We start from the raw sequence: 57,671 nt of genomic DNA, 5'->3' as shown, positions 1-57,671 counted from the left end.
TTGTAATCTCCACATCTGTTATTATGCTTCCCATAATAAATATACCAAAGTATATAGTGTTATGGGTAGTAGTAATTGCTATCATTCGTATTACATCAATAATTATAGTAATTTATAAATACAATACATTTTTTATATTACACACATATGGAAATAAAATATCTGGATTTATGTTGTTCTGTTTCCCTTTATTTTATAATTTGGCTAACATAAGTTTGTTTACTAGTATGATTTGTGTTGTAGCAAGCATCTCGGCTATTGAAGAAGTAATGATACATATATTTTCTAAAGAGTTGAAAAAAGATACTATGTGAATGTTCATAAGTAAACACGTTTCATGTGATACTAAACAATAAAAACAAGTGTTAGTGATTAAAATCATAAAATGCTTGGAGTAAAGGTTAAGAAGTTATTTTTAGATATTATGATAACGTATAATAGCAAGATTAATTAAAAATCTATTCAAGCAATTAGATATAATCTTTATGGAGAAAGGGGGTCTTTTAATGCCTAATAGGTTGGATATAATTTTAGATATAAGTAATGTACAAGAGAATGAATTGAATGAGTGATATATTTTATTCAGAAAATCGAAAGCAAGATAATCTTCATGCTCAGAATAATTTACTTGCACAAAGGTTTAATTTGTTTTCTCTATTAAAATTTGCATTTCCCACTATTTTTATGATGATTTTTATGGGGCTATATACAATTGTTGATACTATATTCGTTTCAAGATTTGTTAATACAAATGCTTTATCAGCAATTAATATTGTATGCCCTATTATTAATATTATCGTTGGACTTGGAACTATGCTTGCTACTGGGGGGAGTGCTATAGTAGCTCGTAAGATGGGTAATGGTGAGACTGATGAAGCAAAGAAAGTTTTTACTTTAATCGTATTATTTGGAGTTGTACTTGGGATGATAATTACTGGTATTGGGATTGTATTTATGGATTATATTATTATATGGTTAGGAGCAAGTGAGATTTTGATTAAATATTGTCGCTCGTATCTTTTTATTATTTTGATTTTTGCTTCTGCTAATATATTACAAGTATTATTTCAAAGTCTATTTGTGACAGCTGGGAAACCAAAGTTTGGATTATGGTTAGTGATAGGTGCAGGGTGCACTAATATAATTTTAGATTATGTGTTCATTGTTCCATTACAAATGGGTATTGGTGGAGCAGCACTTGCAACAGGTATAGGATATTTAATTCCTGCTATTGCAGGGTTAGTTTTCTTTTCAAAAAGTAACGGGGTACTTAAATTTTGTATACCTAAAGTAGATAAGAAAGTATTGTTTGAGGCTTGTTTTAACGGTTCATCTGAAATGGTGAGTCAATTATCAACAGCAGTTACCACTTTTTTATTTAATATTATAATGATGAAGTTGATTGGTGAAGATGGAGTTGCAGCTATTACAATAATTATTTATTCTCAGTTCCTTTTAACTTCAATTTATATTGGCTTTTCAATGGGAGTTGCTCCAATAATAAGTTATAATTATGGAAGTAGAAATAATGTACAGTTAAAGTACATTTTTAAAATTTGTATATTATTTATCTCAGTAGCTTCTTTAGTGGTATTTGTTTTTTCTATGATATGTTCACCAAGTATAGTAGAGATTTTTTCTCAAAGAGGAAGCAATGTTTATAAGATTACAAGGTCCGGATTTTATATATTTTCTTTTAGTTTTATTTTCTGTGGATTCAATATTTTTACATCATCTATGTTTACAGCACTATCAAATGGAAAAATATCTGCAATACTATCTTTTTTACGCACGTTTGGTTTTATAACTATAGGTTTGCTGATATTACCAAATATATTGGATATATATGGTATATGGCTAGCAGTACCAATTGCTGAGCTATTAACTTTATTTTTAACAGTTAGTTTTATATATAAATATAAGAATAAGTATAACTATATATAAGAACAATTATAGTTAACATATATCTTTTTTAACTGTGTATCATTTAGTCCATAAATAACGATTTTTCCGTTATTTATGGGCTTTTATTGTATTTCTTCTTTTGAATTTATTCCTTTATGGCAAGTCTGTTCTTAACAACATTACAATTTTAATTTTTTTTTAATATTTTGTTATTCATATATTGCATAATCAAATCAGCACCAAATTCATTACTACCTGTACTTCTAATTTCTTTTAACCAAGAATCAGTCATTAACTCAACACCGTTTGACACTTTTCTAGTCCATCTGTAACATATCCATTTAAAACAGAATATGCTTAATCTTCGGCTGGAGTTAATAAATTCTTTCATCAGAATTTCATTAGGAGCTGGTGCAGTAATAATCCTAACAATAGGCTTATTGAACCTTTCTGCTATATGCTTCCCTAAAAAGAAAAGATATTCATAAATAATTAAGTCAAATTTATGGGCTACTTTTATAGATGATTGATAGACATTTTTTATTAGTAGATAGAGCCTGAAGACATTACCTTAGTTTTTTTAGTGGTTGATTTTATCTATTAGGGATGTTACTATTAGTAATATAAAAGGAGAGTAAGTAAAATGGATAAAATTATTTTAGGATTACTTATGTTTAAGAAACTAACAATTTATGAAATAAGAAACATCATAGAAATAAATTTCACTTCAATGTGTAGCAATAGTATGGGAAGCATTCAAGCTGCAATAAAAAAATTACTTGAAAAGAAAATGATAGTATATGAAGAAATTATTGAAAATAGTGTAAATAAGAAATTTTATGTATTAACTGATGAAGGGAAATTATGGTTTTTAAAATGGGTACAGACTGCTATGATCTCAGGCAAAATGAAGGATATGGAATTAAGTAAACTATTTTTTATGGGTTTTGTGCCAACGAAAAAAAGATTATCATTAATAGAATCTTATCTTGTAGACCTCAAAAAAGAAAGAGAGCAGTTAGAGAATATCAAAAAACAAGACATCAATATTGCAAAATTACAGTTCATTACTTGTATAGAAGAAAACCAAGCACAGTTTAATCACTTTTCACAAGACACTGAACCTTCTGACATGCAAAGAGATATTCAAGATATAATTGATTTTGAATTATTGACTTTACAGTTTGGGATTGATAGGACAAATTTTGAAATAGAATGGTTTGAGAACTTAAAGAAAAAACTAATTAATGAATGCTCAAAGAATGGTCATAATCAAGAAAAAGGGGGTAGCTAGTGTGAAAAGAATTGTAATCATAACTGGAGCTAATTCAGGAATAGGGAAGGCAGCAGCATTTAAGTTTGCATCAGAAGGTTATAGGGTCATAATGGCATGTCGAAATATTAAGACTAGTGAAGCAGTGCATGAAGAACTTATTGATAGGACTAAAAATACTAATATAGATTTGCTTCAACTTGATATTTCATCAAAACAATCAATTTATAGTTTTTGTGAGATGTATAAGAATAAATATGGTGTTCTAGATATTTTAATTCATAATGCTGGACATTTCAGACATGGAGAAAAAAGATTTCAAAAAAGTATTGATGGTGTGGAACTAACCTTTGCTACCAATCTATTTGGGCCAGTTCTCATGACTGAGTTATTATTGGATGTACTTGCTAAATCAAATAATCCTAAAATTCTAAATGTTTGTAGCACAAATATAAAACATTTTTTTGATGAAAGAAGAAAAATTAATTTTGGAGTTTTAAGTGGGGAAGCCATAGAGGATAAACAATATAATTCATATCAAATTTATGGGGATTCTAAAATGGCTTTACTTATGGCTACAACTATGATGAAACAAAAATACAAGCCTTATAATATAAGTGTAAATGCAATTATGGTTCCAGCAACAAAAATGAGTAAAGAAACAATTAATAAGTTTAATTCTTATTGGAAAACACTTGCATTTTTACAAAACCTTATTATACTAGAGCCAGAAACTATTGGAAAGGCTTACTTTTCAATTTGTACCTCTAATGTTTATACAGGTATTACTGGAAAACTAATAAATCATCGAGGTCAAATTGTTAAAATGGCTGATGATTCAATATCATTTATAAAAATTATTACAAGCAAAGAGGTTTATCCGCCTTATGTCAATAATAAAGAGGCAATAGATAAGGTGTGGGCTGTATGCAAACAGTATATCGAAAATGCTAAGTGTAGTTTGCTATCGTAATATATATAATTAACGAAATTATTACATAAACAATATAATTTCATTAATATTGAAATTGTTAAAACGAGAGAGTGTCTTTGCTAATTCTGATAAGTTTTTATTTTACTGCTTAAATTAATATGAGAAAAGTTATGATTAATTAGAATTTAATTTATAATTGATTTTATTTAATTATTTGAATATACTTTAAGCAGAACATAGAGAGCGATAGAATTAAATAGAAAAAAATAACTCTTTATAGGAGCGATTTTAATATGGAGACATACTTTAATAAAAAAATATTACTTGTTGATGATGAGAAAGATATAATAAATCTAATTGAAGAAGTTTTGATAAAGGATGGTTTTAAAAATATTGTTAAAGCTTATAATGGTTTAGATGCTATTTCTTTGTGTAAGACAGAATGTCCAGATGTCATTATTCTTGACATAATGTTACCAGATGTGGATGGGATAGAAGTGTGTAAAAAAATTAGAGAGTTCTCATACTGCTCAATTCTTTTTCTTTCATCAAAAGATGATGATATTGACAAAATACTTGGTCTTAGTAGTGGTGGGGATGATTATATAACGAAGCCATTTAGTCCAAGAGAGGTTGTCTTTCGAGTTAAAGCTCAATTGCGTAGACAACAGTACCAAAGCATTATACCATCGGATGATGTAGTTATTAAGTTAGGTAATATTACTATTGATACAGAAGGATGTCGTGTATATAAAAATGGAGATGAAATTGAGTTAACAGGAAGAGAATATCAACTTTTAAGTTACATGGCTCAAAATGTAAATAAAATTATAGGAAAAGAAAGGCTTTATGAACAAGTGTGGGGTGTATATAGCAGTATCTGTGATAATACAATTATGGTACATATACGACATATAAGAGAAAAAATTGAAGATAATCCTTCAAATCCTAAAGTACTTATAACAGTTAAAGGTCTAGGATATAAACTTGTGAATAGAGTTGATTAGAACAAATTTTAATATTAATAGGCACTCCTAAACAAGTGCCTATTAATATTTGTATCTTAGCAATAGACTTTATACTCTTGTAGACATTTATTCTTTAAAGTTTCCTAGCAATGAAACTTTAACTAAAATATTAATACATGTATTGAAGTACTAATTAAACAATATATCATATAACATATAAATTTATATTAATTGTTTTTCTATATTAAATACCTTATCAATCCAACCTTTATAAAATTTTTCTTCATGAGAGACTAGTATGATACTTCCTTTAAACTGTTTTAAAGCACTTTGTAAAGCATCCTTTGTTTCAGCATCAAAATGGTTGGTTGGTTCATCTAGAATCAAAAAATTGCAAGGAGATAACATCATACAACATAATTTAACCTTAGATTGTTCACCACCACTCAAAGTAGATACACTCCTTGAGACATGCTCTTCCTTTACACCACATCTGGCTAGATGACGTCTAATTTCTTTTGTATTAAATTTTGGATACTTATCTGCCACTATTTGAAGGGGTGTCTTAGTAGGATTTTCCCATTTTAAATCTTGCTCATAATAACCAATTTTAACTTGCTCTGAAAACTGAAAACTTCCAGAGATACAAGGAATATCTTTAACTAATGTCTTTAATAAAGTTGACTTACCAATTCCATTAAATCCAGTTATAACTATTTTTTGACCTCCATCAACAGAGAAATTTAATTTTGGAAGTAAAGAATAGTAGTAGCCAACCTCAAGATTAGTTACTGTAAGAGCATTTTGAGCAGATATTTCAGTCTCTGAAAATTGAATATTTGGTTTTCCTACAAAACTAGGAGGAGCTATTCTTTCTATTTTATCCAATTGTTTTTGTCTTCCTCTTGCAATTTTCGAATTAACTCCAGCTTTATTTTTACGTATAAATATCTCTTCTTTTTCTATTTTCTTTTGTTGTGCATGATATCTTCGAATATAATCTTCTCTTAAGTGTGATTTTTGCTTAAGGAACTCTGAATATTTTCCATGATATTTCTTAATCATTCCAAATTCTATATCAAGAATACCTGTAGAAATTTTTTCTAGAAAATCAAAATCGTGAGAAACCACAATAAATGCACCACTAAATGTGCTTAAATAGTTAGCAAGCCATTCAACATGTTCTTTATCTAAAAAGTTTGTTGGCTCATCTAATAATAAAACTTCATGATTAGAAAGTAGTAATTTTGCTAAGATTACTTTTGCTCTTTGTCCACCACTAAGTTCTCCAACAACACGATTCATTCCTATTGAATCTAATCCAAGACCAGTTGCTATTCTGTTCACTTCATTGTCTATAGAATAGAAGTTGTTTGCTATTAATAATTCTTGATACTCTGATGCTTTAATTAGTTGTTGCTCATTTCCAGATAGAGCACTTTCTTGATATAGAAAGTTCATCTCCTTTTCTATTTTATAAAGTTCTTCAAAGGCAGTGTGTAAATAGAGGGATATTGTTGTATCTCTATTAATTTCTGCATATTGGTCTAAATGACCTATTTTGATACTAGTTTGCCACTTGATTTCTCCTTCATCTGGAATAACTTCTCCTAATAAAATTTTAATTAAGGTACTTTTACCTACACCATTTTGACCAACTATACCAATATGTTCACCTTTGAATAAATCAAAGTTAGCTTTTTCATACAGTGACTTATCCATAAAACCTTGTGATAAATTAGTTACTTTTAATAAACTCATAATTCAAACTCCTTTTCTTTTATTAAAAAATTTATGAAAATAAAAAAAGCAGAGGAAAGGCATTTTAAAATGCCGACCTCTGCTTTTGGAAAAACAAAAGGTCATAGACAAGCATTGTTGTCTATGACCAGAAAATCTATATATCTATCGGCAAATAGGCGATTTTAAATAAGCATAGCAGAAAACTATACTATCCAACCTATATTTGCCGATGAAGATAGAAAGCTCTAAGCTTCCAGATTAACCTCTACACAACGCTTCATCGTATACATTTGTGTAGAGTTAAGTTTTCTAACAAGTTTAACTAATTTTATATAAATCATAATTATTCACATCCTAATCTTAATAGTAATTCTAGTTTATTTATATTTAAATTGTACTTTGTACTTTTGATATTATCTTATTTATTTAAAATATATTTTGCTAATTATAGCTTAAATCATGTTATCATAATACGTGATTATAGTCAACAAAAAAAGTTATTTTTATATAGTCACCTTGATAGCATAATAAATTAAAGTTTATATTATTAAGATGAAGGATAGTATTAGTTATAATAATTCTCCATATTTTTTTATAAATATCTTTTTTAATAGAGTTACCAATACCATATAAGATAAAATAGTAAAAATCAATCCAATAAAGTATATACTTGGAAGTGGCATCATACCAATAGCATGACCAAGGGATGTATAGGGTATAACAGTACCAATAACAATTCCCATTGTTGTAAAAAGAGTTAATTTCCATGAAGCTCGACTTTTAATAAATGGGATGTGTGGAGTTCTTATCATATGAATAACCAATGTTTGAGACCATAAAGATTCTATAAACCATCCAGCATGAAATAGAGATATAAATCCAAGCTGACCTGTAGTATCTAAGCTATGAAAACTTCCACCAAATACACTTGGGCATACTATAAAATACATTAGTATATATGTTGTAATATCAAATACTGAACTAGTTGGACCAATCCAAGTCATGAATTTGCTTATAGATGATGAATCCCATTTTCTTGGGACTTTTAGATAATCATCATCCACATTATCCCATGGAATAGTTATACATGAAATATCATAAATTAAGTTTAGTATTAAGATTTGAATTGGTAGCATTGGTAAAAATGGTAAGAATGCACTTGCTATTAATACAGAGAACATATTACCAAAATTAGAACTTGCAGTCATCTTTATATATTTTATAATATTTGCATATGTTTTTCGTCCTTCAATGGCACCTTGTTCTAGTACCATAAGGTCTTTTTCAAGTAGTATAATATTTGCACATTCTTTAGCTATATCAACCGCTGTATCTACGGATATGCCAACATCAGACTCCTTCATAGCAGCGGCATCATTTATGCCATCACCCATAAATCCAACGATATGTCCATTTCTACGAAGAGATGCAACTATACGAGATTTTTGTTCTGGAGAAATCTTTGCAAATATACTTGTATTTTCTACTATTTTATCAAGATTTTTATCATCCATGTTTTCTATGTCTGAACCAAGTAAGATATTTTCGATTTTAATGCCTACTTGTTTGCAAATATACTTTGTTACTGCATCATTGTCACCAGTTAGAACCTTTATATCAACACCATTTTTAAGTAGAGCTTTTACTGCATTAGATGTACTTTCCTTTGGTGGGTCAAGGAATGCAAGGTAACCTATTAAAACCATGTTACTTTCGTCAGAAACTGAAAATTCATCTACAGGAGAAGGGTTATTTTTCTGTGCAATTCCCAAAACTCTCATACCCTTATCGTTGTATTTAGAAACTATTGTAATAATTTCTTTACGTATTTCATCTGTTATCAACTGAATCTCACCTTTATACTCAACATGAGTACAAATTGACAACATCTCTTCAATAGCACCTTTTGTAATGAGCTGAGTTTTTCCAAATTTATTTTTAATCACTACACTCATTCTTCTTCTATTAAAATCAAATGGAATTTCATCAACTTTTGTATAATCTCTCCAAAGCTCTTGCATACCATTATCATTTGCATGGTCAATAATAGCTATATCCATAAGATTTTTAAGCCCTGTCTGATGATAACTATTTAAAAATGCATGGCGAAGAATTCGTTTATCTTCTTTTCCATGAATATCAAGAGAATATTCTAAAACTACTTTGTCTTTAGTCAAAGTTCCAGTCTTGTCAGTGCAAAGTATGTCCATAGCACCAAAGTTTTGTATGGAGCCTAAATCTTTAACAATAACTTTCTTCTTTGACATAGCAACTGCTCCCTTAGCAAGGTTAGCAGATACTAACATTGGTAACATCTCTGGTGTAAGTCCAACAGCTATTGAAAGTGCAAACAAAAAAGCTTCCATCCAATTACCTTTTGTAAAACCATTTACAAAGAGAACTATTGGAACCATAACAAACATAAATCTTATAAGTACCCATGAAACTGAGTTAACACCCTTTTCAAAACCTGTTATAGTTTTATTGTTTGTTATTTGCTGAGCCATAGAACCGAATACAGTACAATTACCTACTGAAATAACAATAGCTATGGCTGAGCCACTAATTATGTTACTACCCATAAATGCAATATTATCTAAATCAAGTATATTATTGGTAGTTCCTTTGTAGACATCAGAAAATTTTTCTATTGGCTCACTTTCTCCTGTAAGAGAAGATTGACTAACGAATAAGTCTTTACATTGTAATATACGTACATCAGCTGGAATCATATCACCAGCAGCAATATGAATAATATCTCCTACAACAATATCACTTAGTGGTATTTCTATTAATCCTTTAGACTCACGCATAACTGATATAGTAGTATTTACCATATCACTTAGGGCTTGTGCTGCTTTTCCAGAACGAGATTCTTGAATAAATTGTAGTAATCCACTTATAGCTACCATTGTCAATACGATAATGACTGTAGTTGCATTTTTATCAGTTGGCTTTGCTAAAATAACATCTGTGACAAAAGAAATTATAGCTAAAATAAAGAGTACAATGGTAAATGGGTTTACAAAAGCTTTTACAAATTTTTTTATCATTGAATTACCAGATTTTTGAGTGATTTCGTTATTACCATACTTGTCTCTCATTATATTAACCATTTTTTCAGAGTAACCATTATAAGAATTTTTATATTCATTTAATAAAATATAGTCTTTCATTATAGCTGAATCAAGTATACGTTCTTTTGAAGTTGAATTACATATAGTTTGTGTAATAAGTTTTTTATTTAATTTTTTTAACATGTCTGAGACCTCCTTAAATAGTTATCTATTTCTTGAAAATAAGGAAGTAAAGACATAAGTCTGTGACGAAAAACATCACTAGTTTTAAGTTTATTAAAAATAGGCAGAAGAAATAAGACGTACAAAATAGTACAATTCTTCAAATAAGTGACTACTTCGCTCAACAGAGCTTATGTTATTACTACTTCCTGCGTCCATTCTTCTCACCTCCAAAATTCAAAATATATAAATCTAAAATAAACATTAAAAAATCCCTTATCAAAGCATAAACAATGACAAGGGAATTAAACCTACAATAAAAACAACCAAGGCATAGAAAACCTAAGTATATTTATAATACAGTATAAAATGTTTAATCATCGTTCAAGCTTTAACTTCATAGGGCGATGAAATTGCATTAGATTATGCCTTGGAATCGACATAAACTGTTGACCTTCTCATAGTGTCTCCACTATTTTGCGGCAGCAACCCGTATCCCTATGGTAGCCTCACCTACCGAGATATTTAATTTCTATGAGATTATAATATATAAAAAAATATTTGTCAACATATAAAAAACTATATACAGTCAATATATTATATTACTTTGTCAAACTTATTGTTCTAAATCTTGCATTTGTATAATTACAAATATTTTTAATGTATGTCTTTTTTTATTAAAGTTGTATAACAATTCATTTCTAATAAAATCGTATAATCTATAAAAGCAATTAAGGCTATTAGCTTTATAATTTTGATAAGAATATACTATCTTTATGAAATATTACAACCTGTAGAAGCAGTTGAATACTATTGTTGAATTTTAAAGTATGTGCTAATATACATATATAATTGTTAGAAACAAAATGAATATAAAGTTTATATATGAAAGTATACATTTAAAGTAATAAGTAAGGATATATGTTTATTTATGATTATATAAATAGGTATATTTTGAATATAATGTCATTAGTAACATAATGTAAATAAGTATTGTTATTAAAATAATCGCAAGCAATTTCAACAAAAACTTTTTATAAAGGGGGAATTAGGTTTGTGTCAATTAAAAGAATTGCTTTTATAATTTCTTTAATTATCTGTATAATATTTGTGTATCTCCCAATACAAGCAATTGCTACATCAGAAAAGCGTGTTATAAAGGTAGGTTTTTTTGAGTTTGAAGGGTATCATGAGTATAATGAAACTGGGGATAGAAGTGGGTATGGATATGAGTATCTTCATGAGATTGCAAAGCATACTGGCTGGACATATGAATATGTATCTGGGACATGGGAAGAATGTCAAGCTATGTTAGAAAATGGTCAGATTGATTTGCTTACATCTGCACAATATACAAAAGAACGTGCAGAAAAATTTGATTTCTCAGAATTGCCTTTGGGGAGCAGTTATGCACGTATTACAGTAAAACATGGAAATTCAAAATATTTACCAAATGATTATCAAAATTTTGATGGAATAGTGATTGGATTACTTGAAAGTAATAGTAGAAATGAAAACTTAAAAAAATTTGCATACGAAAAAGAATTTAATTACACATCTAAATATTTTAAAAATCAAAAAGAGCTAGAAAGTGCATTAAAAAATGGAAAAGTGGATGCTATATTAACTAGTAGCCTAAGAACTGCTAAAGATGAAAATGTAATTGCTCAGTTTTCTCCATCTCCATTTTATTGTATTGTAAAAAAAGGTAATGCTCAATTGTTAGAAGAAATTAATAATGCTCTAGAAGACATAGAAATGGATAATCCTGCATATAAGTTTAATTTATATAGTAAGTATTATCAATCTAGTAATCAAAATGAGTTTATCCTTTCTAAAGAAGAACATAATTATTTAAAAAGAAATGATAGTATACGTTTAGTTAGTATGCCAGAATCATATCCATTATCATACTTAGACAACGGAAATTTTAATGGTATAATATCAGATATGTTTAGTTTAATTGTTAAGGACCTTGGTTTGAAGATAGACTATATAGAAACCAATTCATATAAAGAATCAATTAATATGTTAAAAGAAGGAAAAGCAGATGTTATATGTTTTTTTAATTCTGATTATGGATGGGCAGAACAGAATGGAATAAAAATTACATCTCCTTATATGGAATTGAACTACAGTGCAATAACTAAGAACTATAGGAATACTAAGTTTAATAATATTGCTGTTGTTGACAGTGATAAGTTTAATGATGAGTATATCAAAAAACGTTATAAAAAATCTAATATTAAAAGTTATAAATCTGAAAAAATGGCTATAAATGCAGTAGAAAGAGGCGATGCAGATGTAGCGTTTATAAATACATATTCTGCTGAAAACTATATACAAAAGGATTATAATAATTTAAAAGCAACCTTAGTTACTGATTATAAAACCAATATATCTCTAGGTGTTAGCCAAGATATAAATCCAGTATTATATTCTATTTTGGATAAAAGAATAAATTCACTTAATAAGGATGAGTGCTCTGAAATTATTGCAAAGTATACAATGTTTCAAAATTATGAAACTAGCTTATCTCAATTTGTTCATCAGCATCCAGTTCAGACAGTTTTAGTTTCTTTTTGCTTTTTCTTAATTATAATAGCTGCTCTTTCTTATATAATTGCAATTAACAGAAGACATTCAGTACATATTTTTGATTTAGCATTTAAAGATACAATTACTGGAATTTGGAATTACAATGGATTTGAAAAAGAAACGACAAAAATTTTGGAAAAACATAAAGGAAAGTCTTATGCACTGGTTGCTTTTGACATAAAAAAATTTGCTATAATAAATGAAAATTATGGTAGAGATTCTGGAAATATAATCATAAAAGAAATTGTTTCAGTACTAAAAAGGATTATCGGAGATACAGCCTTATTGGCCCATGTAAAAGCAGACCATTTCCTTTTTCTTTTACCATACGAGTTTAAAAAAGATTTGGAACTAACCCTTAACTGTATAAATGAAAATATCTCATATTTTGAAGTTAAAGGTTTTAGTATTAAAGTTAAGCCCAACTTTGGAGTATATAATATTGAAACTGAGAATATTGCTGTTACAAAGGCTATTGATTATGCTGAAATTGCTAGAAGAAAAGCAAAGGAAGGCAAGCTATCTATTGTATATTTTGATGATTCACTTAGAGAAAATCTTAAAAAAGAAAAAGAGATTGTTGACAGAGTAGATTATGCATTAGAAAATAAGGAGTTCCAAGTTTATTATCAACCTAAATTTGATATGAGAACAAATGAAATTATTGGAGCAGAAGCACTTGTAAGATGGAATCATAAAGAACTTGGTTTTATGAATCCAGCAGAATTTATTCCTATACTTGAAAAGAGTGGTGGTATTATAGAAGTTGATTTTTTTGTGTTGGATGAAGTATGTAGATTGACTCGTTTTTGGATGGATTCTGGAATTAAACCAATTTCAATTTCTGTAAATCAATCAAGAGCACATTTTCAGAGAAAAGATTATATAAATAGATTGCAAGAGTTGCTTGTTAAATATAATATACCTAGAAACATAATTGAACTTGAAATAACTGAAAGTTTGTTTGAAAATGATAGTATATCAAATGATATGATAAAAAAGATTAAGGAACTTGGATTTTTTATTTCTGTTGATGACTTTGGGTCAGGTTACTCTTCCTTAAATCTTCTCAACCAAGTTTCTGTAGATATTCTAAAAATAGATAAATCTCTATTAGATAATTCTAAAGGTGAAGGTAAGATTATAAGTAAAGTAGTTGAAATGGCAAATGACTTGGGTCTAGAAGTAATTTGTGAAGGTGTTGAAAATATGGAACAGGCGGAATTTTTAATGAGTATTAATTGTTATTATGCACAAGGCTATTTATATGCTAAACCTATGCCAAAGGATATGTTTGTTCAAAAAGTGGAAAAGTCTAAAGAGATATAGAAATTGTATAAGTATTTAAGTTGTTATAATAGTATATTAAAGATTACAATAAATAAAATATTTATGTATGATATGTAAAAATGAATGAAAATTAAATATATAGTAAAGGCACTTTATAAATTATGAAGTGTCTTTTATTATTGTAAAAATAAGTAGTGTATTATGAATAACAAAAAGAATAACATTAATTAAATCTTAGATAATCTTAGGTATGATGTATGATTTACTTTGAAAAAACTAAAATTTTAAGGTGAAATAATATAATTATATTAAATTTTATTGAAATAATTAAAATTATTTACTTAATATAACTTATTAGTTAGAATTATACTAAATAATTAAGGAGGTGAGTAGCGATAGATGAGATAGATTTAAAAATAATTAATTCTCTAAAGAAGAATAGTAGAGCCTCAACTTCTGAAATAAGCAGGCAAGTCAATTTATCAATACCAGCAGTATCAGAACGAATAAAGAAAATTGAGCAATCAAATATAATTCAAAAGTATACTATCCAAATCAATCGAGAAAAAACAAAATACAAACTTTTAGCTTTTATATTTATCAATACTGATTTATCTGAAAGTATGGAAGATTTTAAGCAAACTATATTGGAACATGAGACTGTATTGGAGTGTCATCATATTTCAGGAGAGTATGATTATTTGATAAAAGTATTAGCAGAAGATACAAATGACCTTGAAGAATTTATATCTGTGACATTAAAAAGAATCAAGGGAATTCAGAAAGCTAATACAACTATTGTTCTATCTACAATTAAAGAAGAAATTAATACATGTAAAAATATTTTTAAAATAGATTAATAGTTAAATGTTAATTACCTTATCTATATTTATTTTAACTAAATTTTAGGAGGAAAATATAATATGAAAATTTTAGTTTTTTTAGCAAAAGGTTTTGAAACTATGGAATTCAGCGTATTTATAGATGTTATGGGATGGGCTCGTAATGATTATGGTTGTGACATTGATGTAGTAACTTGTGGCTTTAAAAAGAAGGTTATGAGTACGTTTAATATTCCAGTATTTGTTGATAAGACTATAGAAGAAGTATGTGTTGATGATTATGATGCTCTAGCTATTCCTGGTGGTTTTGAAGAGTTTGGATTTTATGAAGAAGCATATGATATGTCTTTTTTAAATTTAATAAGAGAGTTTGATTTAAAAGAAAAGATAATTGCATCTATTTGTGTGGCAGCATTGCCAGTTGGCAAAAGTGGAGTTTTAAAAAATCGTAAAGCTACTACATATCATTTGAAAAATGGTCAAAGGCAAAGACAGTTAAGAGAATTTGATGTAAATGTAATTAATGAACCAATTGTTGTAGATAAAAATATTATAACTTCATATTGTCCAGAAACTGCTCCACATGTAGCTTTTAAACTTTTGGAAATGTTGACATCTAGAGAACAAATGGAGACTGTTAAACTAGCTATGGGATTTAAACTATAATGAGCTATAGATTTTCTAAGTAATCAGAACCCCAGTCACACATACAATCTAGAATTGGAATAATACTCTTTCCAAAATCTGATAGTGAATATTCTACTTTTGGAGGAACAACAGGATAAACAACTCTGATAATTAAACCATCTGCTTCTAATTCACGTAGCTGTTGAGTTAACATCTTAGGTGTTGCTTTAGGAATTAATTTTCTTAGTTCATTAAATCTCAATATAGTGTCTTTGAGATGCCAAAGTATAAGTGTCTTGTATTTACCACCAATCAATGCAAGTGTTGCTTCTATTGGACAACTATAATCACTAGAACATTTTTTCATTTTTAAGCTCCTTTTATATATTTTAAGTATCTTTTTAGGTACTATATTACAAAAAAGTGCATTATTGTAATATAAAACTATAGTGATAAAATTATAGCATAGGTTAAATGAATCATCAACTTAGCCTAATAAAATGATAGGAGGTAAGTAAATGAATTTTGTTGAACTTGCAAAAAAAAGATATTCTTGTCGTAATTATCAGGATAGAAAGGTAGAGAAAGAAAAACTTGAGAAAGTTTTAGATGTTGCAAGAATAGCTCCAACTGGTGGTAATCGTCAACCACAAAGATTAATTGTTATTCAAGAAAAAGAAGGTCTGAATAAACTTTCTAAGGCTGCCAATATATATGATGCACCATTAGCTATTATCGTGTGTGGAGATAAGGAAAAAGTTTGGACAAGACCTTTTGATGGGAAACAACTTACAGATATTGATACAAGCATAGTTACTGACCACATGATGTTACAGGCAACTGAACTTGGATTAGGAAGTGTTTGGGTATGCTATTTTAATCCAGATGTAATTAGAGAAGAGTTTAGCTTGCCAGATAATCTGGAAGCAATAAATATATTATTGATAGGATACGAATCTAAAACACCAGAAAGCCCAGAGAGACACGAAAAAACTCGTGTTCCTTTAAGTGAAATTGTTTCTTATGAAACTCTTTAGTCATAAAATCAGGTTATTTACATAATAAATGTCATAAAATATTTACTGTAAGTAAAATTCAAAATAAGTAATATCTACATGAAATTAACTTTAGTGAAGTGTATCTAGTTTTAATAAAAGATATACTTCACTAATTTATTTTTTAAAAATATTTATTAAATATGAAGGTTTTACGAATTAACTAAAATATATTTATTGAACTAACTTTTAAATCTGAAAAAGCACTTGAAATATAGTCTTTTATATCATTTAGATGGTCTTGAATTTGTTTTTCTGATATTCTATCAGCTCCATATACAAAATACATAATATTTTTAGTATCTTTTGTTATAGATGTTCGATTATCTGGTCCATTAAGAATACTGGATAATATACCAATGTTATCAGATAAAAATAAATCATACTTTGTTAAAACCTGTTCTTTTCTACCTATCCCATAAAAATGTTCACTACCATTTGCAATATCTATTCTCAAAGGTAATTCTATCTTATCAAAGTCATGCCCTGCTGTTAGAAGAAGGTTTTTTAATTCTGCTAAAAACATTGATTCAACTGTTATTCCTGCATCTGGAATACCTTTTGATTTTAATAAAAGAGATTCCAATTGAAGTAATACAGGGTAAGTTTTCTTAAATTTTTTATAATATTTTATATAACTTGAAATTGGTTCTGTTTTAATTTTTTCTTTACGATTGTACTCTGGGTGTTGTTCAATAATATTTTCAGTTATAGAGTTTTTAAGGAATAAAAAATTTTCTTTATTAGGATTTGAATATGTAATATTTATAACCATAACTCCGAATTTAATATTAGGATAAATTTCTTTTACCTTACTTGATATTTCTAGCATAATATAGACTCCTTTTTATTTTATATTTTATGATATAATCTTAGCAAGTTAAAAGTGGATTTTGTAGTTCCACTTTTATAGAAATTTTATAGAACCACTTTTGGAGGTATTAAAGTGTGGATTACAATTAATAGAAATAGCAACATACCATTATCGAGGCAAATTTATTGTAAGATAAAGGATATGATTTTGGATGGAAGCTTAAAGTTTGAACAAAAATTGCCATCATCTAGAACTTTGTCAAAAGAATTATCTGTATCTCGCAATACAGTTTTGGATGCATATAATCAATTGATTGCAGAAGGATATTTGGATACAAAAAATGGCTATGGTACAATCGTAGCTAAAGGGATATCAGGGTATAATGTTGGCTTTAAATTAAACTATACTTTTGAAAGTGCAGATAATTTGCACATCAATGAACAAAAAAATTGCATAGATTTTCGTTCTGGTATTCCAGAATTAAAACTATTTCCACGTAAAGAATTTTCAAAGCTATATAAACAAATACTATATGATTTATCAGATTCAGACTTTAGATATGGAAGTGTAGCTGGTGTATGGGAATTGAGGGTAGAAATATCTAAGTATTTATTTCGAACTAGGGGGATTAGATGTAATCCCCAAAATATTATGATTGTCTCTGGTTCAACACAAGGTTTATCCCTAATTTCCCAACTTTTATATAAAAATAATAAAAAGGTAGTTGTAGAAGACCCTATTCATAAAGGATTATTAAAAGTTATTTCATCTATTGGATATTCAGTTGTTGGAATTAAAGTAGATGATAAGGGTATGAATACTGATTTAATAAAATCGGTAAAAGACATTTCTTTTGTTTATACTACGCCTTCTCACCAATATCCGTTGGGAGGCATTTTACCTATTCAAAGAAGGTTAGAGCTTATTAAATGTGCAACAGATAATAGTTACTATATAATTGAAGATGACTATGACGGTGAATTTAGATATGAGGGACCACCAATTAGTTCTCTTTATGAACTTAATCCAAATAAAGTAATTTATATAGGCTCTTTTAGTAAAATATTATCTCCAGCTATTCGTATCGGATTTATGTTACTACCAGACAATATGCTAGAGAATTATAAAGTTTTAAAAATGTACTCTGATGTTCATACAGAAACAATATTTCAGTATGTATTGGCTGAATTTATTAGAAATGGAAGCTTAGAAAAGTATATTTTTAGAATGAAGAAGCTATATAATAGAAAACGTAAACACCTAATTGAAGTATTAAATACTGAGTTTAAAAATGAATTTAAAATAAAAGGTGAGGCAGCAGGTCTTCATATAGTTGTTCATTTTTATAATATTAAGTTTACAGGAAGCTTGATTAATAAAATTTTTGAAGAAAACATAAAAGTTTATCCTATACAGCAGTATGCAATTAAAAATACATTAGAATATGACCATGAAATTATACTGGGTTATGCTCATCTTAGTATTGATGAAATTGAAAAAGGTATAAAAATACTCAGTAAAATAGTACATATGAAACAAGATATATAGATAGAATCTATAGCGATTTATATAAGATGCAATCAAGTTGAAATTTTAATAATAGTATTATATTAATGATATCTATTATTATTTTTATGTTGGAATACTTAATATTGTGTTGTGGATATTTTGTAACTATTAATTAAGTTAAGATAGCAATTTATATTAAGAAAAAAGTTTTTGCATAAGTTATAATACTTAAAAGGAGATGATGAAGTTGAAAACAAATACAGATGTGATTATGGAAATCATTGATTATATAGAAGAAAATCTTACAGAAAATTTAAATTTAGATAAGATAGCAGATATTGCTAATTATTCAAAATATCATTTGCACAGAATGTTTACAAATATTGTAGGATGTACTATTCATCAATACATACAGAGAAGGAGACTTACTGAAGCAGCTAGACAACTTATATTTACAGATAAATATATTATAGACATAGCTATTACAGCAGGATATTCTACACATCAATCATTTACGCTAGCATTTAGAAAATTATACAAAGAGTCTCCACAAGTATATAGAAATAAAGATGAATTTTATCCTATACAACATAGATTTGTTTTAAATCTAAATCATCAAATCCAAAATACAAAATGTATTTCTTATACAAGTATTAATTGTGAACAAAGAAGAGACGAAATCAATTCTTATTTTAATATTAATTGCGAGGTGAAGGTAGCATGAATTTAGTACCACATGTAATTGAACAAACAGGTCAAGGGGAAAGGTCGTATGACATATATTCGAGATTGTTAAAAGATAGAATTATATTTATAGGAGAAGAAATTAATGATGATATTGCAAGTCTAGTAGTAGCTCAATTACTGTTTTTAGAATCAGAAGACCCAGATTCAGATATAATTATATATATAAATAGCCCTGGTGGCTCTGTTACAGCAGGATTTGCTATATATGATACTATGCATTATGTTAGATGTGATGTGTCAACTATTTGTATTGGTATGGCTGCAAGTATGAGTGCATTTTTACTTGCAGGAGGAACAAATGGAAAAAGATGTGCTTTACCTAATGCAGAGATTATGATTCATCAGCCGATGGGTGGAGCTAAAGGTCAAGCAACAGATGTAAAAATAGCAGTAGATAATATGTTAAAAACAAAAGAAAAATTAGATAGAATTCTTTCTGAAAATACAGGAAAATCAATAGAAGATATTAGAAGAGATACAGACAGGGACAATTTTATGACTGCACTAGAGGCTAAAGAATATGGACTAATTGATTATATAATGAATAAAGAAGAGTAGAAAGCTGATTTTAGAATCTAATCTATAGTATATAGATACTAAAAAATAACCATGTTTATTTAAACATGGTTATTTTTTTTTAGAAAAAGAAACTTTTCTTGGGATTATAACCACACTGGTTAATATTTGTACAAAGATTTATTATAAATACAAACTTTATACTATTAAAATAAAAATAAAGTATTAACATGTTTAATCAACTAGCAATAAACCAAAATGATTTTGAATTTCTCCTTTTTTTCGTAAAGTATTTATTTCTAATCCATTTGACCTTACTGTAGCAAATACGTCAATGCCACAAGCTTCCATTGATGGAGCCGTTTTGTTAGGAAAATTACAGGTAGCAGAGTTACATTTGGCGCACATTGTGCAAGGTCCACTTCCAAAAGCAATTACTTTATAATATCCATCTAAAAATAGTTCTCTTGCAAGTTTGACAGCTAAAGGAGTGACAATACTCATTTCATGACATCTAAATAGAATAGCTTTATCATAGCAATCTATTATTGCTTGTGTCTGTTGATATGTTGGTACATTAGGTGGACAACAATGGCTATGCCCAAATGTATTACAACCAAACTGGCACTTGTAAATTGTCCATGCTGCTGTGAGAATCGTTTTAGGGTCTATTGAAATAGCAATATCTGCTCCATTAGATTTTAATGTTTCAAAGTATTTTTTCATAATTTGCCTCCAATAAAAAGTAGTTTAATTTTTTGTACTATGAATGAATAAATTTAACAATTTCTTATGATTATAATAACTCAAAAGTATATATCAAACAAATTAAAGTATTAGAATTCTGAATTCAATAGAAATGAACTATAAAGTAAATATTGTAGATAGAGTTATATACTGTTTTTTTGTCGTTAAAAATTTCTGAAATTTCAATAACAAATTAAAGAGAAATACCATATATTACTTATGTCTGTAATATATAGAAGACAAAGGAGTTGTACATTATGATTACAATAAGTTTGTGTATGATTGTTAAGAATGAAGAAGAGGTTATAGGAAGATGTTTAGATTGTGTAAAGGATATAGTAGATGAAATTATAGTTGTAGATACTGGTTCTACAGATTCCACAAAAGAAATAGTCTCAAAATATACAGACAAGGTATATGATTTTAAATGGATAGATGATTTCTCTGCTGCAAGAAATTTTTCATTTTCTAAAGCTTCTAAAGACTATACAATGTGGCTTGATGCAGATGACATAATTTTAGAAGATGATAGGAAAAAATTATTGGAAATTAAGGAAAGCTTAGATACTTCCATTGATATTGTTATGGCAAAATACAATGTCTCCTTTGATGAAAACGGCAAACCAACTTTATCATATTATAGAGAACGATTATTTAAAAGAAGCTCTAATTATAAATGGGTTGACCCTATTCATGAAGTGATACCTCTTGTTGGAGAGATATTCTATTCTGAAATTGCAATATCTCATAAAAAACTACACAGACAGGACCCTCTAAGAAATCTTAGAATATTTGAAAAAATGATTTCAGAAGGTAGGGTATTAGAGCCAAGACATCAATTTTATTATTCAAGAGAGCTGTACTATAATGCGAGGTATGAGGAAGCAGTAGAAGGTTTTACTAAATTTTTAGATTCATCTAGAGGGTGGATTGAGGATTGTATCAGTGCTTGCAGAGATTTAGCCACATGTTATTACTTAATTAATGATGAAAAAAATGCCTTATATTCTTTATTTAGAAGCTTTGAATTTGATGAGCCAAGAGCAGAAGTTTGCTGTGATGTAGGAAAGCACATGTTTGATAGACAAAAATATAAAGAGTCCATTTTTTGGTATAAGGTAGCACTAACAAGAGATAAAAATGATACTAATGGAGGATTTAAATCGAATGATTGCTATGGATATATACCATATATACAATTGAGTGTTTGCTATGACAGATTAGGAGAAACAGATAAAGCTATTTATTGTCATGAAAAAGCAAAAGAAATTAAACCTAATGATAGTGCTATTTTGCACAACGAAAACTATTTTAATAAGTTAAAAAATAAGTGATAAGTCACAATAATACTAAATTTGACATATTATATATAGAGCTTAAAAGCTCAAATATATTAGGAGGTGCTTTTAATAATGAGTAGAAATAAATATTTTGGCCCATTTGATGATAATGATTGCAACAATAACTATGATGATTGCAATGGTGGTCATGATAATTATAATAGCTGTGATTGTCATCATGGATGTCCACCATCTTGTGTAGGACCAACTGGTCCAATGGGTCCAAGAGGTAGAACAGGAGCAACGGGACCAACCGGACCAACTGGTCCAAGAGGTCCAGGAATAGGATCAACAGGTCCAACAGGCCCAACAGGTCCAACAGGAAATACAGGAGCAACAGGAAATACAGGAGCAACAGGATTAAGAGGTCCAACAGGAGCAACAGGTTCAGCAGGCCCAACAGGTCCAACAGGAGCAACAGGATTTGGAGTAACAGGTCCAACAGGAGTAACAGGAGCAACAGGAAATACAGGAGCAGATGGAGTAACAGGCCCAACAGGCCCAACAGGAATAACAGGAGCAAATGGAATAACAGGACCAACAGGAGCGACAGGAGCAACAGGAATAGGAATAACAGGCCCAACGGGCGCAACAGGAGCAACAGGAGCAAATGGAGCAGCTGGAGGGACAGGAGCGAATGGAGCAACAGGAGCAACAGGAACACCTGGGTCAACAGGTCCAACAGGTCCAACAGGCCCAACAGGAGCAAATGGATTAGCAGGTCCAACAGGTCCAACAGGGGCAACAGGAACACCTGGAGCAACAGGAGTAACAGGCCCAACAGGAGCAACAGGAGACACTGGTGCAGATGGAGTAACAGGTCCAACAGGGGCAACAGGAGTAACAGGAATAGGAATAACAGGCCCAACAGGTCCAACAGGAGCAACAGGAGTTGGAGTAACAGGAGCAACAGGATTAATAGGTCCAACAGGAGCGACAGGAACACCTGGAGTAACAGGTCCAACAGGAGCAACAGGAGCAACAGGAATAGGAATAACAGGTCCAACAGGAGCAACAGGAACAACAGGAATAGACGGAGCAACAGGAGTAACAGGTCCAACAGGAGCAACAGGGGCAACAGGAGATGCAGGAGTAACAGGTCCAACAGGAGCAACAGGAGCAACAGGAATAGGAATAACAGGAGCAACAGGTCCAACAGGTCCAACAGGAGTAGGAGTAACAGGGGCAACAGGATTAATAGGTCCAACAGGAGCAACAGGGGCAGACGGAGCAACAGGTCCAACAGGGGCAACAGGAGCAACTGGAACAGCAGGTCTAATAGGTCCAACAGGAGCAACAGGGGCAACAGGAGCAGATGGAGCAACAGGCCCAACAGGAGTAACAGGAGCAACAGGGGCAACAGGAGCAGATGGATTAGTAGGCCCAACAGGAGCAACAGGAGCGACAGGAGTAGGAATAACAGGTCCAACAGGAAATACAGGAGCAACAGGAGTAGGAATAACAGGAGCAACAGGAGCAACAGGGGCAACAGGCCCAACAGGAGCAGATGGATTAGTAGGTCCAACAGGAGCAACAGGAAATACAGGAGCAGATGGAGTAGCAGGTCCAACAGGAGCAACAGGGGCAACAGGAAATACAGGAGCAGATGGAGCAACAGGTCCAACAGGAGCAACAGGAAACACAGGAGCAGATGGATTAGTAGGTCCAACAGGAGCAACAGGAAACACAGGAGCAAATGGAGCAACAGGAGTAACAGGCCCAACAGGAGCAACAGGGGCAACAGGAGCAGATGGAGCAACAGGGGCAACAGGAGCAACAGGGGCAACAGGAGCAGATGGATTAGTGGGTCCAACAGGAGCAACAGGAAATACAGGAGCAGATGGAGTAGCAGGTCCAACAGGAGCAACAGGGGCAACAGGAGCAACAGGAAATACAGGAATACCAGGAGCTAGTGCAATAATACCTTTTGCATCAGGTATACCACTATCACTTACAACTATAGCTGGTGGATTAATAGGTACACCAGGATTTGTTGGTTTTGGTAGTTCAGCTCCAGGCTTAAGCATAATTGGAGGAGTAATAGACCTTACAAACGCAGCAGGAACATTGACTAACTTTGCATTCTCAATGCCAAGAGCTGGAACAATAACATCTATTTCAGCTTACTTTAGTACAACAGTAGCACTTTCACTTGTTGGTTCAACGATTACAATCACAGCAACACTTTACCAATCGACTGCACCAAATAACTCATTTACAGCTGTTCCAGGAGCAACAGTTACACTGGCTCCACCTCTTACAGGAATATTATCAGTTGGTTCAATTTCTAGTGGAATTGTAACTGGATTAAATATAGCAGCAACAGCACAAACTCGATTCTTACTAGTATTTACTGCAACAGCTTCAGGACTTTCATTAGTTAATACTGTAGCAGGATATGCAAGTGCAGGAATTTCAATAAATTAGATTAGATAATTAAAAAAAGGCTTCTAGTATCTTATTGATATTAGAAGCTTTTTTAATACTGATAGATAAACATAGTTTTAATATTAATTGTTGAGCATAATATAAAGTACTATAATATAATATAAAATAAATAACATTAAATTTTAAATGGAAAGTTGTCTAGGGGGGATATTGTGAAAAGTAAGATTGAAACATTAATGAATAATTTTGTAAAAGAGTATTATAAATTAAATAATATAACTACAAAATGGCAAGAGCTTTTATTTGCTTATGCATCTGCTGAAGATGATATGTTTCAGAAGCTAAAAATTGCTGTAGGAACATCTCATGCTATGCCAAAAGATTTTTTGAAAGATGGTAAAACTATAATTACATATTTTATACCTTTTGATTAAAAAATAGCTACGCACACTTGTGATTTTAGTCGTGAGTTAGTAGCTAAAATAGTCAGCATATAGGGAAACGTATATGTAGAGATAGGATAGAACCTATCCAATACTACTTGAATTGCTGGAAACCCCTAAAGCTAACCAAACTAAAACATAAGGATGAAATAAACCTAAGTGTGAAAGTTACGAAAGTAGAAAAAATTGGTTAGATGGTATAAGGTTAAACCCTAAGTACTTTAAAATGGGCAATCAGCAGGTAAACTCCGAATAGGAGAAACTTCAACGACTATTCCTCTTGAGGGAAGTACACTACAAGCTATCGGTAGTGGAAGTGGGTAGACCTTAACGGATAATGCCGAAGGATAAGATATAGTCTGTGCTTGCATGAAAGTGTAAGAAGTTCATAAGAGAACTGCATAGGTAGTAGCGAACTTATGTGAACGACAACCTCAAAAATGATAAAAGTTAGGACTTACGGTTCTTAAATATGTTATTTAAAAATAAATATAAAAAACCTTCCAAATAATTGTTTTAAATAATTACGTTTGTTAATATTATAATGGGTGATGAAAAATAGAAGTTACTCGGATATGTATATTAATAATCATAAAAAACAATTAAAGTGAGGTGATAGTAGTGGAAAAAGCTTATAAGTTTAGAATGTATCCAAATAAAAAACAGCAAGAGTTAATTAACAAAACTTTTGGATGTTGTAGATTTGTATATAATAAATATCTTGCTAAAAAAATAGAAGTTTATGAAAACGATAAAGAAACTTTTACTTATAAACAGTGTAGTTCTGATTTGACCAATTTAAAAAGAGAATTAAAGTGGCTTAAAGAACCTGACAAATTTTCACTACAAAACACCTTAAAAGATTTAGAAAACGCATATAAAAAATTCTTTAAGGAAAATACAGGATTTCCTAAATTTAAATCAAAAAAAACTAATAGATTTTCATATAAAACTAACTTTACAAATGGAAATATTATGTACTGTAGTCAATATATAAAATTACCTAAACTTGGTATGGTTAAAGTAAGGGATAAACAAGTACCTCAAGGAAGAATACTTAATGCTACAGTATCCAAAGAACCAAGTAGTAAATATTATGTATCACTATGTTGTACTGATATAGAGATTGAAGCATTTGAAAATACTAATAATCAGATAGGTTTAGATTTAGGAATTAAAGAGTTTTGTATCTCAAGTTGTGGAGAATTTATAGAAAATCCTAAGTATCTTCAAAAGTCATTAAACAAACTTGCTAAATTACAAAGAGAATTATCGAGAAAAACAATTGGTAGTTTAAATAGAAATAAAGCAAGGTTAAAAGTTGCAAGACTTCAAGAACATATAGCTAATCAAAGAAAGGATTTTCTACAAAAACTATCTACCAAATTAATACGAGAGAATGATATTATTTGCATAGAGGATTTACAAGTAAAGAATATGACTAGAAATAGTAAACTATCTCGCTTAATTTCTGATGTGTCATGGTCAGAATTTATTCGTCAATTAGAATATAAGGCTAATTGGTATGGTAGACAAATTGTAAAAGTAGGTAAATTCTTTGCAAGTTCACAAATATGCAATAAATGTGGGTACAAAAACGAGGAAATGAAGAATTTAAGTATAAGAGAATGGATTTGTCCTTGTTGTAATGTAACTCACGATAGAGATATAAATGCAAGTATAAATATACTAAAAGAAGGATTAAGACTAATAACAGTTTAAAATAGATAACTTATGTAAGAACCGTAGGAACTACGGGGATAGCCTGTGGAGAATTGGTAAGACATATTTTAGTATGCGAAATTCTATGAAACAGGAACCCTGTGACTTTAGTCATGGGAGGTTCAGAAAAGTGTGAATAATAGTAATATTGGGGGATTTGAATGTTCAGAAGTTTGGGCAAGGGCATATGTAGAAACTAATAGATTAATTTCAGATCTGAATAATTTTTTATGTGGAGAACTAGAGAAGATAGGATTTAACTCATATGCCATTCCTGGGTCATATAATTTTGATAACAATAAATTAGTCAGTGATTGGTCACAAAGACATGTAGCATTCATAGCAGGTCTTGGAACTTTTGGCCTAAATAATATGCTTATCACAGAAAAAGGATGTTGTGGAAGAGTAGGAAGTATAATCACAAGTTTAGAATTAGAGCCAACTAAAAGGCCAGAACAAGAATACTGTTTGTATAAACAAAATAACAGTTGTAAAAAGTGTGTAAGTAAATGTGTAAAAGGAGCTTTAAAAGAAGATGGATTTGATAGAAAGAAGTGTTACGAGATGTGTATGCTAAATGAAGCTAAGTATTCCTATATAGGTGGATGTGATATTTGTGGGAAATGTATAGTTGGTGTTCCTTGTTCAGTAATAAATCCATTAAGATAAAGAGCTCACATTAATTAACGATTCTAATTATATCTGTAATAAGTTACAAGAATAAATAAAGTATAAAGTATATATAAATAATTTATATTGATTGACAACTATTTATGCTATTGCTAGACTTATATGTATCGCTGTGATATATAAGGAGGGGTGAGAATTTATGTTTGATTTAATCTTTATTTTTGCATAGCAAGGGCTATTGCAAATATAAAATTTAATATATAAATAGCCCTTTGCTATTCCTAATAAAAAATTACTATTTAATAGGAGAGCAAAATGAGCTATAAAAAAGCAATACATATACTACCAGAAGAATTACTTGAGTTAATACAAGAATATGTAGATGGAGAATATATCTATATTCCTAGAAAATACAATAATAAAAAAGAATGGGGAAGTAATACATCTACTCGTTCAGAATTATCAACTAGAAATATGCAAATTTACGAAGATTATCAAGTTGGACATGACTTAAAATACTTATCAGAAAAATATTACTTATCTTTGAAAAGTATTCAAAGAATTGTATTACAAGAAAAAAGAAAAGATGTTTAAGAATGAGCTAGTATAGTTTTATAACTATACTGGCTCATTTTCTTTTGATAAAAGTGTTTGAGGTATAGTTTCTTTTAAGTGGATGATATAATTTAAGTAATTTCAATAACTTATACAAAAGCTAACAAAGCTAGTTGTAAAGTACCTAATAGTAAGCAATAGCTTTTTATATGTGTGAAATTAAAATTTATTAAAATTAGGAGGTCTTGTTTTGAAAAAAATACTTGGTTATATTCCACCTTTTCATAACTTTCTATTAGTTTAATAATCTTATAGAAAGGAAATTATGTTTATGCAAGAAATTACTTGGGAGGTGAAATATATCTCCCAACTACCTGTAATTAGGTACTGTAAAAAATGTGGAAAAAAGGCTGAATATATTTGTTCTGGTTTATTTAGAGTTAATGCTCAACATAAATATTTGGATATATGGCTAATATATAAGTGTTCAAATTGTGATTCAACATGGAACTCAACTATATATTCTCGTGTTAATCCAAAAAATTTAAATCAAGAAATACTAGAACAATTCCATAAAAATGATGATAATCTTGTTGAGCAATATGCTATGAATGCAGAACTTTTACATAGAAATGGAGCAGAAGTTGGTATTCCAGAATATAAAATAGTAGGTCAAGGAATTAACATTAATGACCTTACACAAGTTAGAATTGTTAGTAAATATCCATCTCAGCTAAAGGTATCAACATTATTACGTGAGAAACTAGGTTTATCTAGGAAGAAATTTGATGAAATGTTAGACTGTGGGGTTATTAAAAGTATATCTGGAGTTGATTTAAAGAAAATCAAATTAAATTATGAAATTATGTTAGAGATAGGTAAGGAGAAGCAGAAGTCTTCAAATTTACTAGAATAACTAACTTAATATATTTTCTATTATTACATCTTTTAAAAAATAGTGGCTATGAAAATGAAAAGCCACTATTTTTGTATATAACTATTCTCTTTCTAGATTTTTTAAGATTTCATAGTAGTGTGTTGTAGCCTGTGTACTTGGCTTACCTTTTTTACAGAAAGATAATTTTGATAGTTTGGGAACTACACGCTCAACCACAATTTTATTATCTATTATTTTAGATTCAAGTGTTTTTAACGCTTCTAGAAATCTCTTATCCTTTTTTGCACTATTGTAAAATGATAAAACATAGACATAAAGGAATAGATTATAATTACGAAAAGGATATTCAACTTGCATAAATAATGTGCCAATTCCATAATGGCAAGGTCCAATTGGTTTTTTTATAGTCCAATGATTAAGTAAAAATTCTACAGCTTTGTCAAGCTTTGACTCTTTATTTAAATAATCACTAAAACGAAATGCGTTTAGTATATTAAGTGTTGGAAGAGGATTTGAATATTCAGTCTCTGGACCTCTACCAAAACTAAATTTATTGCAACGCCATCCACCATCACTATATTGTGTATCTAAAAAATGCTGAAACGTTTTTTGTATCCTAGTGTCAAATGCATATCCCATATGACAGAGTACATTAGCAGCATGACAAGGGTAAATACCTCCATTTGGATATAGTTTAAAACGTCCATCTTCTCTCCAAGTACTAAATATTAATTCAGCACATTCTTTAAGCAAAGTATCATTAGGATTAACTCCCAATTCTAACAAGTAAAGTATACTATCAAGAGTGGAGAAAGGGGAACCTTTTATTAAACGTTTATCAGGTGTAGTCCAATAGTCTGCACCATTATCATGCCTGTGTGATAATATTATTTCAATATCTGATAAAGATTGATTTTCTACATTCATGTCTTTGACTCCATTTCATATTACATTTTAAATGAATCTATAAGAAGTTTTATTATGATATTAATTGATATTTATAATTTCTTTATTTTACTTAGAATTACATCTATAGCTGTGTCAGGAACAACCGCTAAGTCTTCTGCATTAAAGTAATAAATTATATTAGAATCAAATAATATATTTGAATTTGGAGGGAATTCATCATCTCCAAACCAAAGTATAAATATCATAGACGTATTACCCATATATGTAAACTTATAAGCTAAATCGCCCATGTTTACTTTTTCAGCTCCTATACTTTCCATAACTAACTTGTATTTGTCTATTTGAGATGCAAAAACTTCTGAAAGTCTAGAGAGGGTCCTATTTAAAAAGTTTGGATAGTAAACATTACCTCCTGGTACTTCTTTAAAAGTTACATATTTATTAGTTCTAGGAATACCTTTAGCATTGATTAAGTATCTAATTATCAAAATTTTAAGCTCAAAATTTTTACAAAGGTCATCATTACCATTCCAAACTTCTCCACTTGGATAGTCTATAATATATTGTCTATCAAAAAAATTTAGTGTGAATTTATTTGAATTACTGTTGAAAGGTATATTGCTTAATTTACTAATTGTATGAGGGTCTAATTCTTTAAATTTTTCTCGAGCATAGTCAAATGGAACATTATAATTACTTTTTGTTAATTTTTCATCCATGATTTTTTCCTCCAATTTAAATAATTAAAGATATGTTAATAAGAAGTTTTCTTATTATTGATTTTATTACATATTTAAAATATTACAACTATAAATTTTGATATTTAAGCGAATATACGTAAAATAAATATAAAGTGCTTGAAATATAAAGTTTTTGTATCTAAAATATTTTATTTGTAAAATATTAAGCAGTTATTGTAATCTATAATATGAGAGTATGATAGTTGATATAAATTTGTAAAAATATGCATTAAAATGTTATTGAACACATAAAGGGAGGAGTTAGTATGTCTAAGATACTAGTAATAGATGATGATTTAGATATGTTAAAGCTAATTGAAAATGTATTAAAAAGAGATAGACATGAAGTAAAAGTAATTAGCGATGTGGAAAATGCTATGGATATCAATTTTAATTCTTTTAATTTAATAATATTAGATGTAATGATGCCTAAGATGGATGGTTTTGAAGTATGCAAAGCTATAAGAAATAAGGTTGATTGTCCAATACTGTTTTTGACAGCTAAAAATATGGAAAGTGATATTATGTATGGTCTTGGTATAGGAGCAGATGATTATATAACAAAACCTTTTGGTATAGGAGAATTAAGAGCTAGAATAACAGCTCACCTAAGAAGAGAAAATAGAGAGAAAAAAAATTTATTAACTATATCAAATGTTCAATTTAACTTTTTAGGAAAAGAAGTTTCAGTTGATGGTAAAAAAATCAACTTTACTAAGAGTGAATATTTAATATGTGAATTTTTAGCAAAAAATAAGGGGCAAGTATTTTCAAAAGAAAGAATATATGAGTCAGTATATGGTTTTGATGGAGAAAGTGATATAAGTGCTATTACAGAGCATATAAAAAATATACGAAGCAAATTAAAACAATATAACATATATACAATAGAAACTGTGTGGGGTATAGGGTATAAATGGGTGTAATAAATGGAAGTGTAATTTAGTGAAAATATTATATATATCTACAAAATGTTTGTAAAATATTAATCTATATATTAAAATTTAATTTATAGATTAATATTTTTTGTGAATGACAAAATTGTAAGGTATTTTGTTATAAAATATTAATATTCGTAGTGTATACTAATAATAAGGTATTTGGTATTAAATCTTGAGAAAAGGACGGTTATCTTTAATGGATAAACTAAAGAATATTAGAAAAAGTTTACTACAGTATACATTTTTATTTTTACTAATAGGTATAACGATTTATCTAGTGTTTAAAACATTAGACATTAAAATGTTATCAAATGTTATAGTTATGGTAGATAAGAAATTTTTATTTATAGGTGCTTTGGCAATAATGTCTCATATAATGCTTGAAGGAGTGGTAATGAAGATAATTATAGAAAGCACCCACAAAGTTAATATTAGATTTATTGGTTTTAAGCTAGCCATTATGGGATTTTATTATAATTTAATAACTCCATTTGCCTCAGGAAGCCAGCCAGTGCAGATATATGTACTTAAAAAATGTAAAATGCCACTTAGTAAGGCAAGCGCAGTTGTTACCAATAAATCTATTATTTTTCAAATAGTAGTTACTTTTTATTGTACAATACTTGTTCTAATGAATTTTGCTATGTTAGAAAAACAGATGAAAGTGATTATGCCTTTAGTCTTTTTAGGGATAGCTATTAACTCATTTGTCTTAATTATGATAATATTAGTTATTTTAAATCCTCAAAAAATAAAATATTTTATGAGAGTTTCTATAAAGCATTTAACAAAAATTAAATTTTTGAAATTTTTAGATAATAAGGTTGACTCTATAGAAAATTTTATAGATGATTATAGTAAAGCGATAAGTTTTTTTGCCAAGAATAAAAAAGTGTTAATTTTAACTATAATAGTAACTTTTATTCAATTAAGTGCTTACTTTAGTGTTTCATTTTGGATATACAAAGCATTTAATTTACAAGGTTACAGTTATATCTATATATTAACACTACAAGCATTTTTATATATGGCAATATCCCCAATACCAACACCTGGGAATGTAGGAGCTAATGAACTAGCATTTTTCACTATATTCAAATCAGTATTCCCTCAACCGTTGATGGGATATGCGGTATTTTTATATGGTGGATTTATGTACTATTTGATTCTGATTGGAAGTGGGATATTTACTGTAATCACTCACTATAGAATGAAAAATAAGATTGGCAGAAATGTCGTTTTAGGTGAAAATTAAATAAATTTAAATAAGCGTATATTAAAAAATATGTCATAAGAGCTAGAATATTTTAATTAGGTAGTTGAAATATAAAGATTATTATGACATATTTTTTTTAAAACATAAAAGGAATTGTGAGAAAATTGTTGAATTTAATAGATAGTATTGCAAAATATTTGTAATTTTGCATATTATAAAAACATTTCATTATCTTTAAGGTAAATTTTACTTATCAGGGGATAAATCTAAGGGGGGAAATGTATGGAGAAAAAAATTTTAACAGTTTGTCCATACTGTGGAGCTGGATGCCAATTATATCTAGTTGTGAAAGATAATAAGATATTAAGAGCTGAACCAGCTAATGGTAGAACAAATCAAGAAAGTTTGTGCTTAAAAGGTCGTTATGGATGGGATTTTCTAAATGACCCTAAAATTTTAACACCTAGGCTAAAAAAGCCAATGATAAGAAAACAAGGTGTATTAGAAGAGGTTGAATGGGATGAAGCTATAAGTTACACAGCTTCAAGATTAAATGAAATTAAAGAAAAATATGGTCCTGATTCTATTATGGGAACAGGTTCTGCAAGAGGTCCTGGTAATGAAGCAAACTATATAATGCAAAAATTTATGAGAGCTGCAGTAGGAACTAATAATGTTGACCATTGCGCTCGTGTCTGACATGCACCATCTGTAGCCGGTCTGGCTTACTCATTAGGTAGTGGTGCAATGTCAAACTCTATACCAGAGATAGAAAATGCAGATGTTTTATTTATATTTGGATATAATGGAGCAGATTCACATCCAATAGTAGCAAATAGAATAGTAAAAGCTAAAAAAAATGGAGCTAAGTTAATTGTTACTGACCCTAGATTAACTGAATCTGCGAGAATTGCTGATATACATCTACCTATAAAAGGTGGAACAAACATGGTTTTAGTAAATGCTTTTGGAAATGTCTTGATTGAAGAAGGTCTTTATAATAAAGAATTTGTTCAAAATCATACACAAGGATTTGATGAGTATAAAGAAATTGTTAAGCCGTATACAGCTAAATATGCTGAAAAGATTACAGGAATTCCAGAAGAGCTTATAAGAAAAGCTATGAGGGAATATGCAAAAGGCAAGAAAGCTATGATACTTTATGGAATGGGTGTCTGTCAATTTGGTCAAGCTGTTGATGTAGTTAAAGGACTTGCATCAATTGCTTTGCTTACAGGTAACTTTGGTAGAGAAAGTGTTGGAATAGGACCTGTACGTGGACAAAACAATGTGCAAGGTGCTTGTGATATGGGAGCTCTTCCTAATGTATATCCAGGGTATCAAAATGTAACTGATGACAAGATAAGAGAAAAATTTGAAAACGCTTGGGGTGTAAAATTATCTCCTAATAATGGTTATAGTTTAACTCAAGTTCCAAATTTAGTACTAAAAGAGAAAAAGCTTAAAGCTTACTATATATTTGGAGAAGACCCAGTGCAAAGTGACCCAGACGCATCAGAAGTTAGAGAAGCTTTGGATGAATTGGAGTTTGTCGTTGTTCAAGATATATTTATGAATAAGACAGCACTTCATGCTGATGTTATACTTCCAGCTACTTCTTGGGGAGAACATGAGGGAGTATATACATGTGCAGATAGAGGATTCCAGTTGATGAGAAAGGCTATAGAGCCACAAGGAGATGTAAAACCAGATTGGCAAATTATATGCGAAATTTCTACAGCAATGGGATACCCTATGAACTATAAAAACACTAAAGAAATATGGGATGAACTTAGACAATTATGTCCTAGTTTCCTAGGTGCCACTTATGAAAAGATAGAAGCTCAAGGGAGTGTTCAGTGGCCTTGTAAGAGTGAAAGTGTAGAAGATAAAGGAACTATGTATTTATATGAAGGTCAGAAGTTTTCTACTCCTAATGGAAAAGGTAATTTATTTGCTGCTGAATGGAGACCTCCTATGGAAGTCGAAGATGATGAATATCCATTTAGCTTATGTACTGTAAGAGAAGTTGGACACTATTCAGTAAGAACTATGACTGGTAATTGTAGAACACTTAGCTCATTAGAAGATGAACCAGGCCGTGTTCAAATAAATTGCAATGATGCTGAAAAATTAGGAATTGAAGATGATGAGTTAGTTAGAATTAGTTCAAGAAGAGGAAGTGTAATAACAAGAGCAACAGTTACTGATAGAGTTAAGGAAGGTGCAACATATATGACTTATCAGTGGTGGGTTGGAGCTTGTAATGAACTTACAATAGCAAACTTGGACCCTATATCTAAAACACCAGAATATAAATATTGTGCTGTTAAACTTGAGAAACTTGAAGACCAAGAACTAGCAGAAAAATGTGTGAAAGAAGAGTATCAAAATCTTAAAGATAAAATGACTGCTACAAATATTTAGCTGTTAATTGGATTAAAGATTTATAAAAAGCGGAAAGGCTAATATTTTATGAATAATATATACTCAAAAACTAAATTACAAGAGAATAGCAAAGATGAAGTTTTTGAAAAAAGTTATAGTCTAGTGGATTACAAATATTTAAATTCTTTTAATGTAGAAGTAAATAAAATAAACGAATATGAACTATCATTAGATAATGAAGAAATAATTGCAGAATATCCACTTAGTTTTATTTTGAATGATAAATATATAAATACATTTTTATGTACTCCATATAATTTGAAAGAACTTGTAGTTGGTTTTTTGAAAACTAAGGGATACATAAAAAATAAAAAAAATTTATTAAGTTTGGAGATAAACGAAAAGGAGCGTTTTGCAAAAGTAAATATTCAAAGAAAACAGGAAATTGAAGATGAGCAAATTATATTTTTGAACTCACTAGACTATATAAAATGTGTTCCTGTAGAGAGTAATATAAAAATAAATTATGATACGGTTTATAGCATAATGGATAGAAATTTGAATTCGTCAGAATTATTCAAAAACACAGGTGGGGTGCATAGTGTATCCATATTTAATTATGATAAAAATATAGTAACTTGTGAAGATGTAGCGAGACATAATGCAATGGATAAGGCGATTGGGTTTTGTGTTTTAAATGAAATATCATTGGAAGATAAAATTGTAGCAGTAAGTGGAAGAATATCATTGGAGATGATATTGAAAGCAGCTATGACTCAAATTCCTATTGTAGTATCAAAATCGGCACCGACTAATTTATCAATAGAGCTTTCTAAAAAATTAAACATAACTCTTATTGGGTTTGTAAGAGGAAGACGAATGAATATTTATGCAAACCCACAGAGAGTTATCAAAAAGTGAGACTGAGTATATGTGTATTAAAAAAGAAAAACAAAAATATTCAAAGTGTGAAATTTGTGGAGCATTAATTGATGACACTGATAAAATATATGAAAACACATACAATTTGTGTAAAAAATGTAAGCGAAATATAAGTACTGAGAAAATATTAAAATATATAAATATATATAATGGAAAGTAACTAGGGTGTTAGAAATATGCAAATTGAAAGGTGGGATAATATGAAAAATAAGATAGGCTCTTTTGTAATAGCAGACCCAAACAAATGTACAGGTTGTAGAGCTTGTGAAGTAGCTTGTTTTACAATGCATAATCAACATAACAATGTAGGTTATACAGTTGGAACAGTTGATATACCTGTTATACCTAGACTTTATTTAGTAAAAGGTGATACTTTCTGTATGCCAATACAATGTAGACATTGTGAAGATGCTCCTTGTCTAAACTCATGTCCACAAAAAGCTATAATCAAAGAAAATAATATTATGTCTGTTAATGAAGAAAAGTGTATAGGATGTAAAACTTGTCTGCTAGCATGTCCTTTTGGAGCTATAGATTTACTTCCACAATATGAAGATGGTAAAGAAGTAGAACAAGTAATTTTAGAAGAAAATAAAAAAATAGCTTATAAATGTGACTTATGTAAAGACAATGAAAAAATAGCTTGTATAAGTGCATGTCCTCAGGAAGCATTAAAACTTGTTACTCCAATAGATGACAAAAAAGCTAAGAATAGACAGGCTGCACTTAGTTTATTGTTAACAAATAAATAAAGGATACAGGGGTAGGTGACGTTTATGATAATAAATATAGATAAAGATTTATGTACTGGATGCAGAGAATGTTCAAAAGTCTGTCCAGTAAATGCTATTGAAGGTGAAGAGGGGAAACCACAAGAAATAAATTTAGATAGATGTGTTATGTGCGGTCAATGTGTTCAAACTTGTAAATCATATGCCTCAGTTATAGATGAAGGTTTTGAATTTTTACAAATCAAAAAACAAGAAAGAGATATACCAGAGTCTATAAATGAACCTATATTTGCAGCACATAATGTATGTGATGTGGATAGGGTGAAAAAGGCTTTAAGTGACCCAAATGTATTTACTATGGTTCAATGTGCACCAGCAGTTAGAGTAGCTTTAGGAGAAGATTTTGGATATTATTTAGGATACTTAGGTGCTGGTAAAATGGCAGCAGCACTTAGAGCTTTAAATTTTGATAGAGTCTATGATACTAACTTTGCAGCAGATTTGACTATCATGGAAGAAGGTAGTGAGTTAATTAAAAGGGTGACAGAAGGTGGAACTCTCCCAATGTTTACATCTTGTTGTCCAGCATGGGTAAAATTTATGGAAAAAAATTATCCTAAATTAACTAATCATTTATCTTCTTGTAAATCACCTCAACAGATGGGTGGAGCGATATTTAAAACTTATGGAGCAGAAATAAATAATGTAGATGCATCAAAGATATTTAGTGTTTCTATAATGCCATGTACATGTAAAAAATATGAATGTGATAGAGAAGAAATGGATTCTAGTGGATATAGAGATGTAGATGTAGTGTTAACTACAAGAGAATTAGCTTACCTAATAAAAGATATGGGAATTGATTTCAAAAACTTAAGAGAAGAAAAGTTTGATAGTCCTTTAGGTAGCTATAGTGGAGCTGGAACTATATTTGGTGTTACTGGTGGAGTTATGGAAGCCGCTATAAGAACTGGTTATGAGCTTATAACTGGAGAGAGTATTCCTAATGTAGAAGTAAAGCAAGTAAGAGGAGAGAATGGTTTTAGAAAGTCAACTATTAAAATAGGAGATTTAGACCTAAGAGTTGGAGTAGTGAGTGGACTAAAAAATGTAATACCAGTACTTGAAGATTTGGAAAAAGGAAAATTGGATGTAGATTTTATTGAAGTTATGACTTGCCCTGTTGGATGTGTAAGTGGTGGAGGTCAACCAAAAATTTTACTAGAAGAATATAAAGAATTAGCCTATGAAAATAGAACAAAAGCAACATATGTGCATGATGAACATTTAGCAGTTAGAAAATCTCATGAGAACCCTGAGATTAAAAAGCTGTATGATGAATATCTAGTAGAACCATTAGGAGAAAAATCTCATCATTTATTACACACTACATACTGTATAGGAAAGGAAGTGGCTAAGTAATGAACTATTTTGTTATAGCAGACCCTGATAAGTGCATAGGATGTAGGACTTGTATGATAGGATGTGTAGTTGCACATTCAGATGAGGATATTTTTTACAAAAATCCAGATGAGATAAATTTTAACCCAAAACTTTCTGTTATAAAGACAAAGGAAGTTAGTGCTCCAATACAATGTAGACACTGTGAAGATGCTCCTTGCGCAAAGGCATGTCCAAATGGTGGTATAGTTAGGGTAGGAAACACAATAAAAATAAATGAAGAAAATTGTATAGGATGTAAGACTTGTATGTTAGCTTGTCCTATAGGAGCAATAGATATAGTTACATTAAAAGATATAGACGAAGGAAAGCTTTGTTTTAGAGAAAGAATGACAGCAAATAAATGTGATTTTTGTATAGAATCTCCAGAAGGACCTGCATGTGTAAATGTCTGTCCAACCAAAGCATTTACTATTGTTAAGGATGAAGATATAGATAGTAAAGTTAAAAACAAAAGAAAATTAGCTATATTGTAATATATAAAAAGATGGAGTTCTATTTGATATTAAAAGCTCCATCTTTTTTATATAATATTTATATATCTAAAAATCAATTATTGCATTAGTTTATCGAGCCTTTCCTCATTCATTTTTTTCATTCCTATAGAAGTTATAATAAGTAAAGTATAGGCAATTATAACTGATAAAATTATAATAGACCAAGAAAACCTATATCCAAAGTTATCAACCAATAATCCAAATAATGTTGAACCTAACGCAAATCCCACTGCAAAAATTAATTGTACGATTCCATATATACTACCAAACTCCTTTTGACCAAAGAAAGCACCAGTTAAATAAGCAGGACCAATCATATAAGCAAATACAGAAAGTCCTTTCAAGGCAGCAAATACAAATGCAAAGTTAGAATATTTGTCTACAAGTAGTAGTGATAAAGTAGCTATAAATACCAATATAAAAGATATAATAAGCGGTTTTATCTGACCAAATTTGTCAAATAATAATCCTCCAATTAAATTACCAATGAGAGCAAATAAAGCAAAGGTGGAGCCTACTATTCCTACTAGAATTGGATTTAGATAGTTTCTAAGATAAGTTGGATATTGCACAGATAGTGATGAAACATATATACCAACAAATATAAATCCAATTGTCATAATCCAAAAATACTTAATTTTTTTAGCTTCTTTTAATGTATAACCCCATACTGAAGGAGAAACTGTACTAGATACTTTCTCTTTTTTACCTTTGGATTTCACTTTTTCACTAATGTCCTTAGGCATTCTAAGTATGAATAATATTACAGGTATACCAACTATTAATGCTACAATTCCAAATATTAGATAGGAACGACTATATCCTTGAGAAGCTAATAAGCGAACTGCAATTGGTTGTAAAAATATGCTCCCAATAGAGCCACCCGCAAAAGCAAAACCAAGAGCTTTTCCTTTACTTTCTTCATCAAACCAAGCACTTATTAAAACTGGTATCCCTATGGAAGATATAATTGTAGCACCAATTTGCACAATACATGATACAGTGTAAAACTGCCATAATTCAGTACATATAGAAAAAGCAGCAAATGCAATGCTAGAAATTAAACAACCTAATAAATATAGTATCTTAATATTGACCTTAGAAAATAATGTACCTATAAAAGGTGATGCAATTGCTGAAGCTATAGTACCAATAGTGAATATTAGAGAAAAAGACGCTAAACTAAAGCCTTCTCCTTCTACAACGTAACTTATAAACTGAGGCTGTATACTTGCTACAATACTAAATGGAACAGCTTGCATCAACATACAACCAATTACTATAACCCAAGCATTTGAAAAATTTTTAATGCTAAATTTATTGTTTAGTAGTGTATTCATTGTATCTCTCCTTTAGATTAGGATTTGTAAATACTAATCTAATTATTCTAGTTTTATAGATTACTTTTGGATAGTATAATTATTTAAATATAATTTTGGGTATTAATATAAAAATTCTCTATAAAAATTGATTATTTTAAACGGATGGGGTAAATTAACATATATAGATAGATAAATGAAAGGATGGATGAAATGTCATTTGAAAAGATAAATAATAATAATCTAGATAAAATACACAATAGAAAGTGTATCATGTTTGTAAATTTTAATAAAAAAGAATTATCACTAATTAAAAATGTTAGTAATTTTGCTGGAATAAGAGACCACATAATTTTAAGTGATAAAAATGGAGAAAATGTAATGAGAGATATTTTGGATGGGAATATATCAAATGAATGTGAAAATGGAATTAAGAGTAAATCAGTGATATTCAATAACACACCAAGTACACAAGTAAATGCATTTTTAGAAGGATTAAAAAAAGTGAGAATAAGTAGACCTTTTACAGCTATTGTAACTGAAACATCTATTGATTGGACATTAAATAATTTAATAGAAAATTTAGTTCAAGAACGTAATGCCATGGCTTTAGGAAAAACAATTGAACATAAATAATTTTGAAACATCTTCTAGTGAGTTTAACTAATATACATTAAGTATCATATTATACTGTAGTATATAAAAATTTTAATGTGAGTGGATGAAGGAGATTAAGATGAAAGTTTTATTTACAATAAACTATGGAAAAGAAAAGTTTGATAAAATAAGTGAATTAGGATATGATGTTATACATTACTCTGAAGATAGTATTGAAAATAATGAAGATGTAAACACTGCAGATGTACTAGTTACATATAATCCTTTTAATAGACTAGATATTTCTAAAATGGAAAATTTAAAATATATACAAACAACTAGTGTAGGTATAGACCAACTTCCAAGAGAAGAAGTATTAAAGAGAGATATTAAGATAGCTAATAATAGAGGTGGATATAGTATACCTATTGGTGAAAGCATAGTCATGTATATTTTAGAAATCTATAAAAATAGTGCAAAGTTTTTTAAACAGCAACAAAACAAAGAATGGAAGATGGATTTTTCCGTATCAGAATTATATGGTCAAAGAGTTGGATTTCTTGGAACAGGTACTATATCATCAGAAGCAGCTAAAAGGTTAAAGGCTTTTGGTCTAGAAATATGGGGTGTAAATACTGATGGAAGTAGTAAAAAATACTTTGATAAATGTTTTGCTACCGACAATATGAATGTTGTATTTGAAGAGTGTGACATAGTTGTTGTAGCAATGCCTTCCACAAAAAGTACAGATGGAATAGTAAACAAGGACATGTTTAAGCTTATGAAAGAAGGTTCAGTATTTATCAATGTTGGTAGAGGAAATACAGTTAACCAGAAAGATTTAGAAGAATGTGTAGAAAAATTTAGAGGGGTAGCATTAGATGTATTTGAAAGTGAACCTTTAAGTCAAGATAATAAGTTATGGGAGTGCGAAAATGTCATAGTAACTCCTCACAATTCTTGGGTATCTGATAAGAATAAGGAAAGAACATTTAATATGGTTTATAATAATTTGAAACACTATATAATGGAGAATAAACCTATAGATAATGTTGTAGATATATCAAGAGGCTATTAAACATAAAAAATTCTAGTGAAAATAAAAACTCTTATTGGTATTTTTAGAGATACTAATAAGAGTTTTTTTTGTAATAAATTTAAAGTCAAAAAAGTGATATACTAAAAAATGTATAAATAGGAAATAATCAATTATAAGGAAATTTAAAAATAATTTAAAAAATATAAAGAGGTGCAAAAAGTGAGTGTTAAAGATGAAATTAATAAACTTATAGAAAAAATAAACTACCATAATGAAAGGTATTATAATCAAGATAGCCCAGAAATATCAGACTATGAATATGATAAATTAATGAAGGAGTTAATTTCTTTAGAAGAAGAAAATCCAGAGCTAAAGAGAATTGATTCCCCAACAAATAGAGTAGGAGGTAAGCCTTTAGACAAATTCAATCAAATTGTACATAAAACTCCTATGTTAAGTCTATCGAATGCTTTCTCAGAACAAGACTTAAGAGATTTTGACAAGAGGGTTCAAGAATATGTAGGAGATAATGTTGAATATGTTGTTGAGTTTAAAATAGATGGTCTTTCTGTAGGTCTTACTTATAATAATGGAGAGTTCGAAAAAGGAGCAACTAGAGGAGATGGAATTGTAGGAGAAGATATTTCTCATAATTTAATGACAGTAAAAAGTATACCTCTTAAAATAAACGACAAAAAAGAACTGATAGTTAGAGGAGAAGTATATATATCAAAAGATAATTTTAGAAAAGTAAATGAGCAACAAGAAGAACAAGAACAGCCATTATTTGCTAATCCAAGAAATCTTGCAGCAGGCTCATTAAGACAATTAGACCCAAAATTAACTGCAAAGAGACCATTAGATATATTTATATTTAATATGGAAAATATAGAAGCGTACGATTTAAAAAGTCACAGTGAATCACTAGAGTATTTAGAAAAACTAGGATTTTCAGTAAGTCAGAGTTATAAAGTTTGTAAAAGCATAGATGAAGTTATTGAACATATTGAGTACTGGACGGAAAATAGAGGCAATTTGGAATATGAGATAGATGGTATGGTAATAAAAGTAAACGATATAAAACAGAGAGAAGAAATGGGATATACAGCAAAAAGCCCTAGATGGGCAATTGCATATAAGTTTCCAGCAGAAAAGAAGAAAACTAAAATAATAGATATAATAGTGGAAGTTGGTAGAACTGGTACAATAACACCTTCAGCAATACTTGAACCAGTTAGACTTGCAGGTACTACTGTGAGTAGAGCTACACTTCACAACGAAGATTATATAAGAGAAAAAGACATAAAGATAAATGATACAGTATTAGTTCAAAAAGCAGGAGATATAATACCTCAAGTTTTAGAAGTTATAAATGAAGAACGTACTGGAGATGAAATTGATTTTAAGATGCCAGAAAAATGCCCTGTATGTTCAGAGCCAACGGTAAGATTAGAAGGAGAGGCTGCTGTAAAGTGTATAAATATGTCTTGTCCAGCACAAATAAGAAGGGGAATTATACACTTTGTATCAAGAGATGCAATGAATATAGATGGCTTAGGAGAATCTATAATTACGTTGTTATTAAATGAAAAAATAATTCAAGATGTATCTGATTTATATTATATAAAAAAGGAAGATGTAGTAGACCTAGAAAGAATGGGTGAAAAGTCTGCTGATAATTTAATTAATTCAATTGAAAAATCAAAAGAAAATGATTTATGGAGACTTATAAATGGATTAGGTATTAAATTTATAGGAGTTAAAGCAGCTAAGATACTTGCATCTAACTTTAACGACTTAGATGATGTAATTTCTGCAACAAGTGAGCAACTGGAAGAATTAGAGGAATTCGGAAGTATAATGGCAAACAGCGTTGTCGAGTTTTTTAAGGAAGAGAAAAATATAAATGTTATAAACAAGTTGAAAAGTGTAGGAGTAAATACAAAATCATCAGACAGTACAGGAGAAAAGGTAGAAAAAATATTTGAGGGAATGAAAATAGTCTTGACTGGGACACTTCCTACATTAAAAAGGAATGATGCAAAAGAAATGATAGAAAAAAGAGGTGGAAAAGCTACATCTAGTGTAAGTAAATCGACAACATTTGTTTTGGCAGGAGAGGAAGCTGGTTCTAAACTTACTAAAGCAAATGATTTAGGTATTAAAGTTATAGACGAAGAGATGTTTTTAGAATTATTGAATTTATCATCGAAAGATGAAGTAAAAGCTGTATTAGAGGGCTAAAAAGTCGTTTAATTTACTAGAAAACTACTATAATTAATGATAGAATAGTTCAGTAAGCTAATAAGACTGTGAAAAAGACAAAAATTAATATTTGACGAAACTAAAAATTATAAAAATAATTTTATAAAATATAAAAAATATAAGAAAGGATATAAAAAATGACCAGAAGTTATGATAGAAGTAATGACCAGATAAGACCTGTAAAGATAAGCAGAAATTATACAAAGTATGCAGAAGGTTCTGTTCTTATAGAAATGGGAGAGACAAAGGTTATATGTACTGCATCAGTAGAAGATAAAGTACCTCCCTTTTTAAGAAATAGTGGTACTGGGTGGATAAATGCTGAATACTCTATGTTGCCAAGAGCAACACAACAAAGAAAGATAAGGGATGCATCTAGGGGGAAAATCGACGGAAGAACACAAGAGATACAGAGACTAATAGGAAGAGCAATAAGGTCTGTTGTAGATTTGAATAAATTAGGTGAAAGAACTATATGGGTAGATTGTGATGTTATACAAGCTGATGGTGGAACTAGAACAGCGTCTATAACAGGAGCATTTGTAGCAGTTGCAGAAGCAATATATAAATTATATAAAGCAAAGACAATAAAAGAAATGCCAATAACAAACTTTGTATCAGCAATTAGTGTTGGTATAGTAAATGAAACACATATGATAGATTTATGTTATGAAGAAGATTCTAAAGCACAGGTAGATATGAATATAATAATGACTGATAAGTGTGAGTTTGTAGAAGTACAGGGGACTGGAGAAGAGAAGCCTTTTTCAAGAAAAGATTTAAATTTATTGTTAGAGTTAGGAGAAAAAGGGAATAAAGAATTAATAAGGTTTCAAAGAGAAGCTTTAGGTGAAATAGCAGATGAGATATTAGGTATGGAGTACGGTAATGAAGTAGTAATTGCTACTAATAATGCTCATAAGTTAGAAGAAATAGGCGAAATCTTAAAAGACTTTGAATATAAAGTATATTCTTTAAAAGATGTTGACCTAGCAGGTATAGAGATAGTTGAGGATGGAAAAACATTTGAGCATAATGCCTTAATAAAAGCTAGAACAATAGCTAAAAAAACTAAACTTATAGCCATATCAGACGATTCAGGTCTAGAAGTAGATGCTTTAGGAAAAAAACCTGGTGTTTATTCAGCTAGATATGCAGGAGAACATGCAACAGATGAAGAAAATAGAGAAAAGCTATTAAAAGCTATGCAAAATGTACCAATTAGTAAAAGAAATGCAAGATTCGTTTCTGCAATTGCAGTAGTTTTCCCAGATGGAAAAGAATTTGTAGTAAGAGGAATCTGTGAAGGAATAATAGGTTTTGAAGAAAAGGGTAAAAATGGCTTTGGATATGATAGCTTATTTATAGTAAAAGGATATAATAAAACTTTTGGTGAAATACCTAGTGTTATAAAAAATTCAATCAGCCACAGAGCAAATGCACTAAAACTTATGAAACAAGAGTTTATGAAAAGGGTAGTGAAGTAATGAAGATAGGCATAGTAAGTGACACACATATGATGATTAAAAATATGGAAAAAACAATACCATATTTGAAAGAATGTGACCTAATAATTCATGCAGGAGACAACTTTACAGACTCAAGATATATTCATAGTATGACTAATGTGGGAATTATTGCAGTTAAAGGTAATTGTGATTTTGATGCTGTTGAGGAAGAAGTTGTCTTTGAAGTGGCAAATAAAACTATATTTTTATGCCATGGAGATAAGTATGGTGTAAAATATGGAACACAGATGTTAGAAAACAAGGCAACTGAAGTTGGAGCTGATATAGTTATATTTGGTCATACCCATACTCCGTTTAGAGAAGTTAAAGATGATGTGCTTTACATAAATCCTGGAAGTACTTCACTTCCAAGAGGAGTATCGTATAAAAGTTTTGTTATTATGGACATAGAAGGTGATGACATAAATATTGAAGAAATACGCATATAAAGGTGTGTTTATCCAAAAAAACAGCAAAAAACGCTCAAAAAATTAAATTTTATCAAATAAGTACAACGATATTAATGGAACACTTGTAAATAAAAAAACTTATGTGATATAATTAAGTGGTTGAATTATAAATAGAATGAATTATGATACCATTATCGGGTATTACATAAATATCACTAGGAGGATTAGAAGGATGAAAGCAGAACTAATTAAAAAAGAGGGTAATAAAGTTACTTTAAAAATAACAGTAGATAACAATAAATTTGAAGCAGCAGTAAATAAGGCTTATAATAAAAGCAGAAATAAATATAATATACCTGGATTTAGAAAAGGTAAAGCTCCAAGAATTGTTATAGAGACTCAATACGGAAAAGGCATATTCTATAATGATGCTATAGAAATATTATTCCCAGAAGTTTATCCAGAAGCTATCAAGGAATTAGATATAGACCCAATAGACAATCCAGATTTAGATATAGAAGAAATAAGCAAAGATAATGGATTAGTTATGGTTCTTAATGTAGAAGTTAAACCAGAGTTTGAATTAGGAAACTACAAGGGTATAGAAATAGCTAAGGTTGAGAATACTGTAAGTGACGAAAATGTTGAAGCTAAACTACAAGAAATGGTTGAAAAAAATGCTAGATTAGTAAGTGTAGAAGATAAAGCTTTAGAAGATGGAGACACAGCTATAATAGACTTTGAAGGATTTGAGAATGGTGTAGCTTTCGAAGGTGGTAAAGGTGAAAATTATAACTTAGTTATAGGTTCAAACACATTTATACCAGGATTTGAAGAACAATTAGTAGGTAAAAAAGCTGGTGAAGAAGTAGAAGTTAATGTTACTTTCCCAGAAGAATACCACTCACAAGATTTAGCTGGAAAACCAGTTGTATTTAATGTGAAAATAAATGATGTAAAAGTAAAAGAATTATCTGCATTAGATGATGAATTTGCTAAAGATACTAGTGAATTCGATACTTTAGATGAATTAAAAGCAGATGTAAGAGCTAAATTAGAAGAAGAAGCTAAAAATAGAGCAGATGCAGAAACTAGAAATTCAGTAGTAGAAAAAGTTGCTGAAAATACAGAAATAGAAATACCAGAAGTTATGGTACAACATCAAATAGATAATATGTTAAACGAACTTAACTATCAATTACAATATCAAGGATTTGGATTACAACAATTATTAGAGATGACTGGTAGAACTATGGAAGAATTAAGAGAAGAGAGAAAAGAAGATGCTAAAAAATTAGTTAAATCTTCTCTAGTATTGGAAGCAATAACTAAAGCTGAAGGAATTGAATCAACAGAAGAAGAATTTAAAGCTGAGTTAGAAAAAATGGCTTCTGCTTACAACATGGAAATAGACAAAATAGAAGCTTCTTTAAGAGATGCTGATAAAGAAGATATAAAAGGACAAATAAAGATAAGAAAAACAATAGATTTATTAGTTGAGAATGCAACAATAGCTTAATAAAATAAACGCTAACTAATATAGTTGACGTTATAGAATGTTTAGTATATAATGATGTGCAAATATAATTTAGTTAAATGCGTATAATAATTTACAGTAGCTCAAAAAAAGCTACTGTAAATTATATAGAATAAAGGGGGTATGAAACCATGGCATTAGTACCTGTAGTTGTTGAACAAACAGGAAGAGGAGAAAGATCATATGATATTTTTTCTAGACTATTAAAAGACAGAATAATCTTCTTAGGAGATCAAGTTAACGATGCCACAGCAGGGCTTATAGTAGCACAGCTATTATTTTTAGAAGCTGAAGACCCAGACAAAGATATACATTTATATATAAATTCTCCAGGAGGAAGTATAACTTCTGGAATGGCTATATATGATACTATGCAATACATCAAACCAGATGTAAGCACTATATGTATAGGTATGGCTGCTTCTATGGGAGCATTCTTGTTGGCAGCAGGAGCAAAAGGAAAAAGACTAGCACTACCAAATAGTGAAATAATGATACATCAGCCATTAGGTGGAGCTCAAGGTCAAGCAACAGATATAGAAATTCATGCAAAAAGAATTTTAAAAATAAAAGAAACTCTAAATGAGATATTATCTGAAAGAACTGGTCAGCCATTAGAGAAAATAAAAATGGATACTGAACGTGATAACTTCATGAGTGCAATAGAAGCCAAAGAATATGGTTTAATAGATGAAGTATTTACAAAGAGACCGTAGATAGAGAGAGGTGTTAATATGTCTAAATATGAAGAAAAACGACAATTAAAGTGTTCATTCTGCGGTAAAAATCAAGATCAAGTAAGAAGATTAATTGCAGGTCCAAATGTATACATTTGTGACGAGTGTGTTGAACTTTGTGACGAAATTATTCAAGAAGAGATAGAAGATACTATAGATGAAGATACTACATCATTACCAAAGCCAAAGGAAATGATGGAAATTCTAAATGATTATGTAATAGGTCAAGAAAAAGCTAAAAAAGCTTTATCCGTTGCAGTTTATAATCATTACAAGAGAATATACAGTAAAAAATCTAGTAACAAGGATATAGAAATTCAAAAGAGTAATATACTTTTATTAGGACCTACTGGTTCTGGAAAAACATTACTTGCTCAAACTCTAGCAAGAACTCTTAATGTACCTTTTGCAATGGCTGATGCTACATCATTGACTGAAGCTGGATATGTTGGAGAAGATGTTGAAAATATACTTCTAAAACTTATTCAAGCTGCTGATTTTGATATAGAAAAAGCTGAAAGAGGTATAATATATATAGATGAGATAGATAAGATTGCAAGAAAATCTGAAAATCCATCTATAACTAGAGATGTAAGTGGTGAAGGTGTTCAACAAGCCCTTCTAAAAATATTAGAAGGTACTGTTGCAAATGTTCCACCACAAGGCGGAAGAAAACATCCTCATCAAGAATTCCTAAAGATAGATACTACTAATGTATTATTTATATTAGGAGGAGCTTTTGATGGATTAGAAAAAATAATCCAAAAACGTGGTGGAGATAAAACACTAGGTTTTGGAGCTAAGATAGAAAGTAAAAAAGAATTAGATTTAGGGAAGTTATATGAAAAAGTACTTCCAGAGGATTTATTAAAATATGGTATAATACCTGAATTTATAGGAAGAATACCAGTTTTAGCTACTTTAGAATTGCTGGATGAAGACGCATTAATGCAGATATTACAAGAACCTAAAAATGCTCTAGTAAAACAATATAAAAAACTATTAGAGTTGGATGATGTTGAGCTAGAATTTGAAGATGGTGCGCTTCGTGCAATAGCTAAAAAGGCTATAGAAAGAAATACAGGAGCTAGAGGGCTTAGAAGTATAGTTGAAAGCGTAATGATGGAGACTATGTTTGAAGTACCATCTAGAGATAATATAAAGAAGGTTATAGTAACAGAGAAATCTGTGAACGAAGACTCAGTAAATCCTATCATAGTACTTAAGGATCAAGAGGAAAGTGCATAAGATGATGAAAAGGAGCTTTAAAGGCTCCTTTTTTTATGTTAATATGCTTAATATAAAACTAGATATTACATTATAAAAATGAGAGTAATATACCTAGAATACCAAAGACGAATACAATTGCAATAGAACCAATTTTTCCTTTATATAAAAGATAAAATGAAGCTATAAATGCAATTATTCCATATAAGTCCCAATTAACCTCTTTGGCAGATGAAAAAGCTGCTGATAATATGAATCCCAAAGTAATTGGTCTAAGAACCATCAATAAGTTTTCTACTTTTTTATTGTTTTTGAACTTAGAAAATAACTTTGATATAATAGTTAGACCTATTAACGCAAAAATCGTTACACCAATAGTTGCAGATAGAGAACCAAAGAAACCTGCAGTCTTAAATCCTACGAATGTAGCACTATTTATTGCTACAGGACCTGGTGTAGATTGTGATATAGCAAGTAAATCTAAGAATTCTTGATTAGTTATTAGGTGGTATTTAGATATAAATTCTTGTTGAATAAATGGTAGCATAGCATACCCACCACCAAAACTAAAGGCTCCTATTTTAAGGAATATTAAGAAGAGTAGTGTTATTTCTGACATAGACTATATACACCTCCTCCAATTATTAAATAAATAGGGCTTATATTGAATACACCAACAGATAAAACTGCTATAATTAATAGTAGTATGTTAGTTCTAGACTTTGGCAGTTTCTTAAACATGCTCGTAAAAGAATACAATATAAGAGCTATTACAACAGGGGCAACTCCCTTGAAAAATCCATCTAAAATTTTAGATGATGAATTTTTAAAATATAGATATGATAAAACTAAGACTATACAAAATGATGGTAAAGCAGAGCCTAAGGTACATATAAGAACTCCTGGTATACCATAAAGTTTATATCCTAATAATACAGATATATTAACTGCCAGCACTCCAGGGTAACTTTGAGCTATGGATAGAAAATCAATAAATTCTTCCTGCTCTAAAAGTTTTTGTTTGTTTACAAGTTCATCTTGTATAAGAGGAACCATAGCGTATCCACCACCAAATGTAAACGCACCGATTTTTAAAAAGGTTAAAAACAATTTCAACATAATAGAAACCTCCAAAAGATAAATAACATCTAAGTATACTAATATTAATATTATATCATAATAAAATAATAATATAATATGCTAAGAATTTATCATTAATGTTGAAAGTTAACCTATTCGAATATATAATATTAAAAGCAAAATAATTAGACTAGAAAAGGAGTAATGTTGATGGAACAAAATTATACTAAAATAGATCATGAATTACCATTAATTCCTCTAAGAGGATTAGCAATATTTCCATATATGATATTAAATTTTGACATAGGAAGAGAGATATCTCTTAAGGCTTTAGACCAAGCTATGATGGAGGAAGAACTTATATTTTTAACATCTCAAAAAGAAGCTGAAGTCGATGAGCCAGGAGAAGATGATTTTTATCATGTAGGAACAATCTGTAAAGTTAAACAAATGATAAAATTACCAGGAGATACAGTTCGTGTTTTAGTTGAAGGTGTATCAAGAGGTAGAGTAAAGCAAATAGAACAAGAAGAAGGGTACTTCAAAGCAGTAATAGAAGAAATAGTTTTTGATAGTGATAATCTAGATAGTGAGACAGAAGTTGAAATTGAAGCATTTGTAAGAAATGTATTTGATGCCTTTGAAGAGTATATAAATATTGGAAACAGAGTATCACCAGAAATATTAATATCTTTGGCTGATATAGAAGATGTCGATAGATTTATAGATACAATAGCTGCAAATATATATCTAAAGTCAAGTCAAAAACAAGAAATATTAGAAGAATTTGATATTAAGAAAAGACTTGAACTTATATATTCTATATTATTAGAAGAGATAGATATATTAAAAATAGAAAAAAAGATAACTTTAAGAGTTAAAAAACAGATGAATAAAGTTCAAAAAGAATATTATCTTAGAGAACAATTAAAAGCAATACAAAAAGAATTAGGTGAAGAAGAAGATATAAATTCTGAAGCTGATGAATATAGAGAAAAGCTTAAGAAAATAAAAGCACCTAAAACAACTAAGGAAAAGATAGAAAAAGAAATAGATAAATTTTCAAAGATATCTTCAATGTCTCCAGATGTATCTGTAAGTAGAAACTACTTGGATACTATCTTTTCATTGCCATGGAATAAAGAGACAAAAGATAAACTGGATATAAATAAGGCAAATGCTATATTAGATGAAGACCATTATGGCTTAGAGAAAGTAAAAGAAAGAATATTAGAATACCTAGCTATAAGAACACTTGCTAAATCACTTAAAGGTCCTATAATATGTTTAGTTGGTCCTCCAGGAACAGGAAAGACATCTATAGTAAAATCAATAGCTAGAGCATTGAATAGAAAGTTTGTAAGAATATCTTTAGGTGGAGTTAGAGATGAAGCAGAAATAAGAGGTCATAGAAGAACGTATGTAGGTTCAATTCCAGGAAGAATAATCAATGGAGTAAAAGAAGCACAAACAAAAAATCCTGTATTTTTATTTGATGAGATAGATAAAATGGCAGCAGATTATAAAGGTGACCCAGCTTCAGCAATGCTAGAAGTATTAGACCCAGAGCAAAATAAGGATTTTGTAGACCACTACTTAGAAATACCTTTTGATTTATCAAAAATACTATTTGTTACAACAGCAAACAGTTTAGGTAATATACCAAGACCATTATTAGATAGAATGGAAGTAATAGAAGTATCTGGATATATAGAAGAAGAAAAACTAAATATAGCAAAAAAATACTTACTTCCAAAACAAATTAAAGAACATGCTTTAAAAGAAAACTTCATAAAAATGGATGATGAGACTTTAAGAAGCATAATAAATCATTATACAAGAGAAGCTGGTGTGAGAACACTAGAGAGAACTATTGGTAAAATTTGTAGAAAAGTTGCAAAAAAATATGTTGAAGACCCAACTCTTGAAGAAGTTGTTGTAAATAAGTCTGATTTGGAGACATATCTTGGAAAGGACATCTTTAAGTATCAACTTGCAGAAGTTAATCCTCAAATAGGACTAGTAAATGGTCTTGCATGGACAGCAGTTGGTGGAGTTACACTTGAAGTAGAAGTAAATGTACTTAAAGGTAAAGGAGAAATTGTATTAACTGGAAAACTAGGGGATGTTATGAAGGAATCTGCTAAGACAGCTATCTCTTATATAAGGTCAATAGTGGACAAGTTTGATATAGACCCAGACTTTTATAAGACAAATGATATCCATATACACATTCCAGAAGGTGCTGTTCCAAAAGATGGGCCATCAGCTGGTATAACTATGGCTCTTGCAGTGATTTCAGCACTTACTAAAAGACCTGTTCCAGGCAATATAGCTATGACAGGAGAGATAACTTTAAGAGGTAGAGTCCTAGCAGTAGGAGGAGTTAAAGAAAAATTATTAGCAGCTCACAGAGCTGGCATAACAAAAGTCTTAATTCCTAAAGAATGTGAAGCTGACTTAGATGAAATACCAGAAAATGTAAAAGAAAAAATGGAGTTTGTACTCGTAGAACACATGGATGAAGTATTGGAACAAGCTTTATTAAAGAGTGGTGAGAAGAATGAAAATTAGAAGTTCAGAGATAACTATGAGTGCTGTGAATAAATCACAGTATCCGGCAGAAGGAATTCCAGAGATAGCATTAGCTGGTAGGTCAAATGTTGGAAAATCATCAATAATAAATACATTGCTTAATAGAAGAAACTTTGCTAGAACTAGTCAAACACCAGGAAAAACTAGAACTATAAACTTTTACCTAATAAATAATGAGTTTTATTTTGTGGACCTTCCGGGCTATGGATATGCAAAGATAGCTAAGTCTGAAAAAGAAAAATGGGGAGGTATAATGGAAAGATATCTAGAAAGTAGACAAGAATTATGTTCTATACTTCTACTTGTAGATATTAGACATGAGCCTACAGCAGATGATAAGCTTATGTATGAATGGATAAAACACTTTGGATACAACTGTGTAGTTATTGCAACTAAGGCAGATAAAATATCTAGAGGGCAATATCAAAAACATATAAGTATAATAAGAAAAAAATTACAACTGGAAAGTAGTGAAAAAGTAATTCCTGTTTCTTCATTAAAAAAGACTGGTGTTGAAGAACTATGGGAAGAAATTGTAAATCAATACAATCAACATGGATATGAGATAACAGTAGATTAAATTTAAAATATCAAATGTTGGCATAATACTTGTTTAGATAATCTATATAAGATTAGATTAGTTTTAATTGTATTAATATCAAAATAAAATATAGGATGCCTCAAAATGGTTTTAATGGTCATTTTTTGGCATCCTTGTTGTTTATAAGCAATAAATATTAGCAATTTATTGTTAAAAATTATAAAACTTAGCAAAACTACTATAAATTAATGTAGATTAGTATATTTAAAAATTTATTCACTAATGAAATAACCAATAAATTTTATTTAAGAAATAGATTTATCTGTTTTTCTCATAAAGAAAATAGTTAGTATAAGTCCTATAAAGCATACTGCTGCTGCAATCCAATAAGATTGATTACTAGCTGTGACATAAGCTGATGTATGGCTTTTAAAATTTTGATTATATGTAAGGCTTTGTGCAAAGAAACTACTAAAAAATGCTGTTCCAAGAGCAAATGATAAATTACGAACAGTTGCAAGAAAGCTACCTCCATATCCCTGTTTTTGTGGAGGGACATCTGCAAGGATACTACTATTGTTTGGTGAACTAAAAGCACCTAGTCCAAGTCCAAAAATAACTAAACATGCAATTAGAAGGAACAATGGTGAATCTGCCTTTAAAAGTGCCATTCCAACAAGGGAAATAGTCATAAATGAAAAAGATGCTGTTAAAATATTCTTTGCACCATGTTTATCAGAAAGAGAACCTGCAATAGGAGCTATAAGTACCATAATAAGTGGATGTACAGTCATTACAGAACCAGCCATCATAGGAGATAAATTTTTTAATTGCTCTAAATAAAACGGAAGTAGGAAAGACACTGCCATTTGAGGAAAATAACAAGCTATTCCGATAATGTTACCTACAGTGAAATTTCTATTTTTAAATAGAGGTAAGTCAATAAAACTTTGTTCAAATTTTACTTCTCTTAATGCCAACAGTAAGAATATTATAAGTGATGCTATTCCTAGATACAATCTTGTATCTCCCTTTCCATTCATCGCAAGTAATATAAGTGTAGTACAAGTTGCAAATAGTAGAAGACCTGGAATATCAAAGCTATTATTTTGTTCATCTAAAACAGGTCTAGGAAGAAATTTAATTCCAAGAAAGACTGCTACAATACCAATAGGTATATTGATAATAAAAATAGAAGGCCATCCGAAATGTTCTAAAAGTATCCCTCCAATTACGGGACCACTCATATTTCCTATACCAACTACAGCTCCAGTGATTCCTATAGCCTTTCCTTTTTCATTTGCTGGAAATGCATTAGAAACTATGCCAAGTCCAGTTGCCATTAAAATACTTGCTCCAACTGCTTGAAATATTCTTGAGGAAATTAATGTTGATAAATTATGTGATATACTACACAGAAAAGAACCTATTGTGAATACAAAAAATCCTAACGTGTATAGTCGATTTGAGCCTACTTTATCACCGAGTTTTCCAAAAAATAACATAGTAGCTGTTACGACAAGCATATAAGCTGTTACAACCCACTGAATTTGTGACATGTTAATTTTAAAGTCAGTAGCGATTGTAGGATTTGCGATATTTAGTATACTTCCATCAAGAGTAGACATAAATACACCAATACAGATGATAATTAATACTATCCATTTTTGTTTCATGATAACACTCCAATCTTTTATATAATAGATTTTATAAGTACAGAATGGTTATAAAATAAACAACAAAAAAGCACCTACATCTTAGGTACCTCGAATGTGTTTAATTTCATGAATAAATACGGTAGTTGAAGGAGTTGTATAGATTACTCATGCAAAATTACATAAAGGTACTCATATACTATTTTCTTCTACCATCCAGATTTTACTGTCGGCTTTGGAATCTGACCAAATTATGCCATAAGGCTCGCGGGCTTTTACCGCCGATAGGGAATTTCACCCGTTTCTGAAGAAAAACAGATGTATTTTGTAATATTATTTTAACATAAAATTACAACGGAAACAATTGGATTTAAACAATACACAACTATATTACTGTATAAAGAGTGAAATTATATTCATACATAAAAGTATATAAAAGTTAAATCACATAGTATGGAAATCTACTATAATTAGATAAAATTAATTTGTTATTGGTATTGAATGATAAGTTTTAGATTTATCAAAAGCATAAAGCTGTAACAAAACTCGTATAATATTAATATCTTAATTAAGAGATATTGTAAATTATGAGGAGGCGCTAATATGGAAGGAAAGGTAAAGAAGGCATTTCCAGGTGGGAACACATCACAAGGCTCATATTCTTTTTTTGAATATATAATTCCTGAAAATGTAAAAAGAGTTTTTTGTTTAAAAGGTGGACCTGGAGTAGGAAAATCCTCACTTATGAAAAAAATTTATAAAGAATTTTTAAATAGAGGATATGATATCGAATTATATAACTGTCCTTCTGACCCAAGTTCATTGGACGGTGTGGTTATAAAGGAATTAGGCGTGGTACTTATGGATGCAACTGCTCCGCACACTATGGACCCAAAGCTACCAGGAGCTTTGGACGAGATAATTAATTTAGGTGATTACTGGAATACAGAAGAGTTAGAAAAAAACAGACAAGAAATATCAGGATACGATAAAGATATTAGTAATGCATTTAAAAGAGCATTTAAGTTTTTAAAAGCATCAGAACCAATCTTTAGAGATATAGAGGAAAAGTATTCTGACTGTATGGATTATGGTAAAGTGAATCTAGTTACAGAAGAACTTATTAAAAAATTGTTTGATGGAGTTGAGAGCACAGGGAATTTAAAAAAAGCAAAACATTTATTTGGTTCAGCCATAACTCCTGTAGGATGTTTAGATTATACAGAAAACATTTTAAAAGATGTAAATAAGGTGTATTATTTAGATGGAGAAATAGGAACTGGGAAAACTACACTATTAAATAAAGTGTATAAAAAAGCTATTGAAAAAGGTTTAAATGTAGAAGTTTATCATTATCCACTTATTCCTGAGAAAATTGAGACTGTATTATTAACTGACTTAGATATAGGTATAACTATAAGCACAACTTTTAAAGAAGAGGAGACAATTAATTTAAATCAATTTTTAAATAGGGAAAAATTACTTAAATATGAAGAAGACATTAAATTTGATGAAAAAGTTTTGGATGATTTAATTTGTTGGGCAGTGTTAAATCTTAAGAGAGCTAAGTCTAAGCATGATATTATAGAAAGTTACTATATTCCTAACATGAGATTCGATGAAGTTGGAAAGTTAAGAGACAAACTAGTTAAAAGAATTTTAAAATATGAGAAAAATGTATAAGAACATATATATTAAATTAGATATTAATTATAAAAGATGATTTTTAGTAAACTGGCGTAGCTTTGAAGCTATGCCAGTTTGCTGTTTTTGATACAATTAAGAAATAATTATTAATTAATAGAGATTGTTATATAAAAAATTAATATTCTAGAAATAATTTTACAAAAAATATCTTACTTAGCTACAATATCTTTAGTTTGAGTTAAGGTGTGATAATGGAATATCCTTTTTAAAGTTATGCTTTTATAATAATATTAAAAAAATATTTATTGAAAGTTCACGTATTTTGTAAATAAGATTTAAGGATATATACTTGATATTAGTAATTTAGTGATAGGAGTTCAATGTATGATATTATATACTAAAGATGAATTTTAATATATAACTTTGATATAATAAACATATGTAAATGTTAAATGGTTAATTAAATAAACTTATCATATAAAAATAAATTTGTAAGGAGCAATACAGTATGAAAAAACAATATGTGTTTATAATACTAGCAAGTACTATTTTAGGTATACTTGTTGGAACCATATTTAGAGATTATAGTAATGAACAAACAGTTTATACAAGTAAAGATAAGTCAATAAGAAAAGAAATAAAATTGACAAGAAAGTCTATAAAGGAATTAACAAAAGAAAAAGACAAGTTAGATGAAGAAATTAATTCAATGAAAAAAAATCAAAAAAATTCTGAAAAAATCTCAGAAATAGAAACTCTTAGAGATAGCCTATCATATTCAGATGTGAAAGGTAGCGGAATAATATTAAATATAGACGCTATAGATGAAAAAACAGGGAATATAGCCAATAGTATAGACTATAATAAAATACTTGTAAAAGTCATAAATGAATTAAAAGTAAATGG

At 29.6% G+C, this 57,671-nt stretch carries 51 protein-coding genes and 2 riboswitches (2 of these 53 cut by a window edge); of the genes, 39 read left to right on the top strand and 12 right to left on the bottom strand.

Going from position 1 to position 57,671, the window contains the following annotated elements:
* Both ACTG45_RS18205 and ACTG45_RS18200 read left to right on the top strand, forming a co-directional pair.
* Positions 1-314: the 3' portion of a CDP-alcohol phosphatidyltransferase family protein gene (locus ACTG45_RS18205; protein ID WP_479919541.1), read on the top strand. It extends 208 nt beyond the left edge of the window; the window shows 314 of its 522 coding nt (coding positions 209-522); the start codon falls outside the window, past its left edge; the stop codon is at positions 312-314.
* Between the two features lie 250 nt (positions 315-564).
* Positions 565-1,944: an MATE family efflux transporter gene (locus tag ACTG45_RS18200; protein ID WP_479919540.1), complete on the top strand. Its 1,380-nt coding sequence runs from the start codon at positions 565-567 to the stop codon at positions 1,942-1,944.
* Between the two features lie 148 nt (positions 1,945-2,092).
* Here ACTG45_RS18200 and ACTG45_RS18195 read toward each other — a convergent pair whose 3' ends face one another.
* Positions 2,093-2,218, bottom strand: coding sequence for a hypothetical protein (locus ACTG45_RS18195; RefSeq protein ID WP_021386290.1), 126 nt, complete (start codon positions 2,216-2,218; stop codon positions 2,093-2,095).
* Between the two features lie 330 nt (positions 2,219-2,548).
* Between ACTG45_RS18195 and ACTG45_RS18190 the strand changes: the two genes are divergently transcribed.
* The 3 genes from ACTG45_RS18190 to ACTG45_RS18180 all read left to right on the top strand — a co-directional run bounded on the left by ACTG45_RS18190 (position 2,549) and on the right by ACTG45_RS18180 (position 5,119).
* Positions 2,549-3,199, top strand: coding sequence for a PadR family transcriptional regulator (locus ACTG45_RS18190; RefSeq protein ID WP_479919539.1), 651 nt, complete (start codon positions 2,549-2,551; stop codon positions 3,197-3,199).
* Between the two features lies 1 nt (position 3,200).
* Complete coding sequence (locus ACTG45_RS18185; RefSeq protein WP_021386283.1) at positions 3,201-4,151, top strand: SDR family NAD(P)-dependent oxidoreductase; 951 nt, start codon at positions 3,201-3,203, stop codon at positions 4,149-4,151.
* A gap of 254 nt (positions 4,152-4,405) precedes the next feature.
* On the top strand, positions 4,406-5,119 hold the full coding sequence (locus ACTG45_RS18180; protein ID WP_021386284.1) for a response regulator transcription factor: 714 nt from the start codon (positions 4,406-4,408) through the stop codon (positions 5,117-5,119).
* Positions 5,120-5,302: 183 nt separating this feature from the next.
* Here the strand turns inward: ACTG45_RS18180 and ACTG45_RS18175 are convergent, their stop codons facing one another.
* Both ACTG45_RS18175 and mgtA read right to left on the bottom strand, forming a co-directional pair.
* The gene (locus ACTG45_RS18175; protein ID WP_479919538.1) at positions 5,303-6,841 is read right to left on the bottom strand and encodes an ABC-F family ATP-binding cassette domain-containing protein; all 1,539 of its coding nucleotides are present in this window, start codon (positions 6,839-6,841) and stop codon (positions 5,303-5,305) included.
* Positions 6,842-7,392: 551 nt separating this feature from the next.
* A complete protein-coding gene (gene mgtA, locus ACTG45_RS18170) occupies positions 7,393-10,083 on the bottom strand; it encodes a magnesium-translocating P-type ATPase (protein ID WP_479919537.1) in 2,691 nt (896 codons plus the stop codon).
* Between the two features lie 348 nt (positions 10,084-10,431).
* Positions 10,432-10,590, bottom strand: a riboswitch (M-box (ykoK) riboswitch).
* Positions 10,591-11,118: 528 nt separating this feature from the next.
* Here mgtA and ACTG45_RS18165 point away from each other — a divergent pair.
* The 3 genes from ACTG45_RS18165 to ACTG45_RS18155 all read left to right on the top strand — a co-directional run bounded on the left by ACTG45_RS18165 (position 11,119) and on the right by ACTG45_RS18155 (position 15,458).
* Entirely contained in the window at positions 11,119-13,989 is a 2,871-nt protein-coding gene (locus ACTG45_RS18165; protein ID WP_479919536.1) for an EAL domain-containing protein, read from the top strand.
* Positions 13,990-14,345: 356 nt separating this feature from the next.
* Positions 14,346-14,810 (top strand): Lrp/AsnC family transcriptional regulator, encoded by a 465-nt coding sequence (locus tag ACTG45_RS18160; RefSeq protein WP_479920303.1) that lies wholly within the window; start codon positions 14,346-14,348, stop codon positions 14,808-14,810.
* Positions 14,811-14,873: 63 nt separating this feature from the next.
* The gene (locus ACTG45_RS18155; RefSeq protein WP_479919535.1) at positions 14,874-15,458 is read left to right on the top strand and encodes a DJ-1/PfpI family protein; all 585 of its coding nucleotides are present in this window, start codon (positions 14,874-14,876) and stop codon (positions 15,456-15,458) included.
* Positions 15,459-15,462: 4 nt separating this feature from the next.
* On the opposite strand, the gene ACTG45_RS18150 is transcribed toward ACTG45_RS18155, so the two are convergent.
* Complete coding sequence (locus ACTG45_RS18150; protein ID WP_021386281.1) at positions 15,463-15,786, bottom strand: winged helix-turn-helix transcriptional regulator; 324 nt, start codon at positions 15,784-15,786, stop codon at positions 15,463-15,465.
* 151 nt (positions 15,787-15,937) lie between these two features.
* On the opposite strand from ACTG45_RS18150, the gene ACTG45_RS18145 reads away from it, so the two are divergent.
* Positions 15,938-16,456: a nitroreductase family protein gene (locus tag ACTG45_RS18145; protein WP_021386285.1), complete on the top strand. Its 519-nt coding sequence runs from the start codon at positions 15,938-15,940 to the stop codon at positions 16,454-16,456.
* A gap of 181 nt (positions 16,457-16,637) precedes the next feature.
* Here ACTG45_RS18145 and ACTG45_RS18140 read toward each other — a convergent pair whose 3' ends face one another.
* Positions 16,638-17,306: a phenylalanine--tRNA ligase beta subunit-related protein gene (locus tag ACTG45_RS18140; RefSeq protein WP_479919534.1), complete on the bottom strand. Its 669-nt coding sequence runs from the start codon at positions 17,304-17,306 to the stop codon at positions 16,638-16,640.
* A gap of 114 nt (positions 17,307-17,420) precedes the next feature.
* On the opposite strand from ACTG45_RS18140, the gene pdxR reads away from it, so the two are divergent.
* The 3 genes from pdxR to clpP (ACTG45_RS18125) all read left to right on the top strand — a co-directional run bounded on the left by pdxR (position 17,421) and on the right by clpP (ACTG45_RS18125) (position 20,102).
* The gene (gene pdxR, locus ACTG45_RS18135) at positions 17,421-18,836 is read left to right on the top strand and encodes a MocR-like pyridoxine biosynthesis transcription factor PdxR (RefSeq protein ID WP_021386295.1); all 1,416 of its coding nucleotides are present in this window, start codon (positions 17,421-17,423) and stop codon (positions 18,834-18,836) included.
* Between the two features lie 208 nt (positions 18,837-19,044).
* Positions 19,045-19,521, top strand: coding sequence for a helix-turn-helix transcriptional regulator (locus ACTG45_RS18130; protein WP_479919533.1), 477 nt, complete (start codon positions 19,045-19,047; stop codon positions 19,519-19,521).
* On the top strand, positions 19,518-20,102 hold the full coding sequence (gene clpP, locus ACTG45_RS18125) for an ATP-dependent Clp endopeptidase proteolytic subunit ClpP (RefSeq protein WP_021386292.1): 585 nt from the start codon (positions 19,518-19,520) through the stop codon (positions 20,100-20,102). Before ACTG45_RS18130 ends, clpP (ACTG45_RS18125) begins: the two co-directional genes overlap by 4 nt.
* A gap of 192 nt (positions 20,103-20,294) precedes the next feature.
* On the opposite strand, the gene ACTG45_RS18120 is transcribed toward clpP (ACTG45_RS18125), so the two are convergent.
* On the bottom strand, positions 20,295-20,786 hold the full coding sequence (locus ACTG45_RS18120) for a DUF2284 domain-containing protein (protein WP_479919532.1): 492 nt from the start codon (positions 20,784-20,786) through the stop codon (positions 20,295-20,297).
* Between the two features lie 278 nt (positions 20,787-21,064).
* On the opposite strand from ACTG45_RS18120, the gene ACTG45_RS18115 reads away from it, so the two are divergent.
* The 7 genes from ACTG45_RS18115 (at position 21,065) to ACTG45_RS18085 (ending at position 28,801) form a co-directional block, all read left to right on the top strand.
* Entirely contained in the window at positions 21,065-22,141 is a 1,077-nt protein-coding gene (locus ACTG45_RS18115; RefSeq protein ID WP_021386280.1) for a glycosyltransferase, read from the top strand.
* Between the two features lie 66 nt (positions 22,142-22,207).
* A complete protein-coding gene (locus tag ACTG45_RS18110; RefSeq protein WP_479919531.1) occupies positions 22,208-24,574 on the top strand; it encodes an exosporium glycoprotein BclB-related protein in 2,367 nt (788 codons plus the stop codon).
* Positions 24,575-24,747: 173 nt separating this feature from the next.
* Entirely contained in the window at positions 24,748-24,969 is a 222-nt protein-coding gene (locus ACTG45_RS18105) for a hypothetical protein (RefSeq protein WP_479917645.1), read from the top strand.
* 621 nt (positions 24,970-25,590) lie between these two features.
* A complete protein-coding gene (gene tnpB, locus ACTG45_RS18100) occupies positions 25,591-26,700 on the top strand; it encodes an IS200/IS605 family element RNA-guided endonuclease TnpB (RefSeq protein WP_479919530.1) in 1,110 nt (369 codons plus the stop codon).
* 132 nt (positions 26,701-26,832) lie between these two features.
* Complete coding sequence (locus ACTG45_RS18095; protein WP_021386164.1) at positions 26,833-27,369, top strand: hypothetical protein; 537 nt, start codon at positions 26,833-26,835, stop codon at positions 27,367-27,369.
* A 276-nt stretch (positions 27,370-27,645) separates the two neighbouring features.
* On the top strand, positions 27,646-27,924 hold the full coding sequence (locus ACTG45_RS18090) for a CD3324 family protein (protein ID WP_479917643.1): 279 nt from the start codon (positions 27,646-27,648) through the stop codon (positions 27,922-27,924).
* Between the two features lie 292 nt (positions 27,925-28,216).
* Positions 28,217-28,801 (top strand): DUF1062 domain-containing protein, encoded by a 585-nt coding sequence (locus ACTG45_RS18085; RefSeq protein ID WP_479917642.1) that lies wholly within the window; start codon positions 28,217-28,219, stop codon positions 28,799-28,801.
* Between the two features lie 81 nt (positions 28,802-28,882).
* Here the strand turns inward: ACTG45_RS18085 and ACTG45_RS18080 are convergent, their stop codons facing one another.
* Together ACTG45_RS18080 and ACTG45_RS18075 are read right to left on the bottom strand one after the other, a co-directional pair.
* On the bottom strand, positions 28,883-29,710 hold the full coding sequence (locus ACTG45_RS18080) for a prenyltransferase (RefSeq protein WP_479919529.1): 828 nt from the start codon (positions 29,708-29,710) through the stop codon (positions 28,883-28,885).
* A 71-nt stretch (positions 29,711-29,781) separates the two neighbouring features.
* A complete protein-coding gene (locus ACTG45_RS18075; RefSeq protein ID WP_479919528.1) occupies positions 29,782-30,411 on the bottom strand; it encodes a DUF3786 domain-containing protein in 630 nt (209 codons plus the stop codon).
* Positions 30,412-30,698: 287 nt separating this feature from the next.
* On the opposite strand from ACTG45_RS18075, the gene ACTG45_RS18070 reads away from it, so the two are divergent.
* From ACTG45_RS18070 to ACTG45_RS18035, 8 genes are all read left to right on the top strand, one after another.
* On the top strand, positions 30,699-31,358 hold the full coding sequence (locus ACTG45_RS18070; protein WP_479917640.1) for a response regulator transcription factor: 660 nt from the start codon (positions 30,699-30,701) through the stop codon (positions 31,356-31,358).
* Between the two features lie 211 nt (positions 31,359-31,569).
* The gene (locus tag ACTG45_RS18065) at positions 31,570-32,628 is read left to right on the top strand and encodes a lysylphosphatidylglycerol synthase transmembrane domain-containing protein (protein WP_021386195.1); all 1,059 of its coding nucleotides are present in this window, start codon (positions 31,570-31,572) and stop codon (positions 32,626-32,628) included.
* A 243-nt stretch (positions 32,629-32,871) separates the two neighbouring features.
* Positions 32,872-35,016: a formate dehydrogenase subunit alpha gene (gene fdhF / locus ACTG45_RS18060; protein ID WP_479919527.1), complete on the top strand. Its 2,145-nt coding sequence runs from the start codon at positions 32,872-32,874 to the stop codon at positions 35,014-35,016.
* A gap of 48 nt (positions 35,017-35,064) precedes the next feature.
* Positions 35,065-35,898: a formate dehydrogenase accessory sulfurtransferase FdhD gene (gene fdhD, locus ACTG45_RS18055; protein WP_479919526.1), complete on the top strand. Its 834-nt coding sequence runs from the start codon at positions 35,065-35,067 to the stop codon at positions 35,896-35,898.
* The gene (locus ACTG45_RS18050; protein WP_479919525.1) at positions 35,867-36,079 is read left to right on the top strand and encodes a hypothetical protein; all 213 of its coding nucleotides are present in this window, start codon (positions 35,867-35,869) and stop codon (positions 36,077-36,079) included. Before fdhD ends, ACTG45_RS18050 begins: the two co-directional genes overlap by 32 nt.
* 40 nt (positions 36,080-36,119) lie before the next feature.
* The gene (locus ACTG45_RS18045; protein ID WP_021386206.1) at positions 36,120-36,671 is read left to right on the top strand and encodes a 4Fe-4S dicluster domain-containing protein; all 552 of its coding nucleotides are present in this window, start codon (positions 36,120-36,122) and stop codon (positions 36,669-36,671) included.
* Between the two features lie 24 nt (positions 36,672-36,695).
* Complete coding sequence (locus ACTG45_RS18040) at positions 36,696-38,072, top strand: [FeFe] hydrogenase, group A (protein ID WP_021386239.1); 1,377 nt, start codon at positions 36,696-36,698, stop codon at positions 38,070-38,072.
* Positions 38,072-38,587 (top strand): 4Fe-4S dicluster domain-containing protein, encoded by a 516-nt coding sequence (locus tag ACTG45_RS18035; protein ID WP_021386201.1) that lies wholly within the window; start codon positions 38,072-38,074, stop codon positions 38,585-38,587. The genes ACTG45_RS18040 and ACTG45_RS18035 overlap by 1 nt, the downstream gene beginning before the upstream one ends.
* 77 nt (positions 38,588-38,664) lie before the next feature.
* Here the strand turns inward: ACTG45_RS18035 and ACTG45_RS18030 are convergent, their stop codons facing one another.
* On the bottom strand, positions 38,665-39,948 hold the full coding sequence (locus tag ACTG45_RS18030; RefSeq protein WP_479919524.1) for a conjugated bile salt MFS transporter: 1,284 nt from the start codon (positions 39,946-39,948) through the stop codon (positions 38,665-38,667).
* A 192-nt stretch (positions 39,949-40,140) separates the two neighbouring features.
* Here ACTG45_RS18030 and ACTG45_RS18025 point away from each other — a divergent pair, with 192 nt between their 5' ends.
* The 8 genes from ACTG45_RS18025 to clpX all read left to right on the top strand — a co-directional run bounded on the left by ACTG45_RS18025 (position 40,141) and on the right by clpX (position 49,268).
* Positions 40,141-40,563, top strand: a complete 423-nt coding sequence (locus ACTG45_RS18025) for a DUF3783 domain-containing protein (protein ID WP_021386215.1) — start codon at positions 40,141-40,143, stop codon at positions 40,561-40,563.
* A gap of 100 nt (positions 40,564-40,663) precedes the next feature.
* Positions 40,664-41,602: a phosphoglycerate dehydrogenase gene (locus tag ACTG45_RS18020; RefSeq protein WP_021386235.1), complete on the top strand. Its 939-nt coding sequence runs from the start codon at positions 40,664-40,666 to the stop codon at positions 41,600-41,602.
* 180 nt (positions 41,603-41,782) lie between these two features.
* A complete protein-coding gene (ligA, locus tag ACTG45_RS18015) occupies positions 41,783-43,807 on the top strand; it encodes an NAD-dependent DNA ligase LigA (protein WP_479917635.1) in 2,025 nt (674 codons plus the stop codon).
* Positions 43,808-43,965: 158 nt separating this feature from the next.
* A complete protein-coding gene (gene rph, locus ACTG45_RS18010) occupies positions 43,966-45,315 on the top strand; it encodes a ribonuclease PH (protein WP_021386200.1) in 1,350 nt (449 codons plus the stop codon).
* On the top strand, positions 45,315-45,785 hold the full coding sequence (locus tag ACTG45_RS18005; protein ID WP_021386218.1) for a metallophosphoesterase family protein: 471 nt from the start codon (positions 45,315-45,317) through the stop codon (positions 45,783-45,785). Before rph ends, ACTG45_RS18005 begins: the two co-directional genes overlap by 1 nt.
* A 193-nt stretch (positions 45,786-45,978) precedes the next feature.
* Positions 45,979-47,265 carry a trigger factor gene (tig, locus tag ACTG45_RS18000; protein ID WP_021386237.1) on the top strand — a complete coding sequence of 429 codons (1,287 nt, stop codon included), beginning with the start codon at positions 45,979-45,981 and terminating at the stop codon, positions 47,263-47,265.
* Between the two features lie 149 nt (positions 47,266-47,414).
* Positions 47,415-47,999 (top strand): ATP-dependent Clp endopeptidase proteolytic subunit ClpP, encoded by a 585-nt coding sequence (gene clpP / locus ACTG45_RS17995; RefSeq protein WP_021386274.1) that lies wholly within the window; start codon positions 47,415-47,417, stop codon positions 47,997-47,999.
* An 18-nt stretch (positions 48,000-48,017) separates the two neighbouring features.
* A complete protein-coding gene (gene clpX / locus ACTG45_RS17990; RefSeq protein WP_021386241.1) occupies positions 48,018-49,268 on the top strand; it encodes an ATP-dependent Clp protease ATP-binding subunit ClpX in 1,251 nt (416 codons plus the stop codon).
* A 70-nt stretch (positions 49,269-49,338) separates the two neighbouring features.
* Here the strand turns inward: clpX and ACTG45_RS17985 are convergent, their stop codons facing one another.
* A complete protein-coding gene (locus ACTG45_RS17985; protein ID WP_021386259.1) occupies positions 49,339-49,866 on the bottom strand; it encodes a chromate transporter in 528 nt (175 codons plus the stop codon).
* Positions 49,854-50,366, bottom strand: a complete 513-nt coding sequence (locus ACTG45_RS17980) for a chromate transporter (RefSeq protein WP_021386213.1) — start codon at positions 50,364-50,366, stop codon at positions 49,854-49,856. The genes ACTG45_RS17985 and ACTG45_RS17980 overlap by 13 nt, the downstream gene beginning before the upstream one ends.
* A 171-nt stretch (positions 50,367-50,537) precedes the next feature.
* Here ACTG45_RS17980 and lon point away from each other — a divergent pair, with 171 nt between their 5' ends.
* Positions 50,538-52,901, top strand: a complete 2,364-nt coding sequence (lon, locus tag ACTG45_RS17975; protein WP_479919523.1) for an endopeptidase La — start codon at positions 50,538-50,540, stop codon at positions 52,899-52,901.
* Positions 52,891-53,502 (top strand): ribosome biogenesis GTP-binding protein YihA/YsxC, encoded by a 612-nt coding sequence (gene yihA, locus ACTG45_RS17970; RefSeq protein ID WP_021386255.1) that lies wholly within the window; start codon positions 52,891-52,893, stop codon positions 53,500-53,502. The genes lon and yihA overlap by 11 nt, the downstream gene beginning before the upstream one ends.
* A 266-nt stretch (positions 53,503-53,768) precedes the next feature.
* Here the strand turns inward: yihA and ACTG45_RS17965 are convergent, their stop codons facing one another.
* The gene (locus ACTG45_RS17965; protein WP_479917634.1) at positions 53,769-55,139 is read right to left on the bottom strand and encodes an MFS transporter; all 1,371 of its coding nucleotides are present in this window, start codon (positions 55,137-55,139) and stop codon (positions 53,769-53,771) included.
* Positions 55,140-55,318: 179 nt separating this feature from the next.
* Positions 55,319-55,434: riboswitch (FMN riboswitch) on the bottom strand.
* Between the two features lie 287 nt (positions 55,435-55,721).
* On the opposite strand from ACTG45_RS17965, the gene ACTG45_RS17960 reads away from it, so the two are divergent.
* Both ACTG45_RS17960 and ACTG45_RS17955 read left to right on the top strand, forming a co-directional pair.
* Positions 55,722-56,801 (top strand): ATP-binding protein, encoded by a 1,080-nt coding sequence (locus ACTG45_RS17960; RefSeq protein ID WP_479917633.1) that lies wholly within the window; start codon positions 55,722-55,724, stop codon positions 56,799-56,801.
* Positions 56,802-57,273: 472 nt separating this feature from the next.
* Positions 57,274-57,671, top strand: the 5' portion of a protein-coding gene (locus tag ACTG45_RS17955; RefSeq protein WP_479919522.1) for a DUF881 domain-containing protein. Its footprint extends 283 nt past the window's final position; 398 of the gene's 681 nt are visible here — the first part of the coding sequence; its start codon is at positions 57,274-57,276; its stop codon lies beyond the right edge, outside the window.

The organism is Clostridioides sp. LIBA-7602, assembly GCF_056688945.1.
The sequence above is the reverse complement of the archived record's forward strand: the minus strand, read 5'-3'. Positions and strand labels throughout refer to the sequence as shown.

Excerpts from the sequence above, each read along its gene's own strand:
- ACTG45_RS18020 (WP_021386235.1), top strand. The coding sequence starts at position 40,664 with ATGAAAGTTTTATTTACAATAAACTATGGAAAAGAAAAGTTTGATAAA.
- ACTG45_RS18200 (WP_479919540.1), top strand. The coding sequence starts at position 565 with ATGAGTGATATATTTTATTCAGAAAATCGAAAGCAAGATAATCTTCAT.
- ACTG45_RS18150 (WP_021386281.1), bottom strand. The coding sequence starts at position 15,786 with ATGAAAAAATGTTCTAGTGATTATAGTTGTCCAATAGAAGCAACACTT.
- ACTG45_RS17980 (WP_021386213.1), bottom strand. The coding sequence starts at position 50,366 with ATGTTGAAATTGTTTTTAACCTTTTTAAAAATCGGTGCGTTTACATTT.
- ACTG45_RS18115 (WP_021386280.1), top strand. The coding sequence starts at position 21,065 with ATGATTACAATAAGTTTGTGTATGATTGTTAAGAATGAAGAAGAGGTT.
- ACTG45_RS18145 (WP_021386285.1), top strand. The coding sequence starts at position 15,938 with ATGAATTTTGTTGAACTTGCAAAAAAAAGATATTCTTGTCGTAATTAT.
- tig (WP_021386237.1), top strand. The coding sequence starts at position 45,979 with ATGAAAGCAGAACTAATTAAAAAAGAGGGTAATAAAGTTACTTTAAAA.
- ACTG45_RS18030 (WP_479919524.1), bottom strand. The coding sequence starts at position 39,948 with ATGAATACACTACTAAACAATAAATTTAGCATTAAAAATTTTTCAAAT.
- ACTG45_RS18035 (WP_021386201.1), top strand. The coding sequence starts at position 38,072 with ATGAACTATTTTGTTATAGCAGACCCTGATAAGTGCATAGGATGTAGG.
- clpX (WP_021386241.1), top strand. The coding sequence starts at position 48,018 with ATGTCTAAATATGAAGAAAAACGACAATTAAAGTGTTCATTCTGCGGT.
- ACTG45_RS17965 (WP_479917634.1), bottom strand. The coding sequence starts at position 55,139 with ATGAAACAAAAATGGATAGTATTAATTATCATCTGTATTGGTGTATTT.
- ACTG45_RS18045 (WP_021386206.1), top strand. The coding sequence starts at position 36,120 with ATGAAAAATAAGATAGGCTCTTTTGTAATAGCAGACCCAAACAAATGT.
- ACTG45_RS18085 (WP_479917642.1), top strand. The coding sequence starts at position 28,217 with ATGCAAGAAATTACTTGGGAGGTGAAATATATCTCCCAACTACCTGTA.
- ACTG45_RS17985 (WP_021386259.1), bottom strand. The coding sequence starts at position 49,866 with ATGTCAGAAATAACACTACTCTTCTTAATATTCCTTAAAATAGGAGCC.
- ACTG45_RS18070 (WP_479917640.1), top strand. The coding sequence starts at position 30,699 with ATGTCTAAGATACTAGTAATAGATGATGATTTAGATATGTTAAAGCTA.
- ACTG45_RS18190 (WP_479919539.1), top strand. The coding sequence starts at position 2,549 with ATGGATAAAATTATTTTAGGATTACTTATGTTTAAGAAACTAACAATT.
- clpP (WP_021386274.1), top strand. The coding sequence starts at position 47,415 with ATGGCATTAGTACCTGTAGTTGTTGAACAAACAGGAAGAGGAGAAAGA.
- ACTG45_RS18180 (WP_021386284.1), top strand. The coding sequence starts at position 4,406 with ATGGAGACATACTTTAATAAAAAAATATTACTTGTTGATGATGAGAAA.
- ACTG45_RS18065 (WP_021386195.1), top strand. The coding sequence starts at position 31,570 with ATGGATAAACTAAAGAATATTAGAAAAAGTTTACTACAGTATACATTT.
- ACTG45_RS18120 (WP_479919532.1), bottom strand. The coding sequence starts at position 20,786 with ATGAAAAAATACTTTGAAACATTAAAATCTAATGGAGCAGATATTGCT.
- ACTG45_RS18155 (WP_479919535.1), top strand. The coding sequence starts at position 14,874 with ATGAAAATTTTAGTTTTTTTAGCAAAAGGTTTTGAAACTATGGAATTC.
- ACTG45_RS17960 (WP_479917633.1), top strand. The coding sequence starts at position 55,722 with ATGGAAGGAAAGGTAAAGAAGGCATTTCCAGGTGGGAACACATCACAA.
- ACTG45_RS18025 (WP_021386215.1), top strand. The coding sequence starts at position 40,141 with ATGTCATTTGAAAAGATAAATAATAATAATCTAGATAAAATACACAAT.
- ACTG45_RS18140 (WP_479919534.1), bottom strand. The coding sequence starts at position 17,306 with ATGCTAGAAATATCAAGTAAGGTAAAAGAAATTTATCCTAATATTAAA.
- ACTG45_RS18080 (WP_479919529.1), bottom strand. The coding sequence starts at position 29,710 with ATGAATGTAGAAAATCAATCTTTATCAGATATTGAAATAATATTATCA.
- fdhD (WP_479919526.1), top strand. The coding sequence starts at position 35,065 with ATGAATAATATATACTCAAAAACTAAATTACAAGAGAATAGCAAAGAT.
- yihA (WP_021386255.1), top strand. The coding sequence starts at position 52,891 with ATGAAAATTAGAAGTTCAGAGATAACTATGAGTGCTGTGAATAAATCA.
- ACTG45_RS18050 (WP_479919525.1), top strand. The coding sequence starts at position 35,867 with ATGCAAACCCACAGAGAGTTATCAAAAAGTGAGACTGAGTATATGTGT.
- ACTG45_RS18075 (WP_479919528.1), bottom strand. The coding sequence starts at position 30,411 with ATGGATGAAAAATTAACAAAAAGTAATTATAATGTTCCATTTGACTAT.
- clpP (WP_021386292.1), top strand. The coding sequence starts at position 19,518 with ATGAATTTAGTACCACATGTAATTGAACAAACAGGTCAAGGGGAAAGG.
- lon (WP_479919523.1), top strand. The coding sequence starts at position 50,538 with ATGGAACAAAATTATACTAAAATAGATCATGAATTACCATTAATTCCT.
- mgtA (WP_479919537.1), bottom strand. The coding sequence starts at position 10,083 with ATGTTAAAAAAATTAAATAAAAAACTTATTACACAAACTATATGTAAT.
- ACTG45_RS18175 (WP_479919538.1), bottom strand. The coding sequence starts at position 6,841 with ATGAGTTTATTAAAAGTAACTAATTTATCACAAGGTTTTATGGATAAG.
- ACTG45_RS18040 (WP_021386239.1), top strand. The coding sequence starts at position 36,696 with ATGATAATAAATATAGATAAAGATTTATGTACTGGATGCAGAGAATGT.
- ACTG45_RS18090 (WP_479917643.1), top strand. The coding sequence starts at position 27,646 with ATGAGCTATAAAAAAGCAATACATATACTACCAGAAGAATTACTTGAG.
- rph (WP_021386200.1), top strand. The coding sequence starts at position 43,966 with ATGACCAGAAGTTATGATAGAAGTAATGACCAGATAAGACCTGTAAAG.
- ACTG45_RS18005 (WP_021386218.1), top strand. The coding sequence starts at position 45,315 with ATGAAGATAGGCATAGTAAGTGACACACATATGATGATTAAAAATATG.